The following is a 57,671-nucleotide window of genomic DNA, read 5'->3' as shown; positions in this document are numbered from 1 at the left end:
GTGAAGAACTTCGGCGAGTTCGAGTTCTGGTTCGCCGCCCTCAAGGTCGGCGCGATCGTGCTCTTCCTGGGTATCGGCGTCCTAGCCATCCTGGGCCTCCTGCCCGGCACGGACTCCCCCGGCGCCGGCAACCTCACCGGCCACGGCGGCTTCATGCCGAACGGCTCCGAGGGCCTGATCGTCGGCCTGCTCGCCTCCGTCTTCGCGTACGGCGGCCTGGAGACGGTCACGATCGCCGCGGCCGAGTCCGAGAACCCCGTGCAGGGCGTCGCGAAGGCCGTCCGCACGGCCATGTGGCGGATCGCCATCTTCTACGTCGGCTCGATGGCCGTCGTCGTCACGCTGCTGCCGTGGACGCACGAGTCGGTCGCCAAGAAGGGCCCGTACGTCGCCACGCTGGAGCACCTGGGCATCCCGGGCGCCGAGCAGACCATGAACGTCGTCGTGCTGATCGCCCTGCTCTCCGCGATGAACGCCAACATCTACGGCGCCTCCCGCATGGCGAACTCGCTGGTCGCCCGCGGGTGGGGTCCGAAGGTGCTCGGGAAGCTCTCCGGCGGTGTGCCGCGCGTCGCCGTCCTGGCGTCGTCGGTCATCGGCTTCGTCTGCGTGCTGCTCAGCTACTGGAGCCCGGACCGGCTCTTCGGCTGGCTCCTCAACACCATCGGCGCCATCATCCTGGTGGTCTGGTTCTTCATCGCGGTCTCGCAGCTGCTGCTGCGCCGCCGGCTGGAGCGGGAGGCGCCCGAGAAGCTGGTCGTGAAGATGTGGGCCTACCCGTACCTGACGTACGTGGCGCTGGCCGGCATGGCGGCGGTCTTCGTGCTGATGGCCCGCGACGAGGGCACGCGCGAGCAGCTCTACTTCACGGGCGGGCTGACGCTGACGCTCGCGGTGATCGGCTACATCCTCCAGATGACCCGCGCGGAGTCCGCGCAGACGGAGGCCAAGGCCCCCGAGAAGGTCTGACCCCAGCCGTAACCACTGCAGGGCCCCGGTGCACCGTGTGCGCCGGGGCCTTAGGTCGTGTCCGCGCAGTCCCGTCTGCCTGGCGGCGTCTGGCACGCACGCTCGCCGCGTTGTCGTCAGTCGCCAATGCTCCGCAGTGGCTCCATCCTCCGCCTGGCGATCGCACGCACCAGACGCCGCCAGGCCCGCCCTCCGGGCGGACGACGCTACTTTGCGGACACTCCCTCGGCGTTTTCGGTGAAACCCGGCCGTACGGCGGGTGAACCGGCCCGGTCCGTGCGCGGGGGCCGCCTACCGTCCGGCGGTATGAGACGTCGTTCCGTCCTCCTCGCCGCGGGCGCCGGTGCCACGGCCGCCCTGTCCGCTCCCCCGTCCGCTCCCCCGTCCCGGGCCGCCGGCTCCTCCCCTGCGGGCCCCCTCGTCATCGGCCATCGCGGCGCGGCCGGCTGGCGCCCCGAACACACCGCCTCCTCGTACACCCTCGCCGTCCAGTGCGGCGCCGACTGGATCGAACCGGACCTGGTCGCCACCCGCGACCACCACCTGGTGGTGCGCCACGAGAACGAGATCTCGGCCACCACGGACGTCGCCCGGCGCCCCGAGTTCGCCGGGCGCCGCACCACCAAGACCGTCGACGGCCGGTCCGTGACGGGCTGGTTCACCGAGGACTTCACGCTCGCCGAGCTGAAGACCCTGCGGGCGGTCGAACGCCTCCCCCTCGTGCGCGACCGGAACACCGTCTTCGACGGCCGCGAGCGGGTGCTGACCTTCCAGGAGGTCGTCGACCTCGCGCGCGGGCTGTCGCGGCGGTACGGCCGGACCGTGGCCGTCTTCCCGGAGACCAAGCACCCGACGTACTTCCGCTCCCTCGGCCTGCCCCTGGAGCCGGTCCTCGCCGAGGCCGTACGCCGGGGCCGGCTCGGTCCGCGCGAGTGCGTCATCCAGTCCTTCGAGCCGTCCAGCCTGCTGCGCCTCGCCGAGGAGGAGCGGCTGCGCGTGCCGCTGTGGCAGGCCCTCGGCACGAGCGGCGGCCCGTACGGCCACTCCGCCACGTACGCGGAGATGACGACGCCCGCCGGGCTGCGCGCCATCGCCGCGTACGCGCGGTGGATCGGGCCGGACAAGTCGTCCCTCCTGCCGCCGTCCCCGCTGCTCGCGGACGCGCACGCGGCGGGGCTGCGCGTCGGCGCGTACACCTTCCGCGCCGAGAACCGCCACCTCCCCGCCGACCTGCGGCGCGGCACCGACCCGGACGGCTTCGGGGACGCCTTCGCCGAGTACGAGCGCCACTACGCGCTCGGGGTGGACGCCGTGGTGACCGACTTCCCGGATCTCGCGGTGATCGCCCGGGACGCGTGGCGGGAACGCGACGGGGACGCGCGGCCTAGGACGAAGGGCTGATCAACTTCCGACCTTCCTGCTGTTAGCCTGCACTTGCACAGCCTTTGCAATAAGCAGCAGAATGCAGCAGCAGTCGGAGGGCACGGACATGGCGATCTACACACTTCCTGAACTTCCGTACGACTACGCCGAGCTCGAGCCGGTCATCAACCCGCAGATCATCGAGCTGCACCACGACAAGCACCACGCCGCCTACGTCAAAGGCGCGAACGACACCCTCGAACAGCTGGAAGAGGCGCGCGACAAGGAGCAGTGGGGCTCGATCAACGGCCTGGAGAAGAACCTCGCGTTCCACCTCTCCGGCCACATCCTGCACTCCATCTACTGGCACAACATGACCGGCAAGAAGAACGGCGGCGGTGGCGAGCCGCTGGCGGCCGACGGCGTGGGCGAGCTCGCCGACGCGATCGCCGCGTCCTTCGGATCCTTCGCCAAGTTCAAGACGCAGCTGTCCAAGGCCGCCGCGACGACGCAGGGCTCGGGCTGGGGCGTCCTCGCGTACGAGCCGGTCAGCGGCCGGCTCATCGTCGAGCAGGTCTACGACCACCAGGGCAACGTCGGCCAGGGCTCGGTGCCGATCCTGGTCTTCGACGCCTGGGAGCACGCCTTCTACCTGCAGTACAAGAACCAGAAGGTGGACTTCATCGAGGCCATGTGGGAGGTCGTCAACTGGCAGGACGTGGCCAAGCGGTACGCCCAGGCCAAGGAGCGCACGCCGCTGATCGCGCCGTGACGCGTGCGCCCCTCGTACCGGGGCGCTGTTGAATCGTCCTGCTCGTGATCGTCTTCTCAACCTTCACCGGGCAGGCGGATGAAGGACGGCCCCCCGCGGTGACGTGAATCGCGAGGGGCCGTCTGCTGTCGTACGCCGGCGTCCGGGGGGGCGCCGGCCTACGGTCGCCGGCGTCTACAGGTTGCTGAAGTCCGGGCCGGCGGTCCGGGTCCGCTTGATCTCGTAGAAGCCGGGCGTCGACGCCACCATCAGCGTGCCGTCCCACAGACGGGCCGCCGCCTCGCCCTGGGGGGCCGGGGTGACGACCGGGCCGAAGAAGGCGATCTGCTCGCCGTCCGCGCCCGGGACCGCGATGACCGGCGTCCCGACGTCCTGGCCGACCTTGTCGATGCCCTCCTTGTGGGAGGCGCGCAGCTCCGTGTCGTACGTGTCCTTGTCGGCGTAGCTCGCGAGGGAGGCGGGCAGCCCGGCGTCCTCCAGGGCCGCCTCCAGGACCGCGCGGTCGGTGGCGTCCTGGCCCTTGTTGTGGAAACGGGTGCCCATCGCGGTGTAGAGGGGGCCGAGCACGTCGTCGCCGTGCTGCTGCTGGGCGGCGATGGCGACGCGCACCGGGCCCCAGGCCGTCTTGAGCAGGGCCTGGTAGTCCTCGGGAAGCTCGTCCATCTTGGGCTCGTTGAGGACGGCGAGGCTCATCACGTGCCAGCGCACGTCCACCGGGCGGACCTTCTCCACCTCCAGCATCCAGCGGGAGGTCATCCAGGCCCAGGGGCACATGGGGTCGAACCAGAAGTCGGCGGTGGTCCTGCTCTCGGACATGCGTCTCCTCAGCTGATGGGTCGGGCGTGCCTGAGGGGGGCAACACCACCGGGCGCCACCGGCATTCCCCATACCGGCGGTCAGAGGCACATGGGAGGATCACTGCTGTCAGAACGAGCTACGAAGGAGTGCCCGTGCCCGGTGAGAATCTGTCCCGCGACGAGGCCCGCGAACGGGCCGAGCTGCTGACCGTCGACGGGTACGAGGTGGCTCTCGACCTGCGGTCCGCGGTCGGGGAGGCCGCCGGCGGCGAGTCCGAGCGGCGGACCTTCCGGTCGGTGACGACGATCCGGTTCCGCTGCGCCACGCCGGGGGCCGCCTCCTTCGCGGACCTGGTCGCCCCGTCGGTGAACGCCGTCACGCTCAACGGCCGCGAGCTGGACCCGGCCGTCGTCTTCGACGGCACGCGGGTCGCCCTGGAGGGACTGGCCGAGGAGAACGTGCTGGTGGTGGACGCGCAGTGCGCGTACAGCCGGACGGGTGAGGGGATGCACCGCTTCGTCGACCCGGAGGACGGCGAGGTCTACCTCTACACGCAGTACGAGCCGGCGGACGCGCGGCGCGTGTTCGCCAACTTCGAGCAGCCCGACCTCAAGGCGCCGTACCGCTTCGAGGTGACGGCGCCCGAGGGGTGGACGGTGTGGAGCAACGGCGTGGAGGAGTCGCGGGAGGGAGGGGTCTGGCGATTCGCGGAGACCGCGCCGATCTCGACGTACATCACCTGCGTGGTGGCCGGCCCGTACCACTACGTCACGGACACCTACCGGCGCGGTGACCTGGAGATCCCGCTCGGCGCGATGTGCCGCAAGGGGCTGGCGAAGCACTTCGACGCGGACGACGTCTTCCTCGTCACCAAGCAGGGCTTCGACTTCTTCCACGACAACTTCGACTACCCCTACCCCTTCGGGAAGTACGACCAGGCCTTCGTCCCCGAGTACAACCTCGGCGCGATGGAGAACCCGGGCATGGTGACCTTCCGCGAGGAGTACATCTACCGCGGCAAGGTGACGCGCGCGGCGTACGAGCGGCGGGCGAACGTCATCCTGCACGAGATGGCGCACATGTGGTTCGGCGACCTGGTCACCATGAAGTGGTGGGACGACCTGTGGCTGAAGGAGTCGTTCGCGGACTTCATGGGGTCCTTCTCGCTGGCCGAGGCCACCCGCTTCACCAACAGCTGGGTCACCTTCGCCAACAACCGCAAGGCCTGGGCGTACCGGGCCGACCAGCTGCCGTCCACCCATCCCATCACGGCCGACATCCGTGACCTGGAGGACGCCAAGCTGAACTTCGACGGCATCACGTACGCCAAGGGCGCGGCCGTCCTGAAGCAGCTGGTGGCGTACGCGGGGCGGGAGGCCTTCCTGGAGGGCGCCCGGCGCTACTTCAAGCGGCACGCGTACGGCAACACGCGCCTGGACGACCTGCTGTCGGTGCTGGAGGAGACCTCGGGCCGCGACATGACGGCGTGGGCGCGGTCCTGGCTCCAGACGTCGGGCGTCAACGTGCTCACGCCGGCCGTGACGTACGACGCCGAGGGCCGGGTGGCGGAGCTCGCGGTCGAGCAGGAGGGCGACGAGCCGCGTCCGCACCGGGCGGCCGTGGGCCTGTACCGGTCCGAGGGCGGCGAGCTGGTGCGGTACGCCCGCGCGGAGGTGGACATCACCGGCGCGCGCACGGTGGTGACGGAGCTGGCGGGCAGCGAGCGCCCGGCGCTGGTGCTCGTCAACGACGAGGACCTGACGTACGCCAAGGTGCGCTTCGACGAGGGTTCGCTGGACACCCTGCGCGAGCACCTCGGCGACATCACCGACCCCCTGGCGCGGGCCCTGTGCTGGTCGGCGCTGTGGAACCTGACGCGGGACGCGCTGCTGCCGGCGCGGGACTTCGTGGCGCTGGTGCTGCGTTTCGCGGGGCGCGAGTCGGACATCGGCGTCCTGCAGATGCTGCACGCCTGGGCGCAGTCTGCGCTGACGCACTACGCCGCCCCGGCGTGGCGCGAGGAGGGCGGCCGGCTGGTCGCGGAGGGCGCGCTGCGGGAGCTGCGGGCGGCGGAGCCGGGCAGTGAGCACCAGCTGACGTGGGCGCGGTTCTTCGCGGCGACGGCGAGCGGGGACGAGGACTTCGCGCTGCTGGAGGGGCTGCTCGACGGTTCGGCCAAGATCGACGGGCTGGACGTCGACCAGGAGCTGCGCTGGGCGTTCCTGGGGCCGCTGGCCGCGCACGGCCGCGCCGACGAGAGCGCGATCAACGCCGAGCTGGCGCGCGACGACACGGCCTCGGGCAAGCGCCACCAGGTGCGGTGCCTGGCGGCCCGCCCGTCGGAGGCGGTCAAGGCGCAGGCGTGGGCACAGGTCGTCGAGTCCGACGCGCTGTCGAACGCGCTGGTGGAGGCGACGATCGCGGGCTTCACCCAGCCGTCGCAGCGGGCGCTGATCGCGCCGTACGCGCCGAAGTACTTCGACGCGATCGAGCGCGTCTGGCGGGAGCGGTCCATCCAGATCGGCATGGACGTGGTGCGGGGCCTGTTCCCGTCGCTCCAGGACGACCCGTCGACGCTGGAGGCGACGGACGCCTGGCTCGCCGCCCACGAGGCGTCCGCCCCGGCCCTGCGCCGCCTGGTCCTGGAGGCCCGCGACGACCTGGCCCGCGCACTGCGCGCCCAGGCGCGCGACGCGACGGCGGGCTGAGGCCCGGGCTGAGCGGCGTGGCTGGGGCCCGCCGGCCGGCGGGGCCCGCTTGGGGGCCGGGCGGCGGCTTCGGCCTGCGGGTTCCGGGGGGGGGCGGGAGTTCCTGATCGGCAGTCGAACGCCCGTACTTTAGGACGGGGTTGTCCCGGATTGTCGACGGGCTTGTAACAACGGTTAGAGGGCGGGGAGTTGGCGGGAAGTCCCGGGGCATGACCAACACCCCGCTCTCCCCCCGTCCCCTCTCCGGCTCCTCCGACGTACGGCGGCGCGTGCTGTCCGCCGCGCAACTGCGGGCCCAGGGCGTGTCCGCCGCCGAGGCCGGCGCGCACTGCCGGGCCGGCGGGCCCTGGCAGCAGGTGCTGCCGGGCGTGTACCTGCTGCGCCCCGGGCAGCCGACCAGCGAGGAGCGGCTGCACGCCGCGCTGCTGTACGCCGAGCGGCGGCCCGGCGGTGAGGGCGAGGCGATGATCACCGGGCTGGCGGCGCTGGCGCTGTACCGGTTCGCCGCCGCGCCGCCGCTGCCCGCGCTGGACCACATCGACGTGCTGGTGCCGCGCACCCGGCGGCTGCGGTCCACCGGGTGCGTGCGCATCGTGCGCGCCTCGGCGGACCCGCCGGTGGCCCGGGAGGTGACGGGCCTCCCGGTCGCCCCGGTGGCCCGCGCCCTCGCGGACGCCGTCCCGCACCTCGCCGACGCCCACACGGTGCGCAGGCTGCTCACCGAGGCCGTGCGGAAGGGGTACTGCGAACCGTCCGCCGTCGTCCGGGAGTTCAACCGCGCCCGGCTGCTGACCCGGCCGCACGTCGTGGACGCCGTCGACGCGCTCCTCGCGGACGGCCGGGCGCTGGCCGAGGAGCGGCTGTACGAGATGGTGCGCGTGCACCAGCTGCCCGACCCGCTGTGGAACGTGGACCTCCGGCTGCCCGGCGGCCCTCACCTCGGGGGCGTGGACGCCTACTGGCCGGACCAGGCCGTCGCCGTCGAGCTCGACACCCGCTCGTCGCGCCGGGACGACGACGAGAGCACCTGGACCGCGTACACGCGCAAGCGCGAGCACCTGGAGCGGCTCGGCGTCACCGTCGTCCACCTCACGCCCCGCAAGCTGCGCGACGCGCTGGAGCAGCAGGCGGTCGTGGTGCGGACGGCCCTGATGGCGGCCGGGGACCGGGCCCCGGCCGCGTACCTCGTGGTGCTGCCCAGGTGAGGGCGAGGGCTACGGCGAGGCTCAGCCGCAGAACTCGGCTTCGACGATCCCCAGCGTGTTGCCCGCCCAGTCGCCGTTGAGGTTCAGCGCCAGTGAGTGCTCCCCGTCCCGGGTGGCGACCACGTTGGAGACGGATCCGTGGATGCCGCCGGTGTGGCCCCACACCTCCGTGCCGCAGCTCAGCTTGACCGCGAACACGCCCAGTCCGTAGCGGGCGGACGGCCCACCCTCCTCGACCGGGACCGTGGTGGTCAGCTCCTTCATCTGCGCCGGCGGCAGCAGCCTCCCCTTCAGCAGCGCCCGTACGAACCGCTGGAGGTCGGCCGAGTCGGAGATCATCTCGCCGGACGCCCACGCCCCTGACGGGTTCAGCTCGGTGACGTCGTGGACGGGTGCGTTCGGCTCCGCCGCCATGAGCGTGGAGTAGGCGCGGCCGCTGGGCTTCGGCATCCGCGCGTCCGTGCCGGGCACGGAGGTGGCGCGCAGTTTCAGCGGCTTGATGAGGCGGCGCTCGATCTCCTTTCCGTACGGCCGTCCGGTCGCCTTCTCGATGACCATGCCGGCGACGATGTAGTTGGTGTTGGAGTAGGCCCAGTCCGTGCCGGGCGCGAAGTTCGGCCGGTGGCCCATCGCGACGCCGACCAGCTGCCGCGGAGTCCACGTGTCGTAGCGGTGCTGGAAGAAGCCGGGGCCGAAGGCCTTCGCCTGGAACCCGGGGTCGGCGGTGTAGTCGTAGATGCCGCTGGTGTGGTTGAGCAGTTGGCGGAGGGTGATCTTCCGGCCGTCGTGGCCGTTGCCGCGTACGACGCCGGGGAGCCAGCGGTCCACGGTGTCGTCGAGGTCCAGTCTGCCCTCGGCCTCCAGTTGCAGGACGGTGGTGGCGACGAACGTCTTGGTGATGGAGGCCACGCGGTAGCGGTCGTTCGGGTGGCGTTCGCGGCCCGTGTCGCGGTCGGCGACCCCGGCGGCACCGTTCCAGACGCCGTCGCGGTCCCGCGCCTGGGCGAGCACGCCGGGCGTTCCCTCCCGTACGGCGGCCTCGAGGGCCGCCTGGGTCCGTTCGTGCCCGTCCGTGGTGCGCGTGGTGCGGTCGGTGCGGTCGGTGGCGGCTGCCGGGACGGTGAAGGCGGTGGTGGCGACGGCCGCCGCCACGATCGCCGCCGTCAGGGCCGTCTTGCGTATCGCCATGCTTGTTCCCCTCGCTGTTCGACTGCGGTCGGTGGAGGGGACCGCGCCGGTGCGTGGGGAGTTGACCGGGGCCGCCGGGTTGAGCCGGTTTCAGCCTTCCTCGATCACCTCCGCCGCCTCCGGGTTGTGGGGCGAGTACTCCGGCACCGCCGACCACCGCAGCGGGCTCGCGCCCTCGTGCTCCAGCACCCCGTCGACGGTGAAGCGGACGGTGCGGCCGGTCGCGGTGAACGCGGAGCGGGCGGTGCCGGTGAGCTGGAGCGTGGTGCCGGTGGCCCAGTCGAGGAACAGCAGTCCCGCGCGGGCGTCGGCCTCCAGGTTGCCGAGGGTGAGGAACATGCCGTTGCCCGCGTAGTCCCGCCAGCCGAGCTCGGTGGGCGAGGCGACCTGGACGAAGCCGGGGTTCCCGCCCCGGTGGCTGGCGTCGGCGCCGTGCCCGGGCGCGACGGTGGCGATGAAGAAGGTGTCGGCGGCGCGGACGAACTCCTGCTGCGCGGGGGTGAGCCGGTCGCTCCGGCGTACGGAGCCGGGACGCGCCGCCGCGCCGTCGTCGGGCGCGTACAGCTCCCGCTTCTGCAGGTACTTCGGGCAGTTCGAGAAGACCTGCCGCGCCGCGATGGCCAGGCCGTCCGCGCTGGGCCGGGCCGTCCCGTTGAGGCGCATGCGGCGCCGGGTACGCGGGTCGAGGGCGATCGTTCCGACGGGGGTGTCCTCGGCGCGGGCCAGCGTGGCGGCGAGCGGGTCACCGTCCTTCACGCCCCCGGCCACCGCCACGGAGCGCGGCCCGGTGGCCCGGACGAAGCCGGGCGCGCCGGTGAGCAGGGAGCTCCAGACGCGGCCGTGCTCGTCCTGCGCGCCGATCACCAGCAGGGGCTGGAGCTCCAGGAAGGCGGCGGCGACCCGGCGGATGTCCTGGCCGATGGAGCGGCCGACGTGGTCGGCGAGGTCGCGGACGCCGACGCGGGTCTGCACGGCGAGCGATCCCTGGTGGTAGGGGCGTGACACGGGTGACCGCCTCCTAGAAGAAGCCGCAGGTGGGGGCGGCGGCGTGGGGTGCGGGTGCCTCCTCGGCGCCGGTGGGGGCGTAGATCTCCAGGCGGGTGCCGTCGGGGTCGTGGAAGAAGATCCCGCCGGAGGCCGCGCCCTCGCGGTGCGCGACGACGCCCTCGTACGCGAACGTCACGTCCAGCGATCGCAGTTCGGCCTCGACGGCCCGGACCTCGTCCATGGTGTCGACCTCGAAGGCGAGGTGGTGCAGGCCGGCGCGGGCGGGGGCGTAGGAGTCGTCGGCCTGCTGCCAGAGGGCGAGGGCGAGCCGGCCGTCCCGGCCGAGGAGGGCGAACCGCTGCCCGTCCTCCTTGCCCTCGACGAGGACGTCGAAGCCGAGGACGTCCCCGTAGAAGGCGAGGGAGCGGGGGAGGTCGGTGACGTTGATGCCGACGTGGCCGGTACGGAGCGTGCTGGTGGTGGTCGCCGTCATGGCGGTGCCCCTCTCAGAGCGAGATATCTAACCTGTGATCGAGACTTTAGAGGTTAGATTCGGGGGCGCGCAACCAGTTACGTACGATTGAGGGGTTAGGCGCCTCGGCCAGGCAGCGAAAGGGAGCCCACAGATGCCCGCACCGGACCCGCGGCCGCTCGTCGGCGAACCCGTCTCCCTCGACCTGCTCAACACCCGCTGGGTGCACGACGGCGCCGCCCAGGACCTGCTGACCGACCCCGAGGGGCTGGCCGTCTGGCTGGCGGCCAACGGTCTCGACGCCGACGCCCGCTTCCGCGCCGACGCGCCCACGCTGGAGCGCACCCTCACCGCCCGCGACGCGCTCGCCGCCGCCGTCGACCGGCCCGGCGACACCGCCGCGGCCGCCGCCCTCAACGAGGTCCTCGCGCACGGCCGGATCCGCGCCGTGCTCACCGCGGAAGGCCCCGCCGAGGAGGCCGAGTTCGCCGACCCCTCCTGGGGCCCCGGCTGGCTCGCCGCCCGCGACTACCTGAACCTGCTGCGCACCGCGCCCGACCGGATCCGCGCCTGCGCCCACGAGGCGTGCGTCCTGCACTTCTTCGACACCTCGCGCAACGGCACCCGGCGCTGGTGCTCCATGGCGGTGTGCGGCAACCGCGCGAAGGCCTCCCGCCACTACGCGCGCACCAAGGAAAGTTGAACGCTCAGCCGAACACCCTGCGTAAACCGGGGATTTGACCTGATTCATCCCCCGTGGCGTATCGGCGACAGTGGCGGATGTGCGCCAAGACCCGCATCCCGTCTCCGGCAGCCCTCCCCAAACCCCTGTCCCGTGCGAAAGGGTGAGCGGTCATCCGGCACCACATACCGGACCGTCTCTTTCACATACAGGGATGCAGATGACCACCCTCGAATCCCAGAGCTCCATACCAGGGAGCTCGACCCCCGGCCACAGACGGACGGCTCGGCGCACCGCCCGCGTCGTCGCCGCCGCCGGCCTGGTGGCCGCGCTGGCCGCGGCCGGCACCGCCCCGGTGTTCGCCGCCGACGACCCGGCGGGCACCCCCGCGGGCGCGGCCCCGGCCAAGTCGGACGCCTCCGCCGCCGACGCGAAGCTCGGCGCCGCCGACGCCGAGCGGCTGGCCGAGGCGGAGGCCCAGGGCGACCGGACCGTCACCGTCATGGTGGCCACGGCCCCCGGCCAGACCGAGCAGGTCGCCCAGCAGTTCGACGACGTCGCCGGCGCCACGGTCGGCACGACGTACGACAAGCTCGGCTACGTCCGCGCCACGCTGCCCACCGGGAAGGCGAAGTCCGCGCTCACCGCGGCCGCCAAGCTCTCCTCGGTGCAGGGCATCGACCTCCAGTACGAGATCGCGCTGGAAGACCCGTCCCCGGACGCGGGTACCGTCGGGGAGGGCGGTACCACGACCGGTTCGACGGCCACCACGTACCCCGGCCCCGACGCGCGGACGCCGGCGAAGAACCCGTACAACCCGGCCTTCGAGACCGGTGCGGTGGACTTCGTCAAGAAGTACCCGAAGGCCGACGGCCGCGGGGTGACCATCGGCATCCTCGACTCCGGCGTGGACCTGGGCCACCCGGCGCTGCAGAAGACCACCACCGGCGAGCGCAAGATCGTCGACTGGGTGACCGCCACCCACCCCGTCACCGACGGCGACGGCACCTGGCGCCCGATGAACAACCCGGCGGTGGCCGGCCCGACGTTCACGGCCGACGGCCGCACCTGGACGGCGCCCGAGGGCTCGTACCGCTACCGCGACTTCCGCGAGGCCGCCACCAAGGGCGGCGACATGAACGGCGACCTCAACCGCGACGGTGACACCACCGACGTGTGGGGCGTGCTGTACGACGCGGCCGCCGGCACCGTCCGCGTCGACCTCAACGGCAACAACGACTTCACCGACGACGTCGCGATGAAGCCGTACAAGGACGGGTTCCAGGTCGGCTACTTCGGCACGGACAAGCCGGAGACCGACGTCGTGGAGCGCATCCCGTTCGTGGTCGAGATCCGCAAGGACGTCGTCTACAACGCCAACAAGGACAAGGCCGACTTCGTCAACATCGGCGTCGTCAACTCCGACCACGGCTCGCACGTGGCCGGCATCACCGCCGCCCACGGCCTGTTCGGCGGCAAGATGAACGGCGCGGCGCCCGGCGCCAAGCTGGTCTCCTCGCGCGCCTGCACCTGGTCCGGCGGCTGCACCAACACCGCCCTGACCGAGGGCATGGCGGACCTGGTCGTCAACCGCGGTGTCGACATCGTCAACATGTCGATCGGCGGCCTGCCCGCGCTCAACTCCGGCGACAACGCGCGCGCCGCGCTCTACGGCCGCCTGATCGACACCTACGGCGTCCAGCTGGTCATCTCGGCCGGCAACTCCGGCCCGGGCCTGAACACCATCGGGGACCCCGGCCTGGCCGACAAGGTCGTCTCGGTCGGCGCCGCGATCTCCAAGGAGACGTGGGCCGCCAACTACGCCTCGGTCGTCGAGAAGAAGTACGCCATGTTCCCCTTCTCCTCGCGCGGCCCCCGTGAGGACGGCGGCCTCACCCCGACGATCTCCGCGCCCGGCTCGGCGATCAACACCATCCCGACGTGGATGGCGGGCGCCGGCGTCCCGGAGACCTCCTACAAGCTGCCCGCCGGCTACGGCATGCTCAACGGCACCTCGATGTCGTCGCCGCAGGCGGCCGGCGCGAGCGCGCTGCTGATCTCCGCCGCCAAGCAGCGGAAGATCGCGCTCTCCCCGCTGAGCCTGCGCACCGCGCTCACCAGCACCGCGAACCGTATCTCCGGTGTCGCGGCGCACGAGCAGGGCGCCGGTCTGATCGACGTCGTCGACGCCTGGGAGTCCATCGAGGACGGGGCCACCGCGCACGAGTACACGGTCGCCGCGCCCGTCGACACCGCGCTGGAGCAGGAGCTGAAGAAGCCCGGCACCGGCATCTACGACCGCGAGGGCGGCCTCAAGGCCGGCCAGAAGAAGGTCTACGACGTCACCATCACGCGCACGACCGGCCCGGACCGGCCGATCGAGCACGAGCTGGACCTGAAGTACAACGACGGCACCTTCCGCATCCTCGGCGACGACGAGGTGGACCTGCCGCTGAACAAGCCCGTCACCGTCAAGGTGCAGGCCAAGCCGGGCTCCGCGGGCGTGCACAGCGCCATCCTGGAGGCCGACGACGAGGACACCGAGGGCGTCGACAAGCAGATCCTCGCCACCGTCGTCGTCGCGCACGACCTGGCGGCGCCGAGCGCGTACGCCTACAGCGCGACCGGCACCGTGCAGCGCAACAGCCACAAGTCCTACTTCGTCACGGTGCCGAAGGGCGCCAAGGCGCTGGAGGTCGCGCTCGGCGGGCTGAAGGAGAAGAGCCAGACCCGGTTCATCGCCATCCACCCGTACGGCGTGCCCGTCGGCACCACCGCGTCCAACGCGTGCTACCCGCACTACAACCCGGCGAACACGTGCCGCCCCGACGCGCGCTCGTACGCCAACCCGACGCCGGGCGTCTGGGAGATCGAGGTCGAGGCGCGGCGCACCTCGCCGGACCTGGACAACCCCTACAAGCTGGACGTGTCCCTGCTGGGTGCGGCCTTCGACCCGGCGGTGCGCACGGTGCCCGAGGCCAAGGTCGGCACGCCGGCCGCGGTGGACTGGAAGGTCACCAACGGCTTCGCCGCGATCGACGGCGCCCTGAAGGGCGGCCCGCTGGGCTCCGCGAAGGTCGCCACGCCGACCCTCGCCAACCACGCCACGCACACCAGCACGGTCACCCTCGGTGAGGGCGTCGAGCGGCTGGACGTGGCGATCGGCAACACCTCCGACAAGGCGGCCGACCTGGACCTGACCGTCTCGCTGAACGGCGTGGAGGTCGGCTCGTCGGCGGACGGCGACTCGGAGGAGTCCGTCTCCCTGATCAAGCCGGCCGCCGGTACGTACACGATCGAGGTCATCGGCTACGAGATCCCGGCCGGCTCGACCACGTACGACTACAAGGACGTGTACTTCTCGTCCGCGCTCGGCACGGTCAAGGTCGACGCCGCGAAGCCGGTGAAGCTGGCGACGGGCGCGTCGGCGCAGGTCGCGGCCGAGGTGCTGGTGAACGGCGAGGCCCCCGAGGGCCGGCAGTTCTTCGGCGAGGTGTCGCTGGTGACGGCGCGCGGCACGGTCGCGGGCAGCGGCAGCGTCATGATCGGCAAGGTCACGCCGTAACGGTCGGCGTGACACCGTTCGTACGGTGAGTGAGGGCGGGCGTCCTGCGGGCGCCCGCCCTTCGCGTGCTGCTTCTCACGTCGCGGACAATGAATTGGACAAGCCCGGTCAGGTGATACGCATCATGGGTGAGGCACCCAGGCCGCCAGGGCCGACAAGCACGTACGGAGGAGTCCCCGTGAAGGTAGGAATCGTCGGAGCGACCGGTCAGGTCGGCACGGTCATGCGCAGAATCCTTGCCGAGCGGAAGTTCCCCGTCGACGAGCTGCGGCTGTTCGCCTCCGCCCGTTCCGCGGGCACCGTCCTGGACGGCGTGACCGTCGAGGACGCCTCCACCGCCGACTACACCGGCCTGGACATCGTGCTCTTCTCCGCCGGTGGCGCCACCTCCAAGGCGCTCGCCGAGAAGGTCGCCTCCCAGGGTGCCGTGGTGATCGACAACTCCTCCGCCTGGCGCCGGGACCCCGAGGTGCCGCTGGTCGTGTCCGAGGTGAACCCGCACGCGATCAAGGACCGCCCCAAGGGGATCATCGCCAACCCGAACTGCACCACGATGGCGGCCATGCCGGTGCTGAAGCCGCTGCACCAGGAGGCGGGCCTGACCGCCCTGGTCGCCACCACCTACCAGGCCGTCTCCGGCTCGGGCCTGGCGGGCGTCGCGGAGCTGGACGGCCAGGTCAAGGCCGTCGCCGAGCGCGCCACCGAGCTCACCCACGACGGCGAGGCCGTCGACTACCCCGAGCCCGGCGTCTACAAGCGCCCCATCGCCTTCAACGTGCTGCCGCTGGCCGGCTCCCTCGTCGACGACGGCTCCTTCGAGACGGACGAGGAGCAGAAGCTCCGCAACGAGTCCCGCAAGATCCTGGAGATCCCCGACCTCAAGGTCTCCGGCACCTGCGTGCGCGTCCCCGTCTTCTCGGGCCACTCCCTCCAGGTCAACGCCCGCTTCGAGCGCCCGATCAGCGTGGAGCGCGCCTACGAGCTGCTGAAGGACGCCGAGGGCGTCGAGCTCTCCGAGATCCCGACCCCGCTCCAGGCCGCCGGCAAGGACGCCTCGTACGTCGGCCGCATCCGCGTGGACGAGACCGTCGAGCACGGCCTCGCGCTCTTCCTCTCCAACGACAACCTGCGCAAGGGCGCGGCGCTGAACGCCGTGCAGATCGCGGAGCTGGTCGCCGCCGAGCTGAACGGCTGACGTCACCGCCCGGCTGACCTCGGGTTTCATGCCGATGGGGCCGCCCCGCCGTAACGGTGGGGCGGCCCCTTGGTGTCCGTGGAAGGATGGCCGCAAACGTCACACAACGAGGAGATGACCGGGTGCCTGGCACGAACCTGACCCGTGAAGAGGCGCAGCAGCGGGCGAAGCTGCTGACCGTGGACTCGTACGAGATCGACCTGGATCTCAGCGGCGCGCAGGAGGGCGGCACCTACCGGTCCGTCACCACCGTGCGCTTCGACTCCGCCGAGGAGGGCGCGGAGACGTTCATCGACCTGGTGGCCCCGGCCGTCCACAAGGTCACCCTGAACGGCCACGCGCTGGACGTCGCGGCCGTCTTCCGCGACTCGCGGATCGCGCTGAAGCACCTGAAGCAGGGGCGCAACGAGCTGACGGTCGTCGCGGACTGCGCGTACACGAACACCGGCGAGGGCCTGCACAAGTTCGTCGACCCGGTCGACGACCAGGCGTACCTCTACACGCAGTTCGAGGTGCCGGACGCGCGGCGGGTGTTCGCCAGCTTCGAGCAGCCGGACCTGAAGGCGACCTTCCAGTTCACCGTGAAGGCGCCGTCCGGCTGGACCGTCATCTCGAACAGCCCGACGCCGGAGCCGAAGGACGACGTCTGGGTCTTCGAGCCCACGCCCCGCATCTCGACGTACATCACGGCCCTGATCGTCGGCCCGTACCACGCGGTGCACAGCACGTACGAGGGCCCGGACGGGCAGGTCGTGCCGCTGGGCATCTACTGCCGTCCGTCGCTCGCCGAGTTCCTCGACGCGGACGCGATCTTCGAGGTGACGCGGCAGGGCTTCGACTGGTTCCAGGAGAAGTTCGACTACGCGTACCCCTTCGCCAAGTACGACCAGCTGTTCGTGCCGGAGTTCAACGCGGGCGCGATGGAGAACGCGGGCGCGGTGACCATCCGCGACCAGTACGTCTTCCGGTCGAAGGTGACGGACGCGGCGTACGAGGTGCGCGCCGAGACCATCCTCCACGAGCTGGCCCACATGTGGTTCGGCGACCTGGTGACGATGGAGTGGTGGAACGACCTGTGGCTGAACGAGTCGTTCGCCACCTACACCTCGATCGCCTGCCAGGCGGCTGCGCCGGGTTCGCGCTGGCCGCACTCGTGGACGACGTTCGCGAACCAGATGAAGACGTGGGCGTACCGGCAGGACCAGCTGCCGTCGACGCACCCGATCATGGCCGACATCCGCGACCTGGACGACGTCCTGGTCAACTTCGACGGCATCACCTACGCCAAGGGCGCCTCCGTGCTGAAGCAGCTGGTGGCGTACGTCGGGGAGGACGAGTTCTTCCGGGGCGTGCAGGCGTACTTCAAGCGCCACGCCTTCGGCAACACGCGCCTGTCGGACCTGCTGGGCGCGCTGGAGGAGACCTCCGGGCGTGACCTGAAGACGTGGTCGAAGGCGTGGCTGGAGACGGCCGGCATCAACGTGCTGCGCCCGGAGATCGAGGTCGACGGCGACGGTGTCATCACCTCCTTCGCGGTACGCCAGGAGGCCCCGGCGCTGCCCGTCGGCGCGAAGGGCGAGCCGGTCCTGCGGCCGCACCGGATCGCGATCGGCCTGTACGACCTCGACGGGTCGGGGAAGCTGGTCCGTACGGACCGGGTGGAGCTGGACGTCACGGCGACCGAGCGCACCGAGGTGCCGCAGCTGGCGGGCGTGCGCCGCCCGGCCGTGGTGCTGCTCAACGACGACGACCTGTCGTACGCCAAGGTGCGCCTCGACGAGGAGTCGCTGGCCACGGTGAAGCAGCACCTGGGCGACTTCACCGAGTCGCTGCCGCGCGCGCTGTGCTGGGCGTCGGCGTGGGACATGACGCGCGACGGCGAGCTGGCCACGCGCGACTACCTGGAGCTGGTGCTGTCCGGCATCGCGAAGGAGTCGGACATCGGTGTGGTGCAGTCGCTGCACCGCCAGGTGAAGCTGGCCCTCGACCTGTACGCGGCGCCGGAGTGGCGCGAGACGGGCCTGGCCCGCTGGACGGAGGCGGCGCTGACGCACCTGCGCACCGCCGAGCCGGGCAGCGACCACCAGCTGGCGTGGGCGCGGGCCTTCGCGGCGACCGCCCGTACGCCGCAGCAGCTGGACCTGCTGGCGGCGCTGCTGGAGGGCCGCGAGACGATCGAGGGCCTGGTCGTGGACACCGAGCTGCGCTGGGCGTTCGTGGAGCGGCTGGCCGCGACGGGCGTGTACGACGAGCCGGAGATCGCCGCGGAGCACGACCGCGACAAGACGGCGGCGGGCGAGCGGCACGCGGCCACCGCGCGGGCGGCACGCCCGACGGCGGAGGCCAAGGCCGAGGCGTGGGCGTCGGTCGTCGACTCCGACAAACTGCCGAACGCCGTGCAGGAGGCCGTGATCGGCGGCTTCGTCCAGACGGACCAGCGCGAGCTGCTGGCCCCGTACACGGAGAAGTTCTTCGCCGTGGTCAAGGACGTGTGGGCGTCCCGCTCCCACGAGATGGCCCAGCAGATCGCGGTCGGCCTCTACCCGGCGGTCCAGGTCTCCGAGGAGACGCTGGCGGCGACGGACGCGTGGCTCGCGAGCGCGGAGCCGAACGCGGCGCTGCGCCGCCTGGTCTCCGAGTCCCGGTCGGGCGTGGAGCGGGCCCTGAAGGCCCAGGCGGCGGACGCGGCGGCGGGTGCGTGAGACCTCGCGAGTGAGGTGAAGGGGCGCGGCGGTGTCGAAAGGGATGGGGGTCCCCCCGCCGAAGGTAGGGGGAGCGCGGAGGGTCGTGAGGAACGATCGACCCGAGCGGGGGTACCTCCCACGCCCGCAGGGCGTAGGGGGAGATCGACCGTCGACACCGTCTTAGGCGCCCCGGAGCCGAACCGAGCGCCAAAAAAAGGGGCGCCCTCCCCCCGGGGGGCGCCCCTTCGTCGTGGGTGGAAATCCGCCCGGCGGGCGGGCGTTCGTGCGCGCCGTCCGCCGGGCGGAAGCCGTGGGCCGGCGGTCAGCCGGCCATCGAGCGGCCCGTCAAGCGGGCCGTCGAGCGGGCCGTCAAGCGGGCCGTCGAGCGGGCCGTCAGCCGTTGAGCCGCGCGTAGCGGTCGCGCAGGTCCGCCGCGCCCTGCTCCGTGAGGGAGCCGTGCAGGCGCATGCGGGCGATGCCGCCGTCGGGGAAGGCGTCGAGGCGTACGTGGGTGACGACGGCCTCGGCGGGCAGCTTGAAGCGGTGGAGCGTGTCGGGCTGGAGCCGGGTGCGCGGGATGAGCTCGAACCAGTCGCCGTCCTCGCCGTCGCGGCCCTGGAGGGAGATCCAGCCGGCGGAGTTGCCCTTGAGGTACGCGGTGTCGATCTCGACGGCCCGTACGGCACCCTGCGCGGCGAGGCGGAAGCGCACCCAGTCGTTGGTGCCGCGGACGCGGCGGCGGCGGTTCTCCCAGCCGTCGTCCATCTTGCGGGAGGTGCCCGGCAGGATGATCTGGGTCGGCGAGGAGTAGAACTTGTCGGACGCGTCCTCGTACACGCCTCCGTTGAGTACGGAGATGAGGTCGAGGGTGCCGAGGAGGTCCAGCCACTCCGGGTCGGGGACGACCTCGCCGTGGACGCGGAGGCGGGCGATGCCGCCGTCGGGGTGCTGGCAGACGCGCACGTGGGTGAAGCGGCGCTCGGCGCCGATCGCGAAGCCGTTGGCGGCGTGGCCGCGTACGGGGGTGGGCGGGAGGATCTCCTCCCACTTCACGTCGTCGGAGAGGAGCTGCTCGGGGCTCGGGCTGCCCTCGACGGAGGCGGCCTGGAGGGAGACGCGCTGCGGGTAGTTGCCGCGGAAGTGCGCGGTGTCCACGATGACGCCGCGGATGACGCCGGGGGCGCCGAGGCGGACGATCGCCCAGTCGTGGTCCTCGGGGGCCGGGAAGGGGTTCTCGCCGTCGGTACCGCGCCGACGGCGGGTCTCCCAGCCGTCCATGATCTTGCCCTTGTGCCCGAAGTGCTCCGGATCGAACACCGCGCGCTCACGCACCAGGAGGTTCTCGCGCTCGGCGAAGAACTCGTCGTTGGCGGCGACGACTCCGGCACCGAGGCGGCGGTCGGCCAGGTCGACGAGGTCGGTGAACGGGAAGTCACCGGCGCGGTAGTCGGCGTACGGGTCGCCACCGCCGTAGGGCGCGGCGTCGTTGGCGTGCGGGTCCTGGTCCGGGGCGTCCTGGGTGCTCGGGTCGAAGGTCATGAACCTACTGTCGGCCCTGCGGAACCGACAGGTCCATCGAAAGTTCCTTCACTCGATCTTCAGCTCAGCTGAAAGGTTGCCTCAGAACGCGGTCGCGGTACCGGCGAGGCGCGCGGTGATCGTGGCGAGGCGCCGGCCCTGGTGGCGGGCGGCGGTGAGCACGTTGTCGCCGGGGGCTCCGGCGCCGGAGGCGTGCGAGGTGCCGTAGGGGTTGCCGCCGGCGGCGAAGACCGACGGGTCGGTGAAGCCGGGCGAGACGATGAGGGAACCCCAGTGGTGCATGGTGTTGTAGAGCGCGAGCAGCGTGGACTCATTGCCGCCGTGCGCGTTCGACGCGCTGACGAAGCCGGTGGCCGGCTTGTCGGCGAACGCGCCCTGCTGCCAGAGGCCGCCGGTGGAGTCGAGGAACTGCTTCAGCTGGGCCGCGACGTTGCCGTACCGGGTGGGTGTGCCGAAGGCGTACGCGTCGGCCCAGGCCAGGTCGTCGAGGGTGGCGACCGCCACGTCGCGGGTGGCCTCGACGTGCTCGCGCCAGGCGGGGTTGGAGTCGATGGCCGCATCGGGGGCGAGCTCGGGTACGCGGCGCAGCCGGACCTCGGCGCCGGCCTTCTCGGCGCCCTCGGCGACCGCCTCGGCGAGGCGGTGGACGTTGCCGGTGGAGGAGTAGTAGACGACGGCGATCTTCGGAGCCATGACGCAACCCTTCGACACGTACGGGGAAAGCGGATCGTTATCCGCTTCCTGACACCCACGAGTTAAGCGGATAGGAATCCGCATGGCAAGAGCTGCTGGCAGCGGAACCGGATAGTTTTCCGGTACTCGGCTATGCTCGGGCCATGAGCACGCCGCCGTCGTCGCGCCCGCCCCGCCGCATCGACCTGCCGCTGCTGGACGGGCCCGCCGCCGCACGTCCGGAGCGCCCGGAGCGCGCGGACGCCGCGGACAACCGCCGCCGGATCCTGGAGGCCGCCGCCGCGATCGTGGCGGAGAAGGGGCCCGGGGCCCTGACCATGAACGCGGTCGCGCACGCGACCGGCATCGGCGTGGGCACGGTCTACCGGCGGTTCGGCGATGTCGCGCAGCTGCTGTTCGCGCTGCTCGACGAGCGCGAGAAGCGCTTCCAGCAGGCCTTCATGTCCGGCCCGCCGCCGCTCGGTCCGGAGGCACCGCCCCTCCAGCGCCTGCGCGCGTTCCTGCACGCGCTGGCCGACCGGGTCGCCGAGCAGCGGGACATGATGCTGGCGGCGGAGGAGGCGGGACCGCTGGCGCGCTACGACAGCGGCGCCTACGCCACGATGCACACCCACACGGCGATGCTCGTCGCCCGGATCCGGCCCGACGGGGACGCGGCGCTGCTGGCGCACATGCTGCTGGCGCCGTTCATGCCGAGCCTCATGCACCGTGTGACGCACGTCGAGGGCCGCACGCTCGACGGCGTCAAGGCGGCTACGGACGAACTCCTCCTGGGCCTGGCGAGACCCCCGGCGGCCTGACGGGCGCGGGGCCCGCACCACCCGGCCTGCGCCCGAGCGCCCCGACGCCCTGACGCAGGCCTATCGAGGGCCTCTCGCGCCCCGACGCCCCGACGCCCCCGACGCCCCGGCGCAGGCCCTACCTCAGGGCCGCGACCTCGCGCAGGGCCGCGAGCACGCGGGCGACCGCCGGGGCCGACTCCGCGCCGCGCCGGGCCGCCGCGACGACGTGGCGGCGGGGCTGGTCGGCCTCCAGGACCCGCATCACCACGCCCGTCGCCCGCTCCGCCGCCGCCATGCGCGGCACCAGGGCGATGCCCATGCCCGCCTCCACCATCGCCAGGATCGCCGTCCAGCCGGCCGCCGAGTGGGCCTGCTCCGGGACGAACCCGGCCGCCTCGCACGCCGCCGTGGTGATCTCCGACCACGGCCCGCTGCCCCCGAAGATCCAGCGCTCCCCCGACAGGTCGGCCAGCCGCAGCCCCGGCGCCCCCGCCAGCGGATGCGCCGCCGGCAGGGCGACGTCCAGCGGATCGGCGAGCAGCGGCACGCGCGTGAACTTGGGGTCCCGGGCCGTCGGCGCGTGCGCCGCCAGCGACAGCGCCAGGTCCACCGCCCCCGCCGACAGCAGCTCGTACGCCTCGGCCGCCTCCGCCTCCCGGACCCGCACCTCCAGGCCCGGGTGGGCGGTGCGCAGCCGCAGGACCGCGGGGACGACGAGAGCGGGCACGGCGGTGGAGAAGGCCCCGACGCGCACCTCGCCGGCCTCGCCCTGGAGGTATCCGGCGAGCTCCGCGTCCGCCCGCTCCAGCTCCGCGAACACCACCTCGGCGTGGCGCAGCACGAGGTGGGCGGCGTCGGTGAGCCGCACGCGCCGCCCGTGCGCCTCCAGCAGCCGTACGCCCAACTGCCTGGAGAGGTTGGACAGCTGCTGCGAGACGGCCGAGGGGGTCATCAGCAGCGCCTCCGCGGTCGCGGTCACGGTGCCGCGGTCCCGCAGCGTGCGCAGGATCTGGAGCTTCTTGATGTCCCACTCGGTCATGGACCGCAACCTATCCGCCGCCGCCCCGCCGCATCCGATGCGCCCCGACGCACACCGACACCCGCCGACGCGCGCCCACTCCCGCCGACTCCCGCCGACTCCCGCCGCGCCAGGCGGCTTTGGCGTCTACCGGACAGCAACGCGGGAACCGGTTGCCCGGCGCTCGCACAGGCTTGGAAACTCAGAGTCATGCCCGCCGCACACGCGACGGCATTCGTCCCGAAAACAGGGGGAACACCGCATGACACTGCGCAAGCTGACCGCGGCGCTGTTCGCGGTCATGGCACTCGTCGCCGCGATGGCGTTCGGCCTGACCAACCCGGCCGCCGCCGCGTCCGTCCCCGGCCACCACGACTTCGCCGCGGAGGCGGAGGCGGCGGGCCTGGACGACGACGAGGCCGAAGACCTCCAGGAGCAGGTCGACACCCACCTCACCCGCCACGGCGGCACGCAGGTCGCCCTCAACCGGATCGCGATCGACGGCAAGGGCGAGATCGTGCTGCCGCTGCCGGGCGCGCGACAAGGCCGCGCCGACTGCCCGGCCCAGAACTTCTGCATGTTCACCGGCACCAACTTCACCGGCGCGCAGTTCAACCTCTACCGGTGCGCCACGTACGCCCTGCACAACTGGACCGGCTACGGCTCCTGGATCAACAACCAGACGCCGGGCACCCGGGCCCGCTTCCTGGACAGCAACCGGAACACCATCTTCACCACGCCGGGCGCGTACTCCGCCTCCTCCAGCTACAACTGGAACCCGGTCTGGTACGTCGTCAACTGCTGACACCGGCACCCGATACCCCCCTCGCCGGGGTGACGCACCTCCCCGCGTCACCCCGGCACCTTCCTCCCCCCACCCCGAGCACGTGAGGGTCTCGCCCGCCGATTGACCACCGGCGGCCGAGGCCCTCACGTCCTCCCCGCCGTCACGCCTTCGCGCGGGCCGTCCCGAGGATCACGCCGCCCAGGATCAGCGCCATGCAGACCCCCTGGAGCACGCCGAGCCGCTCGTCGATCAGCAGCCAGGACAGCAGGGCCACGCACACCGGCTGGAGGTAGTAGACGACCCCCGCCCGGGCCGCGCCGATCAGCGAGACCGCCTTGTTCCAGGCGAAGAAGGCGACCGCGGAGGAGAACACCCCGACGTACACCAGCGGTCCGACCGTGCCCGCCGACACCTCGAAGCCGCCCTGCACCGCGACGCTGATCGCGTAGGCCGGCAGCAGCATCACCGCACCCAGCACGAAGGTGGTGAGCAGGAAGACCGTCCCGCCGAGCTCCGCCGGCCGCCGCCTGAGCAGGGCGCTGTACGAGGCGAAGGAGACGGCCGCCGCCACCATCCACAGGTCTCCGGCGGCGAAGTCCGGGACGAGGGACCCCTTGCCCACCAGCAGCACCACTCCGGCGCAGGCGATCAGCAGGCCGGCCAGCCGTCGTGGTCCGAGCCGGGCGCCGCCCAGCCGCTCGTACACCGCCATCAGGACGGGCGAGGCGGCCATGACCATGCCCATGGTGGAGGCGGAGGTGGTGAGCCCGGCCTGGTTGACGAGGGTGTTGTAGACGGTGACCCCGAGGAGCGAGGCGAGGGCGACGAAACCGAGGTGGCGGCGGACGACGTGCCGCCGGCGCCAGGTCGCGCGGGCCGCGAAGGGGGCGACGGCGAGGATGGCGACGACCCAGCGCCAGAAGGCGGCCTGGACGGGCGGGACGGAGTCGTGCAGGGCGCGTGAGGTGACGAAGCTGCCGGACCAGACGACCGTGGCGACGGCTGCGAGGAGGAGACCGAGGCCGGCGGCCTGCCCGGCTCTCCCCCCCTCTCCTCGCGGTCGTCGTCTCGCCGTTACGGACGCGGTCCAGGACTGCCACGGTGATCCCTTTCTGGTGTGCGGTGGACCTACCGTCGCACTCCGGAAACGATCGCGTCCATCGAAAGTTCCTTGGGCTTCCCTTCAGGAGAACTGAACAATGCCGTCATGGCGGGTCGCGGCCTCGTCGCCCACTGCCCGGCGAGCGTCGCACCGAAGGCGATCACCGTGCCGATCAGTTGCACCGGCCCCAGCGCCTGCCCCAGCGCGACCCACCCGACGACGGCGGCGGTCAGCGGCGAGAGCGGCCCGAGGAGGGTGGCGGCGGTGGCGGTCAGCCGCTCGATGCCGCGGAACCAGAGCCAGTACGCGACGGCGGTGTTGGCGAGCGCGAGGTACGCGTACCCGCGAGCCCCCGCGCGTCCAGGGCCGGCGGGGCGCCCTCCACCAGGAAGGCGACCGGCGCGATGAGCAGACCGCCGTCGACGCGATCACCGCCCAGTGGGCGGTCGTACGGCCCGACCTCGACACCCTCCCCATGGCCGTCTTCGGGCGCGTCTACCGGCTGACCCACTCCATCGGGGCCCGCGTCGACAAGGCGTACGCGCCCTTCGGGGTCTCCCGCGGGGAGTTCGACGTCCTGGCGACGCTGCGCCGCTCGGGCGAGCCGTACACGCTCTCGCCGCGCGAGCTGTCGGCGACGCTGATGCTCACGACGGGCGGCATGACGGGCCGCCTCGACAAGCTGGAGCGCGCCGGGTTGCTGACCCGCAACCCCGACCCCAACGACCGGCGGGGCCTGCGGGTGACGCTCACCGAACGGGGCCGCGCGCTCGTGGACGCGGCCGTGGCGGCCGGGCTGGCGGTCCAGCGGGAGGCCCTGGAGGCCGCCCTGGAGCCGGAGGAGGCCGAGCAGTTGGCGGCCCTGCTGCGCAAGCTGCTCAAGACGACGGACGCGTGAACGCGGGAGAACGCACGAACGCGGGAGAACGCACGAAGGCGCCGCACGGCGGTCTCACCACCGTGCAGCGCCGTCGGAAAGCCTCAGTGAGGCGTCAGACCTGCTTCTTGGACTTGTCGAGCACCATCACCAGACCCGCGATCACCAGGAACAGCAGGATCGGGGCGCCCACGAACAGGCCGAGCGTGTCGATCAGGCTCAGGCCGGGGCCCGGGTCGTCGCCGTCGTCGCGGACGAGCGCGACCGCAGGGGACGACATGAGCAGCATCATCAGCGTCGTACCGGCCGCGACGGCGCCGGCGCGCAGGGCGTTCTTCTTGTCCACGGTGCAAACGTAGCGAACGCCTAAAGGCGCCGCGCGCCCGGGGGTCCCATAGGAGGCTCCGCACCGGTCCCGAGCACCGCCATGAGGGCGTGCAGCCGGGGTGAGGCGGCCAGCTCCTCCAGGGTGACGGGGTGGCCCTCCGCGTCCGCGACGGGCAGCCGCCAGTTCGGGTACTGGTCCCACGTCCCGGGCAGGTTCTGCGGGCGGCGGTCGCCCACCGCGTCCGGCAGCCACACCCCGGTCATGCGCGCGGGCGTGCGCCGCAGGAAGCGGTAGAAGGCACGGATCTCGGCCTCCTCGTCGCGCGAGCCCGCCCCGTCGTCCGGCCCCTGTTCCAGCAGTCCCAGCTCGCGCAGGTACGCGAGCCACTCGGCGACCTCGGTCGCGTCCTCGGCCCGCTCCTCCTCCAGTGGCCGGGCCAGCAGCCCGAGGCGGTGGCGCAGCTCGACGTGCTCGCCGGTGAGCCGCGCCGCCGTGGACGGCAGGTCGTGCGTCGTCGCCGTGGCCACGCAGTCCGCGCGCCACGCCTCGGGGGCCAGCGGCCGCCGGTCGCCCTCCCAGTCCCGCTCGAACCACAGCACCGACGTGCCGAGGATGCCGCGCCGATGCAAGGCCTCCCGTACGCCGGGCTCGACCGTCCCGAGGTCCTCGCCGATCACGACGGCGCCCGCGCGGTGCGCCTCCAGGGCGAGGACCGCGAGCATGGCCTCGGCGTCGTACCGGACGTACGTGCCCTCGGTGGGTTCGCGGCCCTCGGGCACCCACCAGAGCCGGAACAGCCCCATCACGTGGTCGATGCGGAGGGCGCCCGCGTGCCGCAGCAGCCCGCGCAGCAGGTCCCGGTAGGGGGCGTAGCCGGAGGCGGCGAGCGCGTCCGGGCGCCAGGGCGGCAGGCCCCAGTCCTGGCCGCGTGCGTTGAACGCGTCCGGCGGGGCGCCCACCGACATGCCCGCCGCGAAGGCGTCCTGCTGCGCCCAGGCGTCGGCGCCGTCCGGGTGCACGCCCACCGCGAGGTCGTGGACGATCCCGACGTCCATGCCCGCCTCGCGCGCCGCCCGCGCGGCGGCCGCGAGCTGCTCGTCGGTGAGCCAGGCGAGCCGGCAGTGGAAGTCGACCCGGTCGGCGAGCTCGGCCCGTACGCGCGCGGTGGCGGCGGAGCGCGGGTCGCGCACGTCCTCGGGCCACTGTGCGCGGTCGGCGCCGTACCGCTCGGCCAGCGCGCACCACGTGGCGTGGTCCTCCAGCGCGCGCCCCTGCGCGGCCCGGAAGTCGCACAGCGCGGCTTCGCGGCCGGGGCCGAGTGGTACGGCGTGCAGCAGCTCCAGGGCGCGGCGCTTGAGCACCCACACCGCGTCCCGGTCGATCAGCTCGCCCTTGCGCAGCACCTTCTCGCGCAGCTCGGCCGCCCGCCCCAGGACCGCGTCCAGCTCGTCGCGCTGCTCGGATGTCAGGTGGCCGCGCGCGTACGCGTACTCGGGGACGTCCTCGATCCGCAGGTGGACGGGGTCGGGGAAGCGGCGCGAGGACGGGCGGTACGGGGACGGGTCCGTGGGGGTGCCGGGCACAGCCGCGTGAAGCGGGTTGACCTGCACGAACCCGGCTCCGAGATCCCGCCCCGCCCACGCGGCGAGCTCCCTCAGGTCGCCGAGGTCGCCCATGCCCCAGGAGCGGGTGGACAGCAGCGAGTAGAGCTGGACGAGCAGGCCGTACCCGCGCACGGCGGGTGGTTGCGGCACGCGCGCGGGGGCCACGACGAGGGTGCTGTGCGCCGTGCGCCCGTCGCCGGCCCGGGCCTCCAGGCGGTGCGCCCCGAGCGGCAGCTCCTCCCAGACCGCCGGGAGCTCCGTGCCGTCCTCACCGAGGACCCGCAGCGCGGTACCCGGCGGGAGCGTGGCGAGCGGGCGTGGGAGCCGCGCCCCGGCGTCGCGCCACAGGACCACCGTCGGCGGGAGCACGCGCCGGGCGGCCGCGTCCTCGGTGGCGGCGAGGGACGCGCGGATCGCCGCGGGCGTGGCGGCGTCGACGTCGAGCGCGCCGAGCACCGCCACCACCGTGGCGTCGGCGACCGGGACGGTGACGCCCGGGGAGGGCGAGTAGGCGGTGGCGACACCGTGCAGCGCGGCGAGCCGGGCGAGGGTCATTCAGGCTCCTGGGGACTCCGGTCCGCCGGCCGTGCCGTGCGCGGTCGGCTCGCTGGTGAGGGGGGTGAAGTCGGTGAGGGCCGGTTCGCTGGTGAGCGGGGCGGCGTCGGCGAGCGGCGGCTCGGAGGTGAGGGGCCCGGCGGGGGCGGGCGCGGGGCCCGGGATCCGGGCGAGGACGGCCTGCACGCGGGTCCGGGGCGGTATCCGCGCGGGGACCTGTTTGGAGAGGGCGGAGAGCAGGAGCTGAGCGGACGCGGCCACGGTGGCCTCCCTGGGCGTGGGGGAACAAGGGTCACAGCAGCCCTACCCAGCGGCCGCCCTCGCATCCGCAGAACGTGGCGTCCGTCACATCGAGTTCCCGCTTTCCGAGGGCGGCTGTCGAACCGTTCCTGCTACCCCGGTAGGCAAATACGACACAACGGCCACGCACATTGACACCTTCGGCGAGGGGGTGGTGGGCTCGAAACCGTCCGGTTCAGCCACCGGCCAAACTACTCGCGCACCAACGGAAAACGAGGGGAGACGCGCGTGCAGTTCGGGCAGTTCGGGCGCGGAAAGCGGACCGCGACCGCCGTCGCGGTCGCCGTGATCGGCGGTCTGCTGGGCGGCGCGCCGGGCGCGCTGGCCGCCCCCGGTAACCCCGGCTCGCCGTCCGCGACCGCCCCCGAGCGGGACGGGACCGAGCGGACGGGCGCCCAACTGCCGTCCGTATGGCCGCGACCGCAGTCCCTGCGCCCCGCCGGCGCCGCGATATCCCTCGGCGAGACCGTGACCGTCGTCGCCGGCGCGGAGACCGATCCGTACGCCGTCGAGGCCCTGGAGGCCGTCCTGCGCGACGCGGGCGTACGGACGGTGCGGACGGTACGTACCGCGCACACGGCACCCGCCGCCGGAACGGTTGTGTTGATGGGCGGCACCGGCGCGCAGCAGGCCCTGCGCGCCCTGCGTGCGCCCGAGCGCGCGGATCTGCCGTCCGGCGGCTACCGCATCGCGACCGGCCGGTACGGCGAACGTCCCACCATCGCACTCGACGGCGCGGGCCGGGACGGCCTGTTCCACGCGGTGCAGACGCTGCGTCAGCTCATCGGGGCCGACGGCACGGTACCGGGCGTGGTCGTACGCGACTGGCCCGGCACCGCCGTACGCGGCATGGCGGAAGGTTTCTACGGCCGCCCCTGGAGCCACCGACAGCGCCTCGCCCAGCTCGACTTCATGGGCCGCACGAAGCAGAACCGGTATCTCTACGCCCCGGGTGACGACCCGTACCGCCAGGCGCAGTGGCGCGACCCCTACCCGTCCGCGCAGCGCGCCGAGTTCCGGGAGCTGGCGGAACGGGCCCGGCGCAACCACGTGACGCTGGCCTGGGCGGTGGCGCCCGCGCAGTCGATGTGCCTGGCGTCCGGGGGTGACGTCGACGCGTTGAAGCGCAAGGTGGACGGGATGTACGCGCTCGGGGTGCGGGCGTTCCAGCTGCAGTTCCAGGACGCCAGCTACGACGAGTGGCACTGCTCGAAGGACGCCGACACCTTCGGCTCCGGTCCCGAGTCGGCGGCCCGGGCGCACGCGCGCGTGGCGAGCGAGCTGTCGCGGCACCTGACCGAGCGGTACCCGGACGCCGAGCCGCTGTCGCTGATGCCGACGGAGTACTACCAGGACGGGGAGACCGCGTACCGTACGGCGCTCGCCGAGGAGCTGGACCCGCGCGTACAGGTGGCCTGGACGGGTGTCGGGGTGGTGCCCCGCACCATCACCGGGCGGGAACTGGCCGGGGCCCGTGACGCGTTCAAACAGCACCCGCTCGTCACCATGGACAACTATCCGGTCAACGACTACGCGCAGGACCGAATCTTCCTCGGCCCGTACACCGGCCGTGAGCCGGCCGTGGCGGCCGGTTCGGCGGTGCTGCTGGCCAACGCCATGGAGCAGGCCACCGCCTCCCGCATCCCCCTGTTCACCGCCGCCGACTTCGCCTGGAACCCGAAGGGCTACCGCGCCCAGGAGTCCTGGCGGGCCGCGATCGACGACCTCTCGGGCGGCGACGCGCGCACCCGTGAGGCGCTCGCCGCCCTCGCCGGCAACGACGCCTCCTCCATCCTCAGCGCCGACGAGTCCGCCTACCTGCGGCCGCTCCTCGCCTCCTTCTGGCGTACGCGCGCCGGGGCGGACGCGGTGGCCCGTGACAGGGCGGCCGGGGAGCTGCGCGCCGCCTTCACGGTGATGCGCGAGGCGCCGCGGCGGCTGGCGGGCGCGGCGGAGGGCAGGCTCGACGACGAGGTCCGCCCGTGGCTGGACGAGCTGGCGCGGTACGGGCGCGCGGGCGAGGCGGCCGTCGACATGCTCCAGGCCCAGGCACGCGGCGACGGCGCCGCGGCCTGGCGCTCCTCACTGGCGCTGGAGCCGCTCCGTACGGGTGTGAAGAAGAGCACGGTCAAGGTCGGGCAGGGGGTGCTGGACCCGTTCCTGGCCCGGGCCGCCGAGGAGGCGGCGGCATGGACCGGCGCCTCTCGGGACGCGGGTTCCGTCTCCCGCGAGGACGGCGCGTACACCGTGCGCCTGGACCGGCCGCGCGCCCTGGAGGCGGTCACGGTGCTGGCCGCTCCCGGCCAGGTGCACGGCAGCGTCGAGGCGTACGTCCCGGGCGAGGGCTGGCGGCGGCTGGGCGCGCTGTCGCCGACGGGCTTCACGCAGACGGGGGCGCGCGGCCTGCGGGCGGAGGCCGTCCGGGTCGGCGGGACAGGGCCGCTGGACATCCGGACCGTGGTCCCCTGGTTCGCGGACGAGCCGCAGGCGCGGCTGGAGCTGCGGCGCACGGAGACGGACGCGGTGATCGGCGGCCCTCCGCAGCGCGTGGACGCGGTCCTGTCCGCGCGGCGCCCCGCCGAGGTGCGCGGCGCGCTGTCCGCGACGGCGCCGAAGGGCGTCCAGGTCGCCGTCCCCAAGGAGGTCGTCCTTCCGCGCGGCACGGCGGCCATCGTCCCGGTCCTGATCACGGTGGCGAAGGGCACCCCCGCGGGCGAGTACCGGGTGCCCATCTCCTTCGCGGGCCAGGAGCGCGTGCTGACCGTGCGTGCCTACCCGCCTACCGGCGGCCCCGACCTGGCCCGTACGGCGAAGGCGTCCTCCTCGGGCGACGAGACCCCGGACTTCCCGGCCTCGGCGGCGGTCGACGGCGACCCGAAGACCCGCTGGTCCTCGCCGGCGGAGGACGGCGCCTGGTGGCAGGCGGAGCTGCCCGGACAGCCCGTGCGCCTGGGCCAGGTCGTGCTGCACTGGCAGGACGCGTACGCGGCGAAGTACCGCGTCCAGGTCTCGGCGGACGGCCGTACGTGGCGGACGGCGGCGACCGTACGGGACGGGAAGGGGGGCCGCGAGGCGGTCCGGATGGACGCCCCGGGCACCCGCTTCATCCGCGTGCAGGCCGACACGCGTGCGACGCGGTTCGGCATCTCGCTCTTCGCGGTGGAGGCCTACGCGGTCGTGCCGTAGGGGTCAGGACGCACGAAGGCCCGGATCATCGGGCACGAGTCGCGTGCCGTCGATCCGGGCCAGGGCGTCGTCCGCGCCGAACGGCTGCAGGTACGGCAGCCAGCGCGGGTCCCTATGGCCGGTCCCGATGATGCGCCAGGCCAGGCCGGAGGGTGGGGCGGGTTGCTGATGGAGCCGCCAGCCGAGCTCGCGCAGGTGCCGGTCGGCCTTGACGTGGTTGCAGCGGCGACAGGCCGCCACCACGTTCTCCCAGGCGTGCTTGCCGCCCCGGCTGCGTGGGATGACGTGGTCGACGCTGGTTGCGACGCCACCGCAGTACATGCAACGCCCGCCGTCGCGGGCGAAGAGGGCTTTGCGGGTCAGAGGAACGGGCCCCCGATAAGGGACCCGGACGAACCGTTTGAGGCGGACGACGCTGGGTGCCGCCATGGCACGGGTCGCGCTGTGCATGAAGGCGCCGGACTCCTCGAGGCATATGGCCTTGTTCTCGAGGACGAGGACGAGCGCGCGGCGGAGCGGTACGACGCCGAGGGGCTCGTACGACGCGTTGAGGACCAGGACATGCGGCACGGATGCCTCCTTGTACGCCGGCGGCGCGTGGCTCGCGCCGGGACGATCTGCTCTCAGTCTCTCCTCATGCCAGGTCGAAGCGCCACCACGTACGGGTAACGGGCCCCGAGTGTTTTCGACCACACTCCTGCACACACCCTGACACAACCTGGTCATCCCCAGGTGAGACGTACCTCTCCCTCGAACATGGCAACGAACCCCCCTCTGTCCCCCGTTAGATTGTTTTGTCTACTGCTTTTCATGCCATGGCCCATGCCTGGAGGTACCCCGCCGTGTTCCGGTCCGCCGTACTGGCCGCTGACCCCACACCCCAACCGGTGTCCCTCGACGAGGCCGCGCGGCAGGCCAACGAGGCCGCCGGCTGGGTCGAGGAGAACTGGTCCACCTGGCTGAACACGGGCCTGCGCATCCTGCTGATCCTGGTGGTCGCCTTCGTCCTGCGGATGCTGGTCCGCCGCGCGCTGACGAAGCTGATCGAACGCATGAACCGCAGCGCCCAGGCGGTCGAGGGCACGGCCCTCGGCGGCCTGCTGGTGAACGCCGAGCGCCGCCGCCAGCGCTCCGAGGCCATCGGCTCCGTGCTGCGCTCGGTGTCGTCCTTCGTGATCCTCGGCACCGCGGGCCTGATGATCCTCGGCGCCTTCAGCATCGACCTGGCCCCGCTGCTGGCCTCCGCCGGTGTCGCGGGCGTCGCGATCGGCTTCGGTGCGCGGAACCTGGTCACCGACTTCCTGTCCGGCGTCTTCATGATCCTGGAGGACCAGTACGGCGTCGGCGACTCCATCGACGCCGGGGTGGCCTCCGGCGAGGTGGTCGAGGTGGGCCTGCGCGTGACGAAGCTGCGCGGCGACAACGGTGAGATCTGGTACGTCCGCAACGGCGAGATCAAGCGCATCGGCAACCTCAGCCAGGGCTGGGCCACGGCCAACATCGACGTCACGGTCCGCCCCTCCGAGGACCTGGACCACGTCCGCGCGGTGATCACCACCGCGGCGGAGGCCATGGCCAAGGAAGAGCCCTGGAACGAGCGCCTGTGGGGCCCGGTCGAGATCCTCGGCCTCAACGAGGTCCTGCTCGACTCCATGACGGTCCGCCTCTCCGCCAAGACGATGCCGGGCAAATCCCTGGGCGTGGAACGCGAGCTCCGCTGGCGCATCAAGCGCGCCTTCGACGCGGAGGGCATCCGCATCGTGGGCGGCCTCCCCCAGCAGTCCGACGACGAACCGAAGCCGGACCCGACGGCCGGGATGGCCGCCCCGTCGGCCTTCGCGTCCACCACGTCCCCGCAGTCGGCGGCGGCGACGCCCCTGACGCCGCCGGCCACGCCGGGACCGGTCACGCCGGGGCCGAACCTGACGAAGTAGGCCCCAGCCCTTCGAGGGAAAGCGGTAGGAACAGCTCTTTTACCGCGCCCTACGGTGGGCACCATGACCGCATGAAAACTCGCGATCCCGGTTCCGCCGGAGATAGAAGAGCCCTGGGCCGCACGCCTACTCTTCCACTCTTCCCCTCCTACGAACGCGTGGATAACCTCGGCGCATACGAAGACGAGCACAACCAGCAGCGGGCCCGACAAGAGCACGGGTGGCTGTCACCGCGCCGCGGTACGCCGTTCCGGCCAGAGACCGGGCCGGAACGGCTCGCATCGAGAGCAATCGAACAGGAAGGCCGACTGAAGCTCAGGGCAAACTATGCCTCTATGCCGCTACGCTGGCTTCAGCTAACACTTCTTAACGGATGTGTCGATACCCGCTTGCGCCAGGCGCTCTGAGAGGTAGGCGACCTCGACAAAGGTGCCTCGGTAACCCGCCCCAGTAAGCTCCGCGCACGCGAGTTGAGCCCCCCTGATCGAGACTGCTAGGGAATCACGGAAAACCTTGAGCACTTTGCCCTTATGGTCAATCACCGTAGGGCTCTTGAGGCAGAACTCACCATGCTCCTCAAGGAGGGCTAGCCGAATCCTGGGAGGCGCTACCCCCCAGTCCCCGTCGTGCTCGATTCCGCATTCGTTACACGCCACCTCTTCTTCCCAACGAAGCTTCCCGTCTCGCACCAACTGAACCATCCAGTGCTCACTCTGTTGATTACAGCTGCCACATGGGTTACTGAACCGAACCGCCTGTTCAACCACTGCTCGTTGGCCACCCTCGTAGACTCTTGTACCGCGCAAGTGTCCCATAGAACCTATCGGAAAGTCCTGAGCCATCGCGCGGATGGTGAGTTCCGGCAGGTACTCGAGAAAACCAGCGATGATGGAGCTCCTCATGCAGGAGAGTATCACGCAACTCGTAGCGATTAACGAACGACTTGCGGCCGATTTGGGTACCCGCGTTGGGCTTAGATATTCCCGTGCTTGCCCATGGACTGTATTGCGGCTTATGCGTGAATCTCAGATACGGGAAATCCTCCTTGATTACAGAAGCTATTGCACGGTTCCGCGATTGGGCAGTTTTCCCTGTTACATGGCTAAGATCATCGGTCCAAGAGTTCCCGAGACCCTTGCCTTCTGCAGCAAGGAGCGATCCGCCAGCAGCCCTGGTGCCGCCTGCTCCCGCCGAGCCCAGAACGCCAGGGCCGATCGAGATTGTTCCTGTGCGGAGCTGGTCGCATACGACACCTTCGGGCGCTCCGCAATCGCCGTGCAGCTTGTCCCATGCCTCATCCCAATCTCCTTGTATAGCGGAGACAAGGGGCCCGTCTGGGACAAGGCTCCGCAGGAACCTTGGCACAAAGCCATCAGAATGATCGCCGGGCGCACTGGTGCAGTGCGTCACAAGCCCGGTACCGACACACTGGATAGCTAGTCCACCGGATGCTGTTCCGGAAGATCCCCCATTAGTGGAGCCGCCACCGCCTCCATAGCCTGGCGCTACACCGCCGCCTGTCGCGTTCTCCTCCCACACTTCTCCCTCGTCATTTCGCTTACTGCTCGACCGGCTGCCATCGCCATGGGTTACGACCCCGCTGCCGCAGCTCTCCTCGGCGCGAGGGTCGTTGCCCTTGCAAGCAAGCCCCATACCGCTCGGGTCCGAGAAGGTCAGCGGGTTGTTGATGCTGTAGCTGTAGCCGTTGAGCGTCTGGTGCTTGTCGAGTTCCAGCAGCGGGTCGACGCTGATGAACTGGGCGATGTTCGGGTCGTACTCGCGGGCCCCGATGTGCGTCAGGCCCGTCGACTTGTCCGTCGGCTTGCCGAGGAACGCCTTGTCGTCCGGCCAGGCGGTCGGTGTGGTGCCGCGAGGCGCGCCGAAGGGGGTGGTGAAGCGCCTGGTGATCGCGAGGGTCGTGGCGTCCACGGCCAGGCTGCTGGTGCCGTGGTGGTCCGAGGCCAGGAAGCTGAGCTTGGTGCCCGCGGTTCCTGCCGTGGCCGTGCGGACCGCGATCGTCTTGCCCGCGGCGGTGTAGTAGCGGGTGCCGGTCAGGGTCTTGGTGGTGCCCTTGGTGGTGAGGCGGACCTCCGTGGAGCCGAGGTAGAGGACGGTGTCGCCGTCTGCGGTGGTGTTGCGGCGGATCAGGAGTTCGCCGGAGGCGTCGTAGAGGTACGAGGTGCCGAGCGCGGGCTTGGTGCCGGCGGCCGGTTCCGTCGTGCCGACCAGCTTGCCTTCGGAGTTCCAGGTCAGCGTCTGCTGGGCCTGGGTGCCGGGGCGGCTGGTGGTGTTGCCCGCCGGGTCGTACGCGTACGTGGCGTTCTTCGCGCCGGTTGTCTTGGCCAGCGGGTGCGGCTGAGCGGCCGCCGTGCCGTACGTGTACGTCGTGGTCTTGTCGCCCGAGGTGGTGTGCTCGGTCTCGGAGGTGCGCTGGCCGGCCGTGTTGTAGGCGTAGCTGGTCCAGTAGGGAGCGGCACCGTCCAGGTTGGCGACGGTACGGCCGGTGGCGGCGCAGTCAGCCGTCTTCGGGGTCCAGGCCTCCTTGAGGCGACGGTGGCCGTCATAGGTGAAGCACTGGTTGTCGGTCTTGCCGGTGCCGCCCAGGGTGGAGCCGTCGAAGACCGAGGTGACGTTCCCAGCGTCGTCCTGCGTGTAGGACAGGTTCTGCAGCTGGTAGGCGTGAACGTCCGAGGTGACCAGGGAGGTCTTCAGGCGCCGTGTGCCGTCCTCGTACTGGTAGCCCAGGTAGAGCGTCTGCTTCGACGTCGGCGAGTTGGCGAGGTCCAGACGGTTCAGGTCACCAAGGGGGGTGTAGAGGGCGTTCTGGAGGTAGCCGGTGGAGCCTGTCAGTTTCTGCTGGAGTCCGACGCCGTCGAAGTCGTAGTCGTAGCCGACTGTCTCCGCCGCGAGGCCGCCCACCGCCGGGCTGCCGGCCTGCCGCACCGTGCCGTCGAGGTTGTACCAGGTGGTGAAGTTGAGCGTCGACGGGACGCCTGCGGTGACGAGTGGGTCGTCTGCGGGCAGCTGGAGGGTGGAGGCGACGGCCCGGTACATCAGGTCGTAGTCGGTGACCTTCTTGATGTACGCCTTGCTCGTCGTCTGCTTGATGCCGTTCTCGTACCGCTCCGCGGTGTCCTGCTGGCCCTTGGCGAGCGTGTCGTACGACCAGCCCGTGAGCTTGCGCGAGTTGGACAGCGAGCCGTCCCACAGGCCGATCCGCCGGCCCAGCACGTCGTACAGGGACAGGAGCGACCGGCCGCGTGAGTCGGTGGTGGCGGTGACCTGGTCGAGCTCGTTGTAGGTCGTGGTGGACGTGCCCTTGTCCGGGTCGTTGGCGCTGACCTGGCGGCCGAAGAGGTCGTAGGAGTAGGACCACTTGGCCCCGTCGGGCCCGGTGATCATGCTCTGCTGACCGGCCGGCGTGTAGGTGTAGGCCGTCTTGGTGAAGGCATCACCCGTGGGCTGCGGGCCGCCGTACTCACGGCGCTCCGTCGTCTGCCCGAGGGCGTTGGTGACGACGGCGGTGGCCTGACCGCCGGCGGGGGCGGTGCTGGTCACCGTGTCACCGGTGTAGGTGGTCTCCGTCGTCCAGCGGACGACGTTGTAGTTCTTGGTCACCGCCTTGACCGCGCGTCCGGCGCCGTCGTAGGTGGTGTCCGTCTGCACCGGGGCCTGACCGCCGTCGGTCGCGACGAGGACGCCGGACGGGGCGTTCGCGTTGTCCCAGATGTCCGACTGCGCCGAGACGGCGAGACCACGCTCGTCGTACTGGGTCAGTGAGATGACCCGGCCACCGGACGCCGACGGCGCCTGCACCTGTCGGGGCCGCAGCAGCGAGTCGAAGATCTCGTACGTCGTGTTGTAACCGGAGCCGTCTCCCTTGATCGTCGCCGTGGACACCCACGGCAGGGAGTCGGCCTTGATGCTGTACGTGTAGACCTGACTGGCACTGTTGCCGAGGACCCTGAGGTTGTCGGGCAGCCACACCTTGGTGAGCCGGCCGAGGGAGTCGTACTCCGTCTCGGTGACCCCGCCGTTGGGGTCGGTCACCTTGGTGGCGGCGCCGGTCGCGAAGTCGATGGCCGTCGTCGTGGTGTGACCGGCGGCGTTGGCCACCGTGGTGGAGGTCAGTGGTCCGGTGGCCGCCGGGGTGTACGTGGTGGCCGCGACCTGGGTGTCCTTGGTGTCCCTGACCGTCAGCGGGCGGCCGAGGACGTCGTACGTCGTGGTGGCGACCTTCTGCCAGACCGGCTGGTCGTCGATGCCGTACCCCTTGGCGCGGCCCGTCCACTGGGCCTCGCCCTTGGTGGGCTGCTGCGTGGCCGACCACGTGGTGGAGTCGTACGCGGTGGCGGTGTCGCCGAGGACGTCACCGGGCCGCGTGGAGTCCACGGGCAGATCGAGCTCCGCGTCCGTCGTGGCGCAGGGCTTGCCGACCGTACGGGTACGGGAGACCAGGCTGTTGATGCCGACGGCGTCGTTGCGGGCGTACCAGGTGCGGGTGCACTTCTCGTCGCCCGTGACCTTGTCGTCGCCGCGGTCCTCGACCGTCGCCGCCATGCCGTAGTCGTCGTACGTCGTGGCGGTGGTGCGGGTGCGGTCGGTGGCGGTGCCGCTGGTGGTGAGGGTGGTGCGCGCCTGGGTGGACGCCGTGCGTACGAAGTGCGCTTCGGTGTCGGCGTACGACTTGTGCTGCGTCGCGGTCCGCTTCGCCCAGGGGAGGTTGACCGTCCCGGAGACCTCCTGGGCGCCGTTGTAGGTGACCGACTCACGCGTGTACCCGGCGAACTGCTCGCTGTCCGTGAGCGGAGGGGCCTTGATACCCGTCACCTGCACGGTCTTGCGCGTGTCCGGGTGGGGCAGCTTCCCGTCGGAGCCGAGGACGCGGTCGCCGTTCATGCCGCGCAGGTACACGGTGACCGTCTTGGACTGCGTCTTGCCGGTCGCACCGGTGAGGTGGGTGACCTTGCCGAAGCCGCGCCAGGTGGACCAGGTACGTTCCTTCTCCGGCGTCATGGGGTCTTCGTTGTAGCGCCAGGCGCCGCCGCCCTCGTACACGTAGGTGTGCTGGACGGCCTGGGAGCCACCGCGGGTGTCGTTGGTGCGTACGCCCACGACCGGGTACTTCTGGAACCAGTCCAGAACGGGGGTCTTCTCGCCGTTCGGCGACCAGTACACCGGGTAGCAGGTGCGGGTGTTGGTGTCGGCCTTGGGCATCGTCTGGCCCGCGACGCACTGGGCGGGCTGGTAGTCGACGACCGTCAGGGCGCCCGCCTCGGAAACGATCGTCTTCAGGCGCGGTTTGTGCAGCGGCAGGATGGAGTCGCTGCCGGAGTCGACACGGTTCGCCATGAACTCACCGGTGAGCCTGACCGGATCGAGCGTGAGAGGCGTGCCCCGCTTGCCGGTGTGCCGGATCTCGTCGAGCCACAGCGACTGGTCGGTCGAGTCGCCCGTGTCACCCGGGTCCAGGTACACGTGCTTGAGCTGCCACTCGTCCACGGGCGCGTAGGCGGTGGCGCTCGCGTCCCACGCGTGCGTGGTGACGGAGGTCATGCGCTTGCGGGTGAAGAAGGTGGGACCCACGTTGCCGGTGCAGGGCTTCCCCGCCTCGCAGAGCGCGTCGAACGGCACGTCGGGCCAGTTGTCACGGTTGGTCTCGGTCAGGGTGGCACAGTCCGAGACGACGCAGCGCTCGGTGTAGCCGAACGCGACCTTGTGCGAGGCGGCGGGGGCGGCGGTGAAGAGGGCGCCGGCCCGCTGGCCGTAGCGGATCTCCCGGAGGTAGCCGCCACGGTGGTAGGCGGCGGCGGTCCCGCCGTCACCGAGCTTGTCGTAGTGGTTGCCCTCGACCTCGTACCAGTAGGTCATGGCGTTGCCGTGGGTGTCGACGACGTAGTCGAGGTTCCAGCGCCATGCCTGCTGCTTCGAGCGGCCGGAGAACGTGGTGCCGTCGGCGTAACCGGGTTCTCCGGAGTCGTCACCGAAGACGGGCACCGTCCAGGCCGACTGGGTGCGCTCGGTCGTGGCGCCTTCGAGCTTGTTCAGGCCGAAGACGTACTTGGTGCCGTCACCGGTGATGACGGTCCAGTACTCGCCGTTGTCGTCGCCGTTCACGGCACCCGTGCCGGGGATGACCGTGGAGGCGTCGTCGTTCTTCAGACGCCACTTGCCGGTGGTGTCGTCCTTCACGAGCTCGGTGGCCTTGCCGCCGAGGACGAGGGAGGCGTTCTCGTACTTCCAGCACAGGTCGAACTTGTCGGTCTGGCCGTCGTCGTCGCACGTGCCGTACTTGCGCTCGATGTACGACGAGGTGATGTCGAAGCCCTCGCCGATGACCGTGCCCTGGTTGTTGGTGTTGGCGGTGCGGCCGTCGACGCTGCCGGAGTCGTACGAGAGCGCGAGGTCCGGCTTGGGGCCCGCCGCAGCGGACGGCGTGCGCATCGGGTAGGACCAGGTGAACGTGCCGGACGAGCCGCCGGCTTCCCAGGTGGACGACGCGGAGAGCGGCGTGGCCTTGTAGTCGCCGGCGCCCGACTTGGTGCCGGCGGCGAGGGCGAACACGACGGGCTCGGCACCGGCCGCGGCCTTCGCCTGCGGCGCGAAGGAGACGTCCGCCTCGACCTTGCTCTTGGCGCGGTCGTTGGCCGAGGGCAGCGGTGTCTGCGTACGGCACTCGGCGCGGTCCGGGCGGGTCAGCGCGCAGGCGGGGAGCCTGACGAGGCGCAACCGGCCGGCCCAGTCACCGCCGTAGGCGGACGCGAACGAGGTGTAGTCGACGCCCAGGCGCGCGTTCCCGCCGTCGGCCGGGGCCGTGGCGGTCAGCACGACACCCTTGACGCCGAGGGCGGCTGTTCGCTTCTGGTCCAGGACGCCGACCTTGAGGGAGGCGGCGTTCTTGGTCTTCTTGGCGTTCTTGGCGGCCGTCGGCGGGGCCAGGGTGACCGGTCGCTCCCGGTGCCGCCTGCGCGGTGCCGCGGGCGGGCGTGGTGAGGGTGGCTTCCCCGGCCCTGGGCCAGGTGGCGGTGACGGCTTGCTGACGCGTGGCCCGTTTCACCGCTTCGGCCTCGGCCTTGGCCGCCCGGGCCGCCGCTGCCGCGCTCTTGGTGTCGGTCTCGGCGGTGAAGGGATGGACCTTGGTGGCTCGGTGAGGCTTGAGCGCCGGGGCGCCGAGCGGGTCCGGGTCGGCGGCGAAGGCGACCGGAGTCAGCAGGCCGGGGAGGAGAACGAATCCGGTGAGGGCGGCTATGCGCCCGGCCCAGCGTTTCCCCGCCGACGGGCCGGTGCGTGGGCGTGTGCCCGGATGTGCCGAAGGATGATCATTCATGTCCGCTCCTGGGTGCGGGCTGGCCGCACGCGTGCGAGTCAGGTGGAGGTGTGCGTGTGGGGGGCGTGGCCGGGTGCGCGTCGGCGCACCCGGCCGTTCCCCGTGCTGGTGGTCAGCCGATGAGGGCGCCGACCTGCTCGGCGGACATCGCCCCGGACCACATGCGCAGGTCCTGGAGCGCGCCCGGAAGGTGATGCCCGGTGGCGCCGGCGGCCGAGCCCTTGCCGGCGGTGAGGGCGCCCGTACCTTGGGTCGGGGTGGTGAACTCGGCCTTCTCGCTCGGAGTCTGCTCGGACACGCCCACGTAGAGGCGCGTCTTGCCGTAACCGTCAGCCGTCTGCCTGGAGGCGTCGAACACGCCCGTCACCTGCACCCACGTATCGACGGCTGCGGGCTCCTGCGCGGGTACGGAGGCCGTCTCGGTGACCTTGCCCGTGGCGTCGACAGCCGTGCGGCCGAACCTCCACAGGTAGACGCCGTCCGCGACCTTCTCGGCCCACAGGGCCCAGGAGGACTCGCTGCCGGCCGTCGTGGGCTGGGCGAACACCATCGCCCGGTAGCCGACCGGCTTTCCGGCGAACACGGCCTTGTCGAGCCGGGCACGCGCGGTGACCGTGAAGGACCCCTTCTCGTCCACCACCGGACCGGCGGCCGATACATGGCCGCTGGTTCCGTCCAGGAGCAGGGCCTCCTCACCGGCCCGCGCTCCGGTCGCCGAGAGCTTCAGCGAGGGCCGGCCGTAGCCGCTCGTGTCCTTGATCTCGGTGCCGGTGAAGGAACCGGCGTTCCAGTCGGCGACGAGTTCCACCGACGGGGTGTCCTCGCCTGACAGGCCGGCCTCCTGCCTCAGCTCGCGCTCCCCGAGAGCACGCTGCCAGACGGCGACCTCGTCGATGTGGCCCCGGAAGTACTGGGCGTAGCTGCCCTGTGCCTTCGTACGGCCGATCTGGAGACCGCCGACCGACAGCCACGGCTCGTAAGCGGGCACCACGGAGGCGAGAGTGACCGGCTGGCCCTGCGGTTTGCCGTTGATGAACAGCTGGATCGTGTCGTTGGCCTTGTCGGTGTCCCCCTTGGTGTCGAACACACCCGCCACATGGGTCCAGACGTTGAGGGGTGACTCGCCGGGGTCGGCGAAGGTGGTGACGTCGACGGCGTCGACCTTGTCCTGTGAGCCGCGGTTGAACGCCCACCGGCGCTTCGCGTACGAGTAGTAGACCGTGAAAGCGGCGTCCTGGGCTCCCGGCGCGGCCAGTGCGACGCGGTTGGTCGTGCCCTCCGTGAGGTAGACCCAGGCCGCTGCGGTGAAGGAGGAGCTGGTGTTCACCGCCGCCGACCCGGTCGCGGCGTACGCCTGCTGCTTGGCCGGGTCCGCGCTGTTGAGGCCCAGCGAGTAGTCGCCCGCGCCACGGCGGCCCTGGTCCGACCAGATGGCGCCGCCGCTGAGGGTGGCGTCGTGCCTGAGTCCTTCGGTAGCGGTGTCCTTGGTGATCACCGTGGTGGTGTCGGTCGGCCGGTCGCCGAACCGCCAGCGTCCCACTTCTCCCTCAGCGGGTTTGACCTTGAACAAGAAGTGAGCCGTTTCGCCCCACCGCTGGTTGACGTCTTTGGCTTGCACGGCCAGTGTCACGGTGCCGGACAGCGCGGGGAAGACCACCACGTCCTTGGCGATGGGCCCGGCCACCTCATGGGCTCGCCCCTGTCCGACGAGATACCAGCGGTAGGTCGTGATGTCCGAGTCAGCCGCGTTCGGAGCGAAGGTGAACGTGCCCGGTACGCCCGGGCCGCCCGCGCCCTCGCAGAGGGTGGCGGTGCACGCGGTGTACGGCGATCCGGCGGTGATGCGCGGCGCCTTGGGAGCGGCTACGTCGATCTTGAAGTAGCACCACGAGTGGTACGGGGAGGAGAGGCTGCCGCTCTTCGTGCCGTACGTCCAGTGGGACTGGGTGAGCGCCGAGACGCGGTACAGCAACCCGTCCTCGCCATGCGGCAGCTGTGCGTTCTCCACCGTGTCGTCCGGGTCGTAGCCGGTCCCCGGCATGCTCGTGCTCCAGGTGTTCACCCAGGAACCGTCGGACGCACGCCGCTGGGCGTGGAAGAACGCCCGGAGCGAACCGCGCTCGTTCACCAGCCTCGGCTTCACGAGCGTCTGCACGGTCGCCTGGAAGGTGGGCGTGAGACGGGTCACGACCTGCGGGTCGGTGGCCGTTCCCTTGCAGTCCCAGTAGCCGCCGTCTCCCGAGGCCACGCGCAGGCCGGGCACTCCGGGCTTGGCGATGTACACGATCTGCAGCTCGGCGTTGTCGTCGAAGCGCTTCCACGCCGCCGGGTCGCCCTCGTCCTTGGCCTTCAGCATGAGCGTCAGCCGGCTGATCTTGCCGTCCGCCAGCGCCCGTACGGTCGCGATGAGGTTCTCGTCGGTTTCCGCGCGGTTGTCATGGAACTCGACCCACCTGTCCGGCTGCTCCGGTGAGCAGTTGGTGCCCCGCCCGGCCGATACGTACTGGTCGTTCATCAGGTCGAGGTGCTTCGGCCCGGGCCAGCGGGTGGCCTCCGAGATGTTGTCCGTGCGTACCAGGTCGACCCACTTGGGGTCGCACGAGAACGACCAGGTCTCGTACGCCCGGAAGGTGGCGTCCAGTACGTACTTCCCCGGCAGGCTCGTCGGCGCGAACTCGAAGTACATGCGGTTGGTGTAGTTCCTGCCGCAGTAGTAGGGGCCCTGCACACTGCAGTTGCCGACCCCGTGATCGCCGTCGAAGTCCCAGAAGCGGTCGCCGTCCGAGGACAGCACCGTGCGCTCCTGTCGGCCGAGGCCCATGGGCGGGTCGATGTACACCGGGTAGACCGTGTTCGCGCCGCGCAGCAGCTTCGTGTCGGGGGTGATCGTGACCTTCTCGCCAGTCACCTTCACCGGGAGCTCGGCCGCCGCGTCGCCCTTGCCGGGATGTGCCGCGTCGTCGCCCGCTCGCGTGCCGGAGTCCGCGCCACCGCCCGGCGGAACCGTGGATCCGGCCTGCGGCGCCGTGCGGAGGAGCTGGGTACGCGTACCGGTGGCGTCGGGGGCGCCGCCCGCGGAGTCCCACATCTGCCCGGCGGGGCCGCTGAAGACGGTGTTGCCGTCGTCGTCGACGGCCCGCAACCCGCCGCCCGGACCGGGCACGACGCGAAGGCCGTCGCCGGAGGCGTTGAGGGTGACCTCATTGAGCTGCGGATTGGCCGCCGCCTTGGCGGTGTGCACGACCAGGACCTCGCGGTAGCCGACGGCGGTGGCGGTGAGCTGGAGGTCCACGCCCTCGAAGACGCCGGGATAGGTCGCCGTGGGTCCGGACAGCCGGGGCTCCGGCAGAGCGCTGGGCCACCTCAGGGACAGGGTTCCCTCCTCGCTCCCCAGCGTGATCAGGTCCTTGCCCTGGCCACCGCCCGAGAAGGACAGGTCGACCATCGCCGCTTTGGGGCCGACACTGCCGTCCGCCCGCTTTTCCAGCGTGATGTCGATGTCCCGCCAGGAACCTTCAGCCGTCTTCACGCGTTGCGGGGTTGTGGCCTGGGTCAGCGTGTACGTGCCGTCGGGGTTCGCCACCGTCGTGGTGAACTCCGTCCGCGCCTCCGTCACTTCGACCGGTTTGCCGGACGAGACGGCTGCTTCCGACGCGGTTTGCTCGGGATTCATCTCCGGAGCTCCGGCGGGCGGGCTCGCGACGGTCGCCGCGTATCCCACAGCGGGCACGGCACCCGTCACCAGCGCGCACCCGAGCAGCATGGCCACCGCGCGTGCCGATCTCCGCCTGCGTGCAGGCATGACCCACCCCACCCCTCCAGGGCCTCCCCAGGCCCACCACAGATATGGCGCTCCCGTGAAGAGCGCCGCGACGGACCTTGCGGACATCTGGTCTGTGTAAGCGACACATTCCTGGCCGCAAAAGCTGTGGGTGTAAGAAGCTGAGGGTGTGCAAGTAGCGGTATCTGGCGAGATGTCGCGTCATGTCGAGGTGACGGGGTAACTGGTGCGCAACCGGAGGGAGGCGGTGCACGTGCGCCCGTCCGGGCCGGCAACCTCCAGCGCTCCTTCTCGGGCATAGCCACGTGTCGACGCGGCGCAGGGCGACTGGATCCATGGAGGCCATGTCGCCCCCGCGCGCGGGTATTGACACCCCCCTGACCTGCGCCCTACGTTCTGCGCCACGTGGACAGGAAACTTTCCTAATAGTCATCGGCAGGTGATCCCCCTCGTGTCCGGAACCACCCCCGGCACCGGAGTCCCCGGTACCCCCCGCCTCCTGCGTGCCATGAACGACCGGGCCGCGCTCGACCTGCTCCTGGAGCACGGGCCCCTGTCGCGCACCCGGATCGGGAAGCTCACCGGGCTGTCGAAGCCCACCGCCTCGCAGTTGCTCGCGCGGCTGGAGGCGGCCGGGCTGGTGGTGGCGACCGGGACGAGTGGGGGGCGGCCGGGGCCCAACGCGCAGTTGTACGCCGTCAACGCGCGGGCCGCGTACGCCGCCGGGCTCGACGTGAGCCCCGACCGCATCCGCGCCGCCGTCGCCGACGTCACCGGCGAGGTGGTCGGCGCGTTCGAGCTCGCCACGCCCAAGCGCCCCGCCGGGGACGCGGTACGGCAGGTGACCGACGCGCTGGACGGCGCCGTGAAGGCCGCCGGGATCACGCGGAGCGAGGTGCACCGGCTGGTGATCGGCACGCCCGGCGCCTTCGACCCCGGCACGGGCCGGCTCCGGTACGCGAGCCACCTGCCCGGCTGGCACTCCCCCGCGCTGCTGGACGAGCTGGCCGCCGCGCTGCCGATGCCGGTCGAGTACGAGAACGACGTCAACCTCGTCGCCCTCGCCGAGCAGCGCCTCGGGGCCGCCCGCGGGCACGCCGACTTCGTCCTGCTGTGGAACGAACAGGGCCTGGGCGCCGCGCTCGTGCTGGGCGGGCGGCTGCACCGCGGGTTCACCGGGGGCGCCGGCGAGGTCGGCTTCCTGCCCGTCCCCGGCGCGCCCCTCGTGCGGCAGGTCGCCCGGGCGAACGCCGGCGGCTTCCAGGAGCTGGCCGGCGCCCAGGCGCTGCCCCGGCTCGCGCGGGAGCTCGGCATCGAGGACGCGCCCGGCGGCGACCGCGGCGAGTACGCCGACGTCGCCGCCCGGCTCGTCGAGCGCGCGGCCCGGGACGACGCGCCGCCGGCGTACCGCAGGTTCCTCGACGCCTACGCGACCGGGCTCGCGACCGGGCTCGCCTCGCTGGTCGCGGTCCTCGACCCCGAGCTGGTGGTGCTCTCGGGGCGGGTGATCACCGCCGGCGGGGAACCGCTGCGCGAGCGCGTCCAGGCGGAGCTCGGCGAGCTGGCCGCCTCCCGGCCGCGCCTCGTGATCGGCGGCGTACAGCGGCATCCCGTCCTGCGCGGGGCGCTGGAGAGCGCGCTCGCCGCCACCCGGGACGACGTCTTCGACACCTCCACCCACTGAGACCGGCACCAAACCAGACCCAGACCCGTCCAGGGAGACTCCGTCATGCCCGCACGACGTCGTACCGCGGCCGCCGCCCTCGCGCTCACCGCCGCCGCGGCCCTCACCGCCACCGCCTGCACCGGCGCCGCGCCCTCGGGCGCGACCGACGACCCGAAGGCCAGGACGACGCTGACCTTCTGGCACGGCTGGTCCGCGCCCGGTGAGGTGAAGGCGGTCAACGCCGCCGTCGAGCGGTTCGAGAGGGACCACCCCAACATCACGGTGAAGGCCGTCCCCAACATCACGGACGACAAGATCCAGCAGGCCCTGCGTGCCGGCGGCTCCAACGCCCCGGACGTGGTGTCGTCCTTCACCACCGACAACGTGGGGAAGTTCTGCTCCTCCGGTGCCTTCGCCGACCTGAAGCCCTTCATCGACAAGGCGAAGCTCGACCTGGAGAAGACCTTCGCCAAGCCGCGCCTCGACTACACCACCTTCGAGGGCAAGCGCTGCGCGCTGCCGCTGCTCGGTGACGCGTACGGGCTGTACTACAACAAGGACGCCTTCGCGGAGGCGGGCATCACGGCGCCGCCGAAGACGTGGAGCGAGTTCGACACCGTCGCGCGGAAGCTGACGAAGCCGAAGGGGGACTCGTACGAACAGCTCGGCTTCATGCCGGTCTTCCACGGCTACGAGACGACCCCCGGGCACCTGGTCGCCCAGTGGAGCCCCAGCTACTTCGACGCGGACGGCAGGTCCACCGTCGCCGAGGACCCGGCCTTCGCCGCCATGTTCACCTGGCAGAAGAACCTGATCGAGAAGCTGGGCGGCTTCGCGAAGCTGGAGAAGTACCGCAACACCTTCGGTGACGAGTGGGGCGCCAAGCACCCCTTCCACACCGGTCAGGTCGCCATGCAGCTCGACGGGGAGTGGCGGCTCGGTATGACCGCCGACGCCAAGGTGCCCTTCGAGGTGGGTGTCGCGCCGCTGCCCGTGCCGGACGACCAGGTGGCCGACTACGGGAAGGGCTACCTGTCCGGCACGATCGTCGGCATCGCGTCCACCAGCGCCCGCCAGAACGCCGCCTGGGAGCTGGTGAAGTACCTGACCACGGACACGGACGCCGTCGTCGACTTCGCCAACGAGCTGCGCAACGTGCCCTCCACGCACGACGCGCTCGCCTCTCCGAAGCTGAAGCTGGACCCGCGCTTCACGACCTTCCTGGACATCGCCCGGCACCCGAAGTCGAACACCACCCCGGCCTCCGTCAACGGCGGCGCGTACCAGGTCACCCTCCAGGAGTTCGGCTACCTCTACGAGTCCGGGCGGGAGAAGGACCTCAAGGCCGGTCTGGAACGGGTGGCGCGGCAGATCGACACGGACATCGAGAAGGCGAAGTGACCACGCACGCCCTGCGGGCCAGGCGCACGCGCGCCAGGCTCCGCACCCTCGCCTTCCTCTCCCCCTGGCTGGTCGGCTTCGGCCTCTTCTTCGCATACCCGCTCGTCTCCACCGTGTACTTCTCCTTCATGAAGTACGACGGCTTCCAGGCGCCCGTCTTCAACGGCCTGGAGAACTGGACGTACGTCCTCTCCGGCTATCCGGCCTTCTGGCCGGCCATGCGCAACACGCTGTGGCTGGTGCTCGTCATGGTCACCTGCCGGGTGGTCTTCGGCCTCGGTGTGGGCCTGCTCATCACGAAGATCAAGACCGGGGCCGGCCTCTTCAGGACGCTGTTCTACCTCCCCTACCTGGCGCCGCCGGTCGCCGCCACGCTCGGCTTCGTCTTCCTCCTCAACCCCGGCACGGGCCCGGTCAACGCGCTCCTCGCCGACCTCGGGCTGCCGGCCCCCGCCTGGTTCGGCGACCCGGCGTGGTCCAAGCCCGCGCTGACGATGCTGGCGGTGTGGGGCGTCGGCGACCTGATGGTGATCTTCATGGCGGCGCTGCTCGACGTCCCGAAGGAGCAGTACGAGGCGGCCGAGCTGGACGGGGCGTCGGCCTTCCAGCGCTTCCGGTACGTGACGCTGCCGAACATCTCGCCGATCGTGCTGTTCGCCGTGGTCACCGGGGTCATCCAGACCATGCAGTACTACACGCAGCCCCTGGTGGCCGGAAAGGTCGCCTCCGGCATCATCGGCAACAGCGGCCAGACCTTCGAGCCGGGCTACCCGGAGAAGTCCACGCTGACCCTCCCCCAGCTCGTCTACAACCTGGGCTTCCAGCGCTTCGACTACGGGTCCGCGTGCGTCGTCGCCCTGGTGCTCTTCGCCCTCGCCATGGCCTTCACCGCGCTGCTGATGCGGCGCCGCGGCGGCCTCGGCCTCGTACAGGCGGGTGACTGACCGCATGAGCCACGTACAGACCGTGGAGAGGACGCCGGCGGTACGGGCCGGGGCGTCGGCCGCCGCCGGGCGGACGGCCCGCCGCAGGGCGGTGCTGCACTGGATCGGCGTGCACGCGCTGGGGGTCGCGGCCGCGCTCTTCTTCGTGCTGCCGTTCGTCTTCCTCTTCCTCACCTCGCTGATGAGCGACGAGCAGGCCCTCACCCGCGACCTCACGCCCGACACCTGGGAGTGGGGCAACTACGGCAGGGTGTGGCAGACCCCCGGCTTCCTGACCTGGTGGCGCAACACCCTCCTGTACGCGGGGCTCGGTACGCTGCTGACGGTCGTCTCGTCGATCCCCGTGGCGTACGCCCTCGCGAAGTTCCGCTTCCGCGGCCGACGGCTCGCGCTGATGCTGGTGATCTCGATGATGATGCTGCCGCCGCAGGTGGTGATCATCCCGATGTACCTGTTCTGGGCGCGGCAGATGGATCTGTCGGGGTCGCTGTGGCCGCTGATCATTCCGATGGCGTTCGGGGACGCGTTCTCCATCTTCCTGCTGCGGCAGTTCCTGCTCACCATCCCCGACGAGTACCTGGACGCGGCGAGGGTCGACGGCTGCGGCGAGCTGCGCACACTCGTCCGGGTGGTGTTGCCGATGGCGAAGCCGGGTATCGCGGCGATCGCGCTGTTCCAGTTCTTCTACGCCTGGAACGACTACTTCGGGCCGCAGATCTACGCCTCCGAGCACCCGGCCGCGTGGACGCTGAGTTACGGCCTGGAGTCGTTCAAGGGGGCGCACCACACCGACTGGAACCTGACCATGGCCGCGACGGTCCTGGTCATGGCCCCGGTCATCCTCGTCTTCTTCTTCGCGCAGAAGGCGTTCGTCGAGGGCGTCACACTGACCGGCGTCAAGGGCTGAAGGACCGAAGGGCTGAGGCATTGACCATGAAGTTGACCGTCGTGGGCGGCGGGTCCACCTACACGCCCGAACTGATCGACGGCTTCGCGCGGCTGCGCGACACGCTCCCCATCGGTGAGCTGGTCCTCGTCGACCCGGCCGCCGACCGCCTGGAACTGGTCGGCGGGCTGGCCCGGCGGATCTTCGCCAGGCAGGGGCACCCCGGTCGCATCACGACCACCTCCGACGTGGAGGCGGGCGTCGAGGGCGCCGACGCCGTCCTGCTGCAACTGCGCGTCGGCGGGCAGGCGGCCCGCGAGCGGGACGAGACCTGGCCGCTGGAGTGCGGCTGCGTCGGGCAGGAGACGACCGGCGCGGGCGGGCTGGCGAAGGCGCTGCGCACGGTGCCGGTGGTGCTGGACATCGCCGAGCGCGTACGCCGGACCAACCCGGACGCCTGGATCATCGACTTCACCAACCCGGTGGGGATCGTGACGAGGGCGCTGCTCCAGGCCGGCCACAAGGCCGTCGGCCTGTGCAACGTGGCCATCGGCTTCCAGCGGAAGTTCGCCCGGCTGCTGGGCGTGGAGCCGGGCGCGGTCCACCTGGACCACGTGGGGCTGAACCACCTCACCTGGGAGCGGGCGGTGCGGCTCGGCGGGCCGGACGGCGAGGACGTCCTGCCCGGGCTGCTCGCCGGGCACGGCGACGCCATCGCCGCCGATCTGCGGCTGCCGCGCGCCCTCCTCGACCGGCTCGGCGTCGTCCCCTCCTACTACCTGCGCTACTTCTACGCGCACGACGAGGTCGTACGGGAGCTGGGGACCAAGCCGTCGCGGGCCGCCGAGGTGGCGGCGATGGAGCGCGAGCTGCTGGCGATGTACGGCGACCCGGCGCTGGACGAGAAGCCGGAGCTGCTGGCGAAGCGGGGCGGGGCCTTCTACTCGGAGGCGGCGGTGGGACTGGCGGCGGCGCTGCTGGGCTCCGGCGCCACCGGCCCCGCGGTGCAGGTCGTCAACACGTACAACAAGGGGACGCTGCCGTTCCTGCCGGACGACGCCGTGATCGAGGTGCAGGCGGCGGTGGACGGCTCGGGCGCGGTGCCGCTGGCGGTGCCGGAGCTCGATCCGCTGTACGCGGGGCTGGTCGCGGGCGTCTCGGCGTACGAGGACCTGGCGCTGGACGCCGCGCTGCGGGGCGGGCGGGACCGGGTGTTCAAGGCACTGCTGGCGCATCCGCTGGTGGGGCAGTACGCGCTCGCCGACGGTCTGACGGACCGGCTGATCGCGCACAACCGGGAGCACCTCGCGTGGGCGTGAACAGCGGCGCGGTCGTCGCGATCGACGCGGGCAACAGCAAGACGGACGTCGCGGTGGTCGGTGCGGACGGGGCGGTCCTCGGCGCGGCGCGCGGCGGGGGTTTCCAGCCGCCGGCCGTGGGCGTGGAGGCCGCGGTGGACGTGCTCGCGGACGCCGTCGGCGCGGCGGCCCGGGCCGCCGGGCTGGACGGCCCCCCGTACGCCGCCCATGTGTCCGCCGCTCTCGCCAACGCCGACCTGCCGGTCGAGGAGCGCGAGTTGGCGGAGGCGGTACGGGCCCGGGGCTGGGCCGGCTCCGTCGAGGTGCGCAACGACACGTTCGCCGTCCTGCGGGCCGGGGTGGAGGAGCCCCGGGGCGTGGCGGTGGTGTGCGGGGCGGGCATCAACTGCGTCGGCATGACCCCCGACGGGCGCACGGCCCGCTTCCCCGCGCTCGGCCGGATCTCCGGCGACTGGGGCGGCGGCAGCGGGCTCGCGGAGGAGGCGCTGTGGTGGGCCGCGCGCGCCGAGGACGGGCGCGGCGAGCCGACGGAGCTGGCGCGCACGCTGCCCGCGCACTTCGGCCTCGACTCGATGTACGCGCTGATCGAGGCGCTGCACCGGGGCCGGATCCCGGCGGAGCGGCGGCACGAGCTGGCGCCGGTGCTGTTCGCGACGAGCGCGGCGGGCGACCCGGTGGCCCGTGCGCTGGTGGAGCGGCTGGCGGAGGAGGTCGTGGCGATGGCCTCCGTCGCCCTGGCCCGGCTGGGCCTGCTGGACGAGGAGGTTCCGGTGGTGCTGGGCGGCGGTGTGCTGGCGGCGCGGCACCCGCGGCTCAACCCGCGGATCGCTGAACTGCTGGCGGCGAAGGCCCCGCGGGCGGTGGTGGGCGTGGTGACCGCGCCGCCGGTGCTGGGCGCCGGCCTGCTGGGGCTGGACCACGTGGGCGCGCCGGCGCGGGCGCGGGCGCGGCTGCGGGCGGAGTACGGGGAGTAGAGGGAGGACGGCGGGCGGCGGCCGGGGCTCGGCCGAACTGGGCCCGGGCTGAGCGCGAGCTGAGCCGGGCTGAGCCCGGCATGAGGCGGGCATGAGCCGGTCCTGGAACCCGGCCTGCAATCCGGCCTGGAACCCGGCTACGGCGAGTCGCCGGCGTACTCCGCGCTGCGCGAGGAGGGCAGCCGTACCGCGCACCCGGGCGGCAGGTGGACGGCGGCACGCCCGGACCCCAGGGGCACGCAGTGCGTCCCCGGGTGTTGTACGGCCAGGGCGGCGGCCTCGTCGAGCGAGACGTCGGCCGGGGGCGCCGGGGTCCCGTGTGCCTCGTCCAGGAACGCCAGCACGGCGGGGAGCAGCCTGGGCAGGTGGAGCGCGTATCCGCGCGCGGACGGGTGGAAGCGGTCCGGCGAGGTGATGCCCTCCTCGGTGGTGTGCGCCTCCGGGTCGTACAGCGATACGGTGCGCGCCCCCGCCTGCAAGGCGGCCACGGTCTGCTGCCCGGCGAGACGGCGGCTGCGGCGGCGTGACGTCTCGCGTACCCAGGCGCGCAGGGCCGGCTGGTCGCCCACGTGGGGGCAGGTGGCGACGAGCACCTGCCAGCCGGCTTCCCGCAGGCGTTCGACCTGGACGCGCAGGAGGCGCGCCGCGGTGCGGGTGCGGGTGGGGCTGAGGACGTCGTTGCCGCCCACCACGATCGAGGCCAGTCCGGGCGTACCGCGCAGGGCGGTGGTGACCTGCCGTTCGAGCCAGCGGCTCGTGGTGCCGATCCGTGCGAGCATCCGCAGCTCCACGGGGCGTTGGGCCGCGTCGGCCAGGGCGCGGGCCCCGAGGGTCGCGAGCGCCTGGTCGGGGTGGTGGACGCCTGCCGACAGGGCCAGCGAGTCCCCCAGCACGGCCAGCTGCAGAGGGTCGCCCGTCTCGGGCCCGCAGCGGACGGGGTGAGGGGGGACCGTGATGGCGTCGACGCTGAACGAGCCGTTGAAGAGGAGCGGGGTCCCGGCTTTGACGACGATACGTCGGAGGGTTCTCGGCATGGGCTACTCCTGAAGGAAGCAGCGGACGGCCCACCCACCATGGCACAGCGAAACGGCGTAATTCCCGAACCGCGCCGGATAAGCGGCTGCCGAGAATATCCATCGGCTTGCGTAGGGTGCACGCATGCACAACCTGCCGGATATCGTCCTGTGGTCCACTCCGGCCTTCGCGCTGTTCTCCGTGGCGGAGTTGCTGAGTTATCGCCTGCGCCCCAGCGCCGAAGCGATGGGATACGGGTTCAGGGACACACTGACGAGTGTCACGCTCGGCCTGGTGAGCCTCGCGACCGACGCCCTGTGGAAGATCCCGGTCGTGGCGCTCTACGCGGCGGCGTACTCGGTGACGCCCCTGCGGGCGCCGCTGACGTGGTGGGCCTGGCCGCTGGCGCTGATCGCCCAGGATTTCCTGTACTACTGGTCGCACCGCGCGCATCATCGGGTACGCGTCCTGTGGGCCTGCCATGTGGTGCACCATTCCAGCAGGAAATTCAACCTGACCAGTGCGCTGCGCCAGCCGTGGACGAATGCGGCGGTGTGGCTCTTCTACCTGCCGCTGGTTTTGCTGGGGGTACATCCGGCGGCCGTCCTGTTCTGCGCTTCGGCGAACCTGGTCTACCAGTTCTTCCTCCACACGGAACGGGTGGGCAAACTCCCGCCTTTCGTGGAGGCGGTCTTCAACACCCCTTCGCACCACCGGGTGCACCACGCCAGCCAGCGCGCCTACCTCGACTGCAATTACGCGGGCATCCTCATCACCTGGGACCGGCTGTTCGGCTCGTTCGTCGCCGAGGAGGAGCGCCCGGTGTACGGCCTGACGAAGAACGTGCGGACGTACAACCCGCTCCGGGTCGCCTTCCACGGCTACGTCGAGCTCGCGCGGGACGTACGGGCCGAGGACACCTGGCGCGGGCGCCTGGCGCAGGCCTTCCGCCCGCCGGGGCGACCGGTGCGGGCCGTCACGGAAGCGCGATGTCGGGCGCGTACGTCTCCAGCCACACCGCCAGGTCCAGGGAACGCTCGATGCCCCAGCGAGCCGGTTCCGTGACGCGGGAGGGGTCGCGGTGCGCCATGCGCCGCAGCCAGTCGTGGTCGACGATGTCGAAGACGCGGTGCGCAGGGGTGCTCAGCAGGTCCTCGGCCTGTGCCTGGATCGCCGCGGCGTAGGCCGGGTCGTGGCTGAGGGGGTAGGGGCTCTTGGCCCGGTCGTAGACGCTCTTCGGCAGCAGGTCCGCGGTCGCCTCGCGCAGCAGGCTCTTCTCCCGTCCGTCGAACGTCTTCACGGACCAGGGGGCGTTGTAGACGTACTCGACCAGGCGGTGGTCGCAGAACGGCACGCGCACCTCGAGTCCGACGGCCATGCTCATGCGGTCCTTGCGGTCGAGGAGCAGCCGCAGGAAGCGCGTGGCGTGCAGGTAGGACAGCCGGCGCATCCGGAACTCGGTGTCGTCCTCGCCGTCCAGGCGCTGCACCTCCTTGCACGCGGCCAGGTAGCCGTCCTGGATGTAGGAGACGATGTCGAGCGCCTCCACCAGTTCGCCCCGCAGGTTGTTGCCCTCGTCGCCGAAGTTCTCGGCGAACTGGAGGATCCAGGGGAAGGTGTCGGCGTCGCGGGTCTCGGGGGTGAAGAACCACTTGTAGCCGCCGAACACCTCGTCGGCGGCCTCTCCGGACAGGGCGACCGTGGAGCGCTCCCTGACCGCCTTGAACAGCAGGTACAGGGAGGCGTCCAGTTGGCCCAGGCTGACCGGCATGTCCCGGGCCCGGATGATCTCGGCGCGTACCGCGGGGTCCGCCAGCGCGAGGGAGTCCAGCACGATGTCCTGGTGGGCGATGCCCGGCCGGCGGGCCACGTCGTGCACGTACGGGGCGTCGGGGGTGGCCCGCAGGTCGTCGGCCACGAAGGCGTCGGCCTGGCCGAGGAAGTCGACGGCGAAGCTGCGCACCTCCTTCCCGGCCGCCTCCATCCGCCGGGCCGCGAGCGCGGTGATGACCGACGAGTCGAGGCCGCCCGACAGCAGCGTGCACAGGGGTACGTCGCTCACGAGCTGGCGGTCGACGATGTCCTCCAGGAGCGAGCGGACCGTGGCCACGGACGCCTCCCGGCCGTCCGGGTGGGGCCGGGTCTCCAGAGCCCAGTACCGCCGGTGGCGCAGTCCGCCGCGGTCGACGGTGACGAGCGTGCCCGGCTCCACCTCGTACATGCCGTCCCATACGGCGTGCCCTGGCGTCTTGATGAACGCGAACACCTCGCGCAGCCCGTCGAGGGAGACGGAGCGCCGGGCGAGCGGGTTGGCGAGGATCGCCTTGGGCTCGGAGCCGAACAGCACGCCGTCGGCGGTCGGGTAGTAGTACAGGGGCTTGACCCCCAGGCGGTCGCGGACCAGGACGAGGCGCTGATCGCGGTCGTCCCACAGGGCGAAGGCGTACATGCCGTTGAGCCGCCCGGCCACCGCCTCGCCCCACTCCAGGTAGCCGCGCACGACCACCTCGGTGTCGGACTCCGTCGTGAACCGGTGGCCGCGGCGCACGAGTTCGTCCCGCAGTTCGCGGTAGTTGTAGACCTCGCCGGAGTGGACGAGGGCGACCGTCCGGTCGGCCGCGCCCCGCACCGTCATGGGCTGGTGCCCTCCGGGGAGGTCGATGACGGCGAGCCGGCGGTGGCCGAGGGCGGCCGGCCCCTTCGCCCACGTCCCGCAGTCGTCCGGCCCGCGGCAGGCCATGGTGCGCGTCATCGCGTCCATGACGTCCGAGGCTCCCGGTGCGCGGTTCTGGTCACGGTCGTAGGAGATCCAGCCGGTGATTCCGCACATGTAGTTCTCCGGTGGTGAAGAGCCGAGAGGAGCCGAACGGGGAGGAAACGTCACGAACGTAACGGAGCTGTCGCGGACTTCGGCGGAGGCGTTCCCCACCGCACGGCGCGAAGGGGCCGATCCAGTGATTGCCCCGGCAGCGGGCCACGCGTTCCCTGTGGCCGGATGGCGACCGCCCTATTAATGGTGCGGCGGGGGGCCCGGCTCAGGCCATGCAGAAATGAGGGTCGCGATGACCGACACCCACGACAACGGCACCTACGAGAACGGCACCTTCGAGACCAGTACGTACGAGAACAGCACGTACAAGAACGGACCGCACGAGAACGGGACGTACGAGAACGGGACGTACGACCAGATCGTCAGCGCGTTGACGGCGACCTTCGGCATCCCGCCCGAGGACATCACTCCCGACACCACCTTCGACTCCCTGGACCTCGACTCCCTCGCCCTGGTGGAGATGGCCCTGGTGGTGGAGGAGAACACCGGGCTGAGGGCGGAACAGCTGACGGCCGACTCGACCGTCGCCGAGGCGGCCCGGCTGCTGGAGCGCCTGCGCCGGGAGAAGGACGGGCCCGACGGCCGACCGGCGCTCCCCGCCCAGCCGCACATGCCCGCGCAGCCGCACACTCCGGCCGAGGCCGACGAGATGGTGCGATGAACGGCGCGGCCGTACGAGAAGTCGCGGTCACCGGCATCGGCCTCGTCACCCCCGCCGGCATCGGAACCGAGGCCACCTGGGCGGGGCTCCTCGCCGGGACGCCCACGGCCGCCAAGGACCCCGACCTCGCGGGCCTGCCCGTCGACTTCGCCTGCCGCGTCCCCGGATACGACGCCGAGGCCCTTCTGGGCCGCCGACTGACCTGGCGCCTCGACCCGTTCGCCACCATGGCGCTGGTGGCCGCCCGCGAGGCCGTGGCCGACGCGGGGCTCGGAGCGGGTGACTGGGAACCGTCCCGGGTCGGTGTCGTCCTGGGCATCGGCTGCGTCAGCATGACGCACTACATGGCCGAGTTCGCCAAGATCGCCACACGGCAGTACGACAGTGTGTCACCCGTGCTGTTGCCCCGGTGCCTGCCCAACATGGTCGCCGGGGAAGTCGCGTTGGACCTGAAGGCGCACGGCCCCGCCTTCACCGTCAGCACCGCCTGCGCCTCCGGTACCAGCGCCCTGGGCATCGCCCGGGACCTGATCCGCTCGGGCACCTGCGACATCGTCATCACCGGCGGCAGCGAGTCCGTGCGCCAGACGGTCCCCGCCGTGTGCTTCGCGCGCATGGGCGCGCTCTCCCGGCGTACGGACGCCCCCGAAGCGGCGTCGCGCCCCTTCGACGCCGACCGCGACGGCTTCGTGCTGGGCGAAGGGGCGGGCATCCTGGTGCTGGAGCGCCCCGCGCACGCCCGTGGCCGCGGCGTGCGCCCCCGCGCCTACCTCAGCGGGTACGGGGCGACCTGCGACGCCCACCACTTCACCTCGCCGCACCCCGAGGGCCGCGGCGCGGCCGAAGCGATGCGGGCCGCCCTGGCGGACGCCGGCATGGAACCGGCGGACATCGACCACGTCAACGCCCACGGCACCGGCACACCGCGCAATGACATCGCCGAAAGCCGCGCCCTCACCCGTGTCTTCCGCAGTCCCCCGCCCGTGACCTCCCTCAAGGGCGTCACCGGACACGCCATCGGCGGCGCGGGAGGCATCGAAGCGGCCGGTGCCGTCCTCAGCCTGCAGCACCAGACCATCCCGCCCACCGCCAACCTGGACGCCCTCGACCCCGAGATCGACCTCGACGTCGTCGCCAAAGCGCCCCGGAGCGCCGCCCTGCGGGCGGTCGTCAGCTCGTCGTTCGGGTTCGGGGGCCAGAACGCCGCCGTGGTGATCACGGCCGCGTAGACCGGCGTCCCACCGGCGCCCGCCGATTCACTCGAACGGGAAACGGCTGTACGGGTCGGACGGGGAACCGATGGGGGTGGAGCGGCGTATTCAAGGACAGGAGGTCGAATGGCGGTGCGAGTGGGGGGCCGCCGCGGGGTTTCCACACGCCGTTCAGCACGATAGGAACAAGATCGAGTCAAGCCTGGTGTGAATGTCGGCCCCTACGGCCATACTGCGGGCAGCGACCGAGGGGGAGGTCACGTGACATACGCACCGAATGTGCCGAACGGGCCGCGCGTGCCGCCGCCACCGGCGGGCCCGCCGCCATCGGCCGCGCCCGCGACCCTGGCACCGTCGCCGGCGCC

At 71.7% G+C, this 57,671-nt stretch carries 38 protein-coding genes and 2 pseudogenes (1 of these 40 running past the window's edge); 23 read left to right on the top strand and 17 right to left on the bottom strand.

The annotated features are described in order from the left end of the window. From AB0A69_RS00200 to AB0A69_RS00190, 3 genes are all read left to right on the top strand, one after another. Positions 1 to 969, top strand: partial view of an amino acid permease gene (locus tag AB0A69_RS00200; RefSeq protein ID WP_361415112.1) — the 3' portion only. It extends 372 nt beyond the left edge of the window; the window shows 969 of its 1,341 coding nt (coding positions 373-1,341); its start codon lies beyond the left edge, outside the window; its stop codon occupies positions 967 to 969. Between the two features lie 306 nt (positions 970 to 1,275). Then, positions 1,276 to 2,370: a glycerophosphodiester phosphodiesterase family protein gene (locus AB0A69_RS00195; protein ID WP_361413452.1), complete on the top strand. Its 1,095-nt coding sequence runs from the start codon at positions 1,276 to 1,278 to the stop codon at positions 2,368 to 2,370. Between the two features lie 88 nt (positions 2,371 to 2,458). Then, complete coding sequence (locus tag AB0A69_RS00190) at positions 2,459 to 3,103, top strand: superoxide dismutase (protein ID WP_361415110.1); 645 nt, start codon at positions 2,459 to 2,461, stop codon at positions 3,101 to 3,103. A gap of 174 nt (positions 3,104 to 3,277) precedes the next feature. Here the strand turns inward: AB0A69_RS00190 and AB0A69_RS00185 are convergent, their stop codons facing one another. Further along, positions 3,278 to 3,919 (bottom strand): DsbA family protein, encoded by a 642-nt coding sequence (locus AB0A69_RS00185; protein ID WP_361413450.1) that lies wholly within the window; start codon positions 3,917 to 3,919, stop codon positions 3,278 to 3,280. A 134-nt stretch (positions 3,920 to 4,053) separates the two neighbouring features. On the opposite strand from AB0A69_RS00185, the gene pepN (AB0A69_RS00180) reads away from it, so the two are divergent. Together pepN (AB0A69_RS00180) and AB0A69_RS00175 are read left to right on the top strand one after the other, a co-directional pair. Then, positions 4,054 to 6,609: an aminopeptidase N gene (gene pepN, locus AB0A69_RS00180; protein ID WP_361413447.1), complete on the top strand. Its 2,556-nt coding sequence runs from the start codon at positions 4,054 to 4,056 to the stop codon at positions 6,607 to 6,609. A gap of 209 nt (positions 6,610 to 6,818) precedes the next feature. Beyond that, entirely contained in the window at positions 6,819 to 7,814 is a 996-nt protein-coding gene (locus tag AB0A69_RS00175) for a hypothetical protein (RefSeq protein ID WP_361413444.1), read from the top strand. A 21-nt stretch (positions 7,815 to 7,835) separates the two neighbouring features. Here AB0A69_RS00175 and AB0A69_RS00170 read toward each other — a convergent pair whose 3' ends face one another. The 3 genes from AB0A69_RS00170 to AB0A69_RS00160 all read right to left on the bottom strand — a co-directional run bounded on the left by AB0A69_RS00170 (position 7,836) and on the right by AB0A69_RS00160 (position 10,482). Continuing rightward, entirely contained in the window at positions 7,836 to 9,002 is a 1,167-nt protein-coding gene (locus AB0A69_RS00170) for a serine hydrolase domain-containing protein (RefSeq protein WP_361413441.1), read from the bottom strand. Between the two features lie 90 nt (positions 9,003 to 9,092). Beyond that, the gene (locus AB0A69_RS00165; RefSeq protein WP_361413439.1) at positions 9,093 to 10,007 is read right to left on the bottom strand and encodes a pyridoxamine 5'-phosphate oxidase family protein; all 915 of its coding nucleotides are present in this window, start codon (positions 10,005 to 10,007) and stop codon (positions 9,093 to 9,095) included. A gap of 13 nt (positions 10,008 to 10,020) precedes the next feature. Continuing rightward, positions 10,021 to 10,482: a VOC family protein gene (locus tag AB0A69_RS00160; RefSeq protein WP_361413437.1), complete on the bottom strand. Its 462-nt coding sequence runs from the start codon at positions 10,480 to 10,482 to the stop codon at positions 10,021 to 10,023. 133 nt (positions 10,483 to 10,615) lie between these two features. Here AB0A69_RS00160 and AB0A69_RS00155 point away from each other — a divergent pair, with 133 nt between their 5' ends. The 4 genes from AB0A69_RS00155 to pepN (AB0A69_RS00140) all read left to right on the top strand — a co-directional run bounded on the left by AB0A69_RS00155 (position 10,616) and on the right by pepN (AB0A69_RS00140) (position 18,605). Next, positions 10,616 to 11,164 (top strand): CGNR zinc finger domain-containing protein, encoded by a 549-nt coding sequence (locus AB0A69_RS00155; protein ID WP_361413434.1) that lies wholly within the window; start codon positions 10,616 to 10,618, stop codon positions 11,162 to 11,164. A gap of 199 nt (positions 11,165 to 11,363) precedes the next feature. Continuing rightward, on the top strand, positions 11,364 to 14,708 hold the full coding sequence (locus AB0A69_RS00150; protein WP_361413432.1) for a S8 family serine peptidase: 3,345 nt from the start codon (positions 11,364 to 11,366) through the stop codon (positions 14,706 to 14,708). A gap of 178 nt (positions 14,709 to 14,886) precedes the next feature. Further along, positions 14,887 to 15,903 carry an aspartate-semialdehyde dehydrogenase gene (locus AB0A69_RS00145; RefSeq protein ID WP_361413429.1) on the top strand — a complete coding sequence of 339 codons (1,017 nt, stop codon included), beginning with the start codon at positions 14,887 to 14,889 and terminating at the stop codon, positions 15,901 to 15,903. Between the two features lie 122 nt (positions 15,904 to 16,025). After that, positions 16,026 to 18,605, top strand: a complete 2,580-nt coding sequence (gene pepN / locus AB0A69_RS00140) for an aminopeptidase N (protein ID WP_361413426.1) — start codon at positions 16,026 to 16,028, stop codon at positions 18,603 to 18,605. A gap of 375 nt (positions 18,606 to 18,980) precedes the next feature. Here the strand turns inward: pepN (AB0A69_RS00140) and alc are convergent, their stop codons facing one another. Both alc and wrbA read right to left on the bottom strand, forming a co-directional pair. Next, positions 18,981 to 20,126, bottom strand: coding sequence for an allantoicase (gene alc, locus AB0A69_RS00135; RefSeq protein ID WP_361413424.1), 1,146 nt, complete (start codon positions 20,124 to 20,126; stop codon positions 18,981 to 18,983). An 81-nt stretch (positions 20,127 to 20,207) separates the two neighbouring features. Further along, a complete protein-coding gene (gene wrbA, locus AB0A69_RS00130; protein WP_361413421.1) occupies positions 20,208 to 20,819 on the bottom strand; it encodes an NAD(P)H:quinone oxidoreductase in 612 nt (203 codons plus the stop codon). 143 nt (positions 20,820 to 20,962) lie between these two features. On the opposite strand from wrbA, the gene AB0A69_RS00125 reads away from it, so the two are divergent. Continuing rightward, entirely contained in the window at positions 20,963 to 21,619 is a 657-nt protein-coding gene (locus AB0A69_RS00125) for a helix-turn-helix domain-containing protein (RefSeq protein WP_361413418.1), read from the top strand. 118 nt (positions 21,620 to 21,737) lie between these two features. Here AB0A69_RS00125 and AB0A69_RS00120 read toward each other — a convergent pair whose 3' ends face one another. Next, positions 21,738 to 22,640, bottom strand: coding sequence for a LysR family transcriptional regulator (locus AB0A69_RS00120; RefSeq protein WP_361413416.1), 903 nt, complete (start codon positions 22,638 to 22,640; stop codon positions 21,738 to 21,740). A gap of 241 nt (positions 22,641 to 22,881) precedes the next feature. Between AB0A69_RS00120 and AB0A69_RS00115 the strand changes: the two genes are divergently transcribed. Continuing rightward, positions 22,882 to 23,424 carry a peptidase inhibitor family I36 protein gene (locus AB0A69_RS00115; protein WP_361413413.1) on the top strand — a complete coding sequence of 181 codons (543 nt, stop codon included), beginning with the start codon at positions 22,882 to 22,884 and terminating at the stop codon, positions 23,422 to 23,424. A 142-nt stretch (positions 23,425 to 23,566) separates the two neighbouring features. Here AB0A69_RS00115 and AB0A69_RS00110 read toward each other — a convergent pair. Together AB0A69_RS00110 and AB0A69_RS00105 are read right to left on the bottom strand one after the other, a co-directional pair. After that, positions 23,567 to 24,433, bottom strand: a pseudogene (locus tag AB0A69_RS00110) (DMT family transporter); the annotation flags it as partial. 101 nt (positions 24,434 to 24,534) lie between these two features. Beyond that, positions 24,535 to 24,926: pseudogene (locus tag AB0A69_RS00105) on the bottom strand (EamA family transporter); the annotation flags it as partial. A gap of 57 nt (positions 24,927 to 24,983) precedes the next feature. On the opposite strand from AB0A69_RS00105, the gene AB0A69_RS00100 reads away from it, so the two are divergent. Continuing rightward, positions 24,984 to 25,406 (top strand): MarR family transcriptional regulator, encoded by a 423-nt coding sequence (locus AB0A69_RS00100; RefSeq protein ID WP_361413409.1) that lies wholly within the window; start codon positions 24,984 to 24,986, stop codon positions 25,404 to 25,406. Between the two features lie 94 nt (positions 25,407 to 25,500). On the opposite strand, the gene AB0A69_RS00095 is transcribed toward AB0A69_RS00100, so the two are convergent. The 3 genes from AB0A69_RS00095 to AB0A69_RS00085 are packed head-to-tail and all read right to left on the bottom strand — an operon-like array spanning position 25,501 to position 28,133. Beyond that, the gene (locus tag AB0A69_RS00095; RefSeq protein WP_361415108.1) at positions 25,501 to 25,713 is read right to left on the bottom strand and encodes a hypothetical protein; all 213 of its coding nucleotides are present in this window, start codon (positions 25,711 to 25,713) and stop codon (positions 25,501 to 25,503) included. Between the two features lie 38 nt (positions 25,714 to 25,751). Further along, complete coding sequence (gene malQ, locus AB0A69_RS00090) at positions 25,752 to 27,872, bottom strand: 4-alpha-glucanotransferase (RefSeq protein ID WP_361413406.1); 2,121 nt, start codon at positions 27,870 to 27,872, stop codon at positions 25,752 to 25,754. Then, the gene (locus tag AB0A69_RS00085) at positions 27,873 to 28,133 is read right to left on the bottom strand and encodes a hypothetical protein (RefSeq protein ID WP_361413403.1); all 261 of its coding nucleotides are present in this window, start codon (positions 28,131 to 28,133) and stop codon (positions 27,873 to 27,875) included. Positions 28,134 to 28,400: 267 nt separating this feature from the next. Here AB0A69_RS00085 and AB0A69_RS00080 point away from each other — a divergent pair, with 267 nt between their 5' ends. Then, complete coding sequence (locus tag AB0A69_RS00080) at positions 28,401 to 31,358, top strand: beta-N-acetylglucosaminidase domain-containing protein (protein WP_361413400.1); 2,958 nt, start codon at positions 28,401 to 28,403, stop codon at positions 31,356 to 31,358. A 3-nt stretch (positions 31,359 to 31,361) separates the two neighbouring features. Here the strand turns inward: AB0A69_RS00080 and AB0A69_RS00075 are convergent, their stop codons facing one another. Further along, a complete protein-coding gene (locus tag AB0A69_RS00075; protein ID WP_361413397.1) occupies positions 31,362 to 31,928 on the bottom strand; it encodes an HNH endonuclease in 567 nt (188 codons plus the stop codon). Between the two features lie 245 nt (positions 31,929 to 32,173). Between AB0A69_RS00075 and AB0A69_RS00070 the strand changes: the two genes are divergently transcribed. Further along, positions 32,174 to 33,292 (top strand): mechanosensitive ion channel family protein, encoded by a 1,119-nt coding sequence (locus AB0A69_RS00070; RefSeq protein WP_361413394.1) that lies wholly within the window; start codon positions 32,174 to 32,176, stop codon positions 33,290 to 33,292. Positions 33,293 to 34,051: 759 nt separating this feature from the next. Here AB0A69_RS00070 and AB0A69_RS00065 read toward each other — a convergent pair. Together AB0A69_RS00065 and AB0A69_RS00060 are read right to left on the bottom strand one after the other, a co-directional pair. Then, positions 34,052 to 40,120, bottom strand: a complete 6,069-nt coding sequence (locus AB0A69_RS00065) for an RHS repeat-associated core domain-containing protein (RefSeq protein WP_361413391.1) — start codon at positions 40,118 to 40,120, stop codon at positions 34,052 to 34,054. Between the two features lie 611 nt (positions 40,121 to 40,731). Continuing rightward, positions 40,732 to 44,292, bottom strand: coding sequence for a LamG domain-containing protein (locus AB0A69_RS00060; protein ID WP_361413388.1), 3,561 nt, complete (start codon positions 44,290 to 44,292; stop codon positions 40,732 to 40,734). Between the two features lie 616 nt (positions 44,293 to 44,908). Between AB0A69_RS00060 and AB0A69_RS00055 the strand changes: the two genes are divergently transcribed. The 6 genes from AB0A69_RS00055 to AB0A69_RS00030 are packed head-to-tail and all read left to right on the top strand — an operon-like array spanning position 44,909 to position 51,590. Continuing rightward, positions 44,909 to 46,084 carry an ROK family transcriptional regulator gene (locus AB0A69_RS00055; RefSeq protein ID WP_361415106.1) on the top strand — a complete coding sequence of 392 codons (1,176 nt, stop codon included), beginning with the start codon at positions 44,909 to 44,911 and terminating at the stop codon, positions 46,082 to 46,084. A gap of 45 nt (positions 46,085 to 46,129) precedes the next feature. Then, on the top strand, positions 46,130 to 47,467 hold the full coding sequence (locus AB0A69_RS00050) for an ABC transporter substrate-binding protein (protein WP_361413385.1): 1,338 nt from the start codon (positions 46,130 to 46,132) through the stop codon (positions 47,465 to 47,467). Then, positions 47,464 to 48,411, top strand: a complete 948-nt coding sequence (locus tag AB0A69_RS00045; RefSeq protein WP_361413382.1) for a sugar ABC transporter permease — start codon at positions 47,464 to 47,466, stop codon at positions 48,409 to 48,411. The genes AB0A69_RS00050 and AB0A69_RS00045 overlap by 4 nt, the downstream gene beginning before the upstream one ends. A 4-nt stretch (positions 48,412 to 48,415) precedes the next feature. Next, positions 48,416 to 49,318, top strand: coding sequence for a carbohydrate ABC transporter permease (locus AB0A69_RS00040; RefSeq protein WP_361413379.1), 903 nt, complete (start codon positions 48,416 to 48,418; stop codon positions 49,316 to 49,318). A gap of 26 nt (positions 49,319 to 49,344) precedes the next feature. Continuing rightward, positions 49,345 to 50,616, top strand: coding sequence for a 6-phospho-beta-glucosidase (locus tag AB0A69_RS00035; protein WP_361413377.1), 1,272 nt, complete (start codon positions 49,345 to 49,347; stop codon positions 50,614 to 50,616). Continuing rightward, positions 50,607 to 51,590, top strand: coding sequence for a BadF/BadG/BcrA/BcrD ATPase family protein (locus tag AB0A69_RS00030; RefSeq protein WP_361413375.1), 984 nt, complete (start codon positions 50,607 to 50,609; stop codon positions 51,588 to 51,590). The genes AB0A69_RS00035 and AB0A69_RS00030 overlap by 10 nt, the downstream gene beginning before the upstream one ends. Positions 51,591 to 51,727: 137 nt before the next feature. On the opposite strand, the gene AB0A69_RS00025 is transcribed toward AB0A69_RS00030, so the two are convergent. Next, complete coding sequence (locus AB0A69_RS00025; RefSeq protein ID WP_361413372.1) at positions 51,728 to 52,624, bottom strand: GDSL-type esterase/lipase family protein; 897 nt, start codon at positions 52,622 to 52,624, stop codon at positions 51,728 to 51,730. Between the two features lie 124 nt (positions 52,625 to 52,748). Between AB0A69_RS00025 and AB0A69_RS00020 the strand changes: the two genes are divergently transcribed. Next, positions 52,749 to 53,669: a sterol desaturase family protein gene (locus AB0A69_RS00020; protein WP_361413369.1), complete on the top strand. Its 921-nt coding sequence runs from the start codon at positions 52,749 to 52,751 to the stop codon at positions 53,667 to 53,669. Here the strand turns inward: AB0A69_RS00020 and asnB are convergent. Beyond that, entirely contained in the window at positions 53,581 to 55,434 is a 1,854-nt protein-coding gene (asnB, locus tag AB0A69_RS00015) for an asparagine synthase (glutamine-hydrolyzing) (RefSeq protein ID WP_361413366.1), read from the bottom strand. The two genes, AB0A69_RS00020 and asnB, sit on opposite strands and share 89 nt — an antisense overlap. A gap of 232 nt (positions 55,435 to 55,666) precedes the next feature. On the opposite strand from asnB, the gene AB0A69_RS00010 reads away from it, so the two are divergent. Continuing rightward, complete coding sequence (locus AB0A69_RS00010; protein ID WP_361413363.1) at positions 55,667 to 56,095, top strand: acyl carrier protein; 429 nt, start codon at positions 55,667 to 55,669, stop codon at positions 56,093 to 56,095. Next, positions 56,092 to 57,324, top strand: a complete 1,233-nt coding sequence (locus AB0A69_RS00005) for a beta-ketoacyl-[acyl-carrier-protein] synthase family protein (protein WP_361413360.1) — start codon at positions 56,092 to 56,094, stop codon at positions 57,322 to 57,324. Before AB0A69_RS00010 ends, AB0A69_RS00005 begins: the two co-directional genes overlap by 4 nt. The last annotated feature ends 347 nt before the right edge of the window (positions 57,325 to 57,671 follow it).

This window comes from Streptomyces sp. NPDC045431, assembly GCF_040646655.1.
Lineage (GTDB): Bacteria > Actinomycetota > Actinomycetes > Streptomycetales > Streptomycetaceae > Streptomyces.
The sequence above is the reverse complement of the archived record's forward strand: the minus strand, read 5'-3'. Positions and strand labels throughout refer to the sequence as shown.

Excerpts from the sequence above, each read along its gene's own strand:
- AB0A69_RS00055 (WP_361415106.1), top strand. The coding sequence starts at position 44,909 with ATGAACGACCGGGCCGCGCTCGACCTGCTCCTGGAGCACGGGCCCCTG.
- AB0A69_RS00060 (WP_361413388.1), bottom strand. The coding sequence starts at position 44,292 with ATGAATCCCGAGCAAACCGCGTCGGAAGCAGCCGTCTCGTCCGGCAAA.
- AB0A69_RS00120 (WP_361413416.1), bottom strand. The coding sequence starts at position 22,640 with ATGACCGAGTGGGACATCAAGAAGCTCCAGATCCTGCGCACGCTGCGG.
- asnB (WP_361413366.1), bottom strand. The coding sequence starts at position 55,434 with ATGTGCGGAATCACCGGCTGGATCTCCTACGACCGTGACCAGAACCGC.
- AB0A69_RS00020 (WP_361413369.1), top strand. The coding sequence starts at position 52,749 with ATGCACAACCTGCCGGATATCGTCCTGTGGTCCACTCCGGCCTTCGCG.
- AB0A69_RS00115 (WP_361413413.1), top strand. The coding sequence starts at position 22,882 with ATGACACTGCGCAAGCTGACCGCGGCGCTGTTCGCGGTCATGGCACTC.
- AB0A69_RS00185 (WP_361413450.1), bottom strand. The coding sequence starts at position 3,919 with ATGTCCGAGAGCAGGACCACCGCCGACTTCTGGTTCGACCCCATGTGC.
- AB0A69_RS00035 (WP_361413377.1), top strand. The coding sequence starts at position 49,345 with ATGAAGTTGACCGTCGTGGGCGGCGGGTCCACCTACACGCCCGAACTG.
- wrbA (WP_361413421.1), bottom strand. The coding sequence starts at position 20,819 with ATGGCTCCGAAGATCGCCGTCGTCTACTACTCCTCCACCGGCAACGTC.
- AB0A69_RS00170 (WP_361413441.1), bottom strand. The coding sequence starts at position 9,002 with ATGGCGATACGCAAGACGGCCCTGACGGCGGCGATCGTGGCGGCGGCC.
- AB0A69_RS00195 (WP_361413452.1), top strand. The coding sequence starts at position 1,276 with ATGAGACGTCGTTCCGTCCTCCTCGCCGCGGGCGCCGGTGCCACGGCC.
- AB0A69_RS00190 (WP_361415110.1), top strand. The coding sequence starts at position 2,459 with ATGGCGATCTACACACTTCCTGAACTTCCGTACGACTACGCCGAGCTC.
- AB0A69_RS00050 (WP_361413385.1), top strand. The coding sequence starts at position 46,130 with ATGCCCGCACGACGTCGTACCGCGGCCGCCGCCCTCGCGCTCACCGCC.
- AB0A69_RS00160 (WP_361413437.1), bottom strand. The coding sequence starts at position 10,482 with ATGACGGCGACCACCACCAGCACGCTCCGTACCGGCCACGTCGGCATC.
- AB0A69_RS00125 (WP_361413418.1), top strand. The coding sequence starts at position 20,963 with ATGAGCACGCCGCCGTCGTCGCGCCCGCCCCGCCGCATCGACCTGCCG.
- AB0A69_RS00070 (WP_361413394.1), top strand. The coding sequence starts at position 32,174 with ATGGCCCATGCCTGGAGGTACCCCGCCGTGTTCCGGTCCGCCGTACTG.
- AB0A69_RS00175 (WP_361413444.1), top strand. The coding sequence starts at position 6,819 with ATGACCAACACCCCGCTCTCCCCCCGTCCCCTCTCCGGCTCCTCCGAC.
- AB0A69_RS00150 (WP_361413432.1), top strand. The coding sequence starts at position 11,364 with ATGACCACCCTCGAATCCCAGAGCTCCATACCAGGGAGCTCGACCCCC.
- AB0A69_RS00010 (WP_361413363.1), top strand. The coding sequence starts at position 55,667 with ATGACCGACACCCACGACAACGGCACCTACGAGAACGGCACCTTCGAG.
- alc (WP_361413424.1), bottom strand. The coding sequence starts at position 20,126 with ATGACCTTCGACCCGAGCACCCAGGACGCCCCGGACCAGGACCCGCAC.
- malQ (WP_361413406.1), bottom strand. The coding sequence starts at position 27,872 with ATGACCCTCGCCCGGCTCGCCGCGCTGCACGGTGTCGCCACCGCCTAC.
- AB0A69_RS00155 (WP_361413434.1), top strand. The coding sequence starts at position 10,616 with ATGCCCGCACCGGACCCGCGGCCGCTCGTCGGCGAACCCGTCTCCCTC.
- AB0A69_RS00005 (WP_361413360.1), top strand. The coding sequence starts at position 56,092 with ATGAACGGCGCGGCCGTACGAGAAGTCGCGGTCACCGGCATCGGCCTC.
- AB0A69_RS00025 (WP_361413372.1), bottom strand. The coding sequence starts at position 52,624 with ATGCCGAGAACCCTCCGACGTATCGTCGTCAAAGCCGGGACCCCGCTC.
- AB0A69_RS00100 (WP_361413409.1), top strand. The coding sequence starts at position 24,984 with ATGGCCGTCTTCGGGCGCGTCTACCGGCTGACCCACTCCATCGGGGCC.
- AB0A69_RS00040 (WP_361413379.1), top strand. The coding sequence starts at position 48,416 with ATGAGCCACGTACAGACCGTGGAGAGGACGCCGGCGGTACGGGCCGGG.